General features: G+C 61.4%; 38 protein-coding genes. 18 read left to right on the plus strand and 20 right to left on the minus strand.

Annotated features, from left to right (window positions below; all coding sequences use genetic code 11):
- Positions 1-84: 84 nt before the first annotated feature.
- Genes HX824_RS17210 through HX824_RS17220 form a run of 3 tightly spaced genes read right to left on the minus strand, consistent with a single transcriptional unit; the run spans position 85 to position 1848 of the window.
- The gene (locus HX824_RS17210) at positions 85-756 is read right to left on the minus strand and encodes a GNAT family N-acetyltransferase (RefSeq protein WP_177054863.1); all 672 of its coding nucleotides are present in this window, start codon (positions 754-756) and stop codon (positions 85-87) included.
- A gap of 13 nt (positions 757-769) precedes the next feature.
- Positions 770-1216, minus strand: coding sequence for a GNAT family N-acetyltransferase (locus HX824_RS17215; RefSeq protein ID WP_087694598.1), 447 nt, complete (start codon positions 1214-1216; stop codon positions 770-772).
- The gene (locus HX824_RS17220) at positions 1213-1848 is read right to left on the minus strand and encodes an FMN-binding negative transcriptional regulator (protein WP_177054864.1); all 636 of its coding nucleotides are present in this window, start codon (positions 1846-1848) and stop codon (positions 1213-1215) included. The genes HX824_RS17215 and HX824_RS17220 overlap by 4 nt, the downstream gene beginning before the upstream one ends.
- A gap of 90 nt (positions 1849-1938) precedes the next feature.
- On the opposite strand from HX824_RS17220, the gene HX824_RS17225 reads away from it, so the two are divergent.
- A complete protein-coding gene (locus HX824_RS17225) occupies positions 1939-3501 on the plus strand; it encodes a PLP-dependent aminotransferase family protein (protein ID WP_177054865.1) in 1563 nt (520 codons plus the stop codon).
- 21 nt (positions 3502-3522) lie between these two features.
- On the opposite strand, the gene HX824_RS17230 is transcribed toward HX824_RS17225, so the two are convergent.
- From HX824_RS17230 to aspA, 6 genes are all read right to left on the minus strand, one after another.
- Positions 3523-4614: a polyamine ABC transporter substrate-binding protein gene (locus HX824_RS17230; RefSeq protein ID WP_177054866.1), complete on the minus strand. Its 1092-nt coding sequence runs from the start codon at positions 4612-4614 to the stop codon at positions 3523-3525.
- A complete protein-coding gene (locus HX824_RS17235; protein WP_008439485.1) occupies positions 4611-5645 on the minus strand; it encodes a histone deacetylase family protein in 1035 nt (344 codons plus the stop codon). Before HX824_RS17235 ends, HX824_RS17230 begins: the two co-directional genes overlap by 4 nt.
- A gap of 154 nt (positions 5646-5799) precedes the next feature.
- A complete protein-coding gene (locus HX824_RS17240; protein ID WP_102604046.1) occupies positions 5800-6792 on the minus strand; it encodes an AraC family transcriptional regulator in 993 nt (330 codons plus the stop codon).
- Between the two features lie 50 nt (positions 6793-6842).
- On the minus strand, positions 6843-7820 hold the full coding sequence (locus tag HX824_RS17245; RefSeq protein WP_177054867.1) for an asparaginase: 978 nt from the start codon (positions 7818-7820) through the stop codon (positions 6843-6845).
- Positions 7821-7897: 77 nt separating this feature from the next.
- A complete protein-coding gene (locus tag HX824_RS17250) occupies positions 7898-9349 on the minus strand; it encodes a sodium:alanine symporter family protein (protein ID WP_003213417.1) in 1452 nt (483 codons plus the stop codon).
- Between the two features lie 392 nt (positions 9350-9741).
- Positions 9742-11166 carry an aspartate ammonia-lyase gene (gene aspA / locus HX824_RS17255; protein WP_003213415.1) on the minus strand — a complete coding sequence of 475 codons (1425 nt, stop codon included), beginning with the start codon at positions 11164-11166 and terminating at the stop codon, positions 9742-9744.
- Positions 11167-11347: 181 nt separating this feature from the next.
- Here aspA and HX824_RS17260 point away from each other — a divergent pair, with 181 nt between their 5' ends.
- The 5 genes from HX824_RS17260 to HX824_RS17280 all read left to right on the plus strand — a co-directional run bounded on the left by HX824_RS17260 (position 11348) and on the right by HX824_RS17280 (position 15139).
- A complete protein-coding gene (locus HX824_RS17260) occupies positions 11348-12256 on the plus strand; it encodes a LysR substrate-binding domain-containing protein (RefSeq protein WP_003213413.1) in 909 nt (302 codons plus the stop codon).
- Between the two features lie 332 nt (positions 12257-12588).
- Entirely contained in the window at positions 12589-13080 is a 492-nt protein-coding gene (gene purE / locus HX824_RS17265) for a 5-(carboxyamino)imidazole ribonucleotide mutase (protein ID WP_003213411.1), read from the plus strand.
- Between the two features lie 12 nt (positions 13081-13092).
- On the plus strand, positions 13093-14178 hold the full coding sequence (locus tag HX824_RS17270; RefSeq protein WP_008439478.1) for a 5-(carboxyamino)imidazole ribonucleotide synthase: 1086 nt from the start codon (positions 13093-13095) through the stop codon (positions 14176-14178).
- 103 nt (positions 14179-14281) lie between these two features.
- Positions 14282-14527 (plus strand): GlsB/YeaQ/YmgE family stress response membrane protein, encoded by a 246-nt coding sequence (locus HX824_RS17275; protein WP_003213408.1) that lies wholly within the window; start codon positions 14282-14284, stop codon positions 14525-14527.
- 78 nt (positions 14528-14605) lie between these two features.
- Positions 14606-15139 carry a DUF3299 domain-containing protein gene (locus HX824_RS17280; RefSeq protein WP_023659290.1) on the plus strand — a complete coding sequence of 178 codons (534 nt, stop codon included), beginning with the start codon at positions 14606-14608 and terminating at the stop codon, positions 15137-15139.
- Positions 15140-15259: 120 nt separating this feature from the next.
- Here the strand turns inward: HX824_RS17280 and HX824_RS17285 are convergent, their stop codons facing one another.
- On the minus strand, positions 15260-16159 hold the full coding sequence (locus tag HX824_RS17285) for a D-hexose-6-phosphate mutarotase (RefSeq protein WP_177054868.1): 900 nt from the start codon (positions 16157-16159) through the stop codon (positions 15260-15262).
- Between the two features lie 58 nt (positions 16160-16217).
- Positions 16218-16622, minus strand: a complete 405-nt coding sequence (locus HX824_RS17290; protein ID WP_003176975.1) for an acyl-CoA thioesterase — start codon at positions 16620-16622, stop codon at positions 16218-16220.
- Between the two features lie 457 nt (positions 16623-17079).
- On the opposite strand from HX824_RS17290, the gene HX824_RS17295 reads away from it, so the two are divergent.
- The 8 genes from HX824_RS17295 to HX824_RS17330 all read left to right on the plus strand — a co-directional run bounded on the left by HX824_RS17295 (position 17080) and on the right by HX824_RS17330 (position 27556).
- Positions 17080-18369 carry an MFS transporter gene (locus HX824_RS17295; protein ID WP_003213403.1) on the plus strand — a complete coding sequence of 430 codons (1290 nt, stop codon included), beginning with the start codon at positions 17080-17082 and terminating at the stop codon, positions 18367-18369.
- Positions 18370-18698: 329 nt separating this feature from the next.
- A complete protein-coding gene (locus tag HX824_RS17300; RefSeq protein ID WP_003213401.1) occupies positions 18699-19688 on the plus strand; it encodes a phosphate ABC transporter substrate-binding protein PstS in 990 nt (329 codons plus the stop codon).
- Positions 19689-20118: 430 nt separating this feature from the next.
- Positions 20119-22152 (plus strand): ABC transporter permease subunit, encoded by a 2034-nt coding sequence (locus tag HX824_RS17305; protein WP_173406109.1) that lies wholly within the window; start codon positions 20119-20121, stop codon positions 22150-22152.
- Between the two features lie 15 nt (positions 22153-22167).
- Positions 22168-23838 (plus strand): phosphate ABC transporter permease PstA, encoded by a 1671-nt coding sequence (gene pstA, locus HX824_RS17310; protein ID WP_008439475.1) that lies wholly within the window; start codon positions 22168-22170, stop codon positions 23836-23838.
- A gap of 139 nt (positions 23839-23977) precedes the next feature.
- A complete protein-coding gene (gene pstB / locus HX824_RS17315) occupies positions 23978-24811 on the plus strand; it encodes a phosphate ABC transporter ATP-binding protein PstB (protein ID WP_017476754.1) in 834 nt (277 codons plus the stop codon).
- Positions 24812-24883: 72 nt separating this feature from the next.
- A complete protein-coding gene (gene phoU / locus HX824_RS17320; RefSeq protein ID WP_003213392.1) occupies positions 24884-25645 on the plus strand; it encodes a phosphate signaling complex protein PhoU in 762 nt (253 codons plus the stop codon).
- Between the two features lie 124 nt (positions 25646-25769).
- Complete coding sequence (locus HX824_RS17325) at positions 25770-26669, plus strand: response regulator (protein WP_003213389.1); 900 nt, start codon at positions 25770-25772, stop codon at positions 26667-26669.
- A 236-nt stretch (positions 26670-26905) separates the two neighbouring features.
- Complete coding sequence (locus tag HX824_RS17330) at positions 26906-27556, plus strand: M23 family metallopeptidase (RefSeq protein WP_008439474.1); 651 nt, start codon at positions 26906-26908, stop codon at positions 27554-27556.
- Positions 27557-27673: 117 nt separating this feature from the next.
- Here the strand turns inward: HX824_RS17330 and HX824_RS17335 are convergent, their stop codons facing one another.
- From HX824_RS17335 to phoB, 3 genes are all read right to left on the minus strand, one after another.
- Positions 27674-29014 (minus strand): hemolysin family protein, encoded by a 1341-nt coding sequence (locus tag HX824_RS17335; protein WP_003213385.1) that lies wholly within the window; start codon positions 29012-29014, stop codon positions 27674-27676.
- Between the two features lie 124 nt (positions 29015-29138).
- On the minus strand, positions 29139-30461 hold the full coding sequence (phoR, locus tag HX824_RS17340; RefSeq protein ID WP_003213382.1) for a phosphate regulon sensor histidine kinase PhoR: 1323 nt from the start codon (positions 30459-30461) through the stop codon (positions 29139-29141).
- Positions 30462-30504: 43 nt separating this feature from the next.
- Positions 30505-31194 (minus strand): phosphate regulon transcriptional regulator PhoB, encoded by a 690-nt coding sequence (gene phoB / locus HX824_RS17345; protein WP_003195617.1) that lies wholly within the window; start codon positions 31192-31194, stop codon positions 30505-30507.
- Between the two features lie 152 nt (positions 31195-31346).
- On the opposite strand from phoB, the gene HX824_RS17350 reads away from it, so the two are divergent.
- Complete coding sequence (locus HX824_RS17350; RefSeq protein ID WP_087693726.1) at positions 31347-31727, plus strand: hypothetical protein; 381 nt, start codon at positions 31347-31349, stop codon at positions 31725-31727.
- Positions 31728-31760: 33 nt separating this feature from the next.
- Here HX824_RS17350 and ubiA read toward each other — a convergent pair whose 3' ends face one another.
- Both ubiA and HX824_RS17360 read right to left on the minus strand, forming a co-directional pair.
- The gene (ubiA, locus tag HX824_RS17355; protein ID WP_003213378.1) at positions 31761-32651 is read right to left on the minus strand and encodes a 4-hydroxybenzoate octaprenyltransferase; all 891 of its coding nucleotides are present in this window, start codon (positions 32649-32651) and stop codon (positions 31761-31763) included.
- On the minus strand, positions 32651-33214 hold the full coding sequence (locus tag HX824_RS17360; protein WP_177054869.1) for a chorismate lyase: 564 nt from the start codon (positions 33212-33214) through the stop codon (positions 32651-32653). The genes ubiA and HX824_RS17360 overlap by 1 nt, the downstream gene beginning before the upstream one ends.
- Positions 33215-33409: 195 nt before the next feature.
- Here HX824_RS17360 and HX824_RS17365 point away from each other — a divergent pair, with 195 nt between their 5' ends.
- The 3 genes from HX824_RS17365 to HX824_RS17375 all read left to right on the plus strand — a co-directional run bounded on the left by HX824_RS17365 (position 33410) and on the right by HX824_RS17375 (position 35245).
- Positions 33410-33577 carry a rubredoxin gene (locus HX824_RS17365; protein WP_003213373.1) on the plus strand — a complete coding sequence of 56 codons (168 nt, stop codon included), beginning with the start codon at positions 33410-33412 and terminating at the stop codon, positions 33575-33577.
- Between the two features lie 52 nt (positions 33578-33629).
- Positions 33630-34778, plus strand: coding sequence for an NAD(P)/FAD-dependent oxidoreductase (locus tag HX824_RS17370; protein ID WP_177050716.1), 1149 nt, complete (start codon positions 33630-33632; stop codon positions 34776-34778).
- 191 nt (positions 34779-34969) lie between these two features.
- Positions 34970-35245: an HU family DNA-binding protein gene (locus tag HX824_RS17375; RefSeq protein WP_003213368.1), complete on the plus strand. Its 276-nt coding sequence runs from the start codon at positions 34970-34972 to the stop codon at positions 35243-35245.
- 109 nt (positions 35246-35354) lie between these two features.
- On the opposite strand, the gene HX824_RS17380 is transcribed toward HX824_RS17375, so the two are convergent.
- From HX824_RS17380 to HX824_RS17395, 4 genes are read right to left on the minus strand one after another with little or no spacing between them, the layout of a single operon-like run.
- Positions 35355-35729, minus strand: coding sequence for a DUF4259 domain-containing protein (locus tag HX824_RS17380; protein ID WP_177054870.1), 375 nt, complete (start codon positions 35727-35729; stop codon positions 35355-35357).
- Positions 35730-35739: 10 nt separating this feature from the next.
- Positions 35740-40122, minus strand: a complete 4383-nt coding sequence (locus HX824_RS17385) for an RHS repeat-associated core domain-containing protein (protein WP_177054871.1) — start codon at positions 40120-40122, stop codon at positions 35740-35742.
- A gap of 14 nt (positions 40123-40136) precedes the next feature.
- Entirely contained in the window at positions 40137-40571 is a 435-nt protein-coding gene (locus HX824_RS17390; RefSeq protein WP_177054872.1) for a DcrB-related protein, read from the minus strand.
- Between the two features lie 15 nt (positions 40572-40586).
- The gene (locus HX824_RS17395) at positions 40587-42533 is read right to left on the minus strand and encodes a type VI secretion system Vgr family protein (RefSeq protein WP_134327538.1); all 1947 of its coding nucleotides are present in this window, start codon (positions 42531-42533) and stop codon (positions 40587-40589) included.
- Positions 42534-42576 lie beyond the last annotated feature (43 nt).

Genomic DNA, 42576 nt, shown 5'->3' on the forward strand with positions numbered 1-42576 from the left:
AAAGCGAATACCAACCAAAGGTTGGTTGAGGGTTGCCCCTCAACCATAGAATCTCCCACATTTGTCAGGGGGTGGCAGGGTGGCTTAGGTACGGCACTCCACCAGCGTTTTCAACTGTCCCGAACCGGTCTGGTTGGCATCTGACAGCCACCGCTCAAACCCCGCCCCAATCGCCGGCCATTCCCCATCCAGGATCGAGTACCACGCCGTATCCCGGTTGCGGCCCTTGACCACGGTGTGCTGGCGAAACACCCCTTCAAAACTGAAACCCAAACGCTCGGCGGCGTTTTTGGAGCGGGCGTTGGCGTTGTTGCACTTCCACTCCAGGCGACGATTGCCCAACTCAAACGAGTGCCTGGCCAGCAGGTACACCGCCTCGGTGCTTTTCGGTGAACGTTGCATCGGGGCGCCGAAGGTCACGTGGCCGATTTCAATGCGGCCTTGCTCGGGCACGATGGACATCAGGCTGAGGATGCCTTGCACCTCGTCGCTGGCCTTGTCGATCACACTGAAGAAGTACGGGTCGCTGTGGGACGCGTGGTTGTTCAGCCAGGCGTCGAAGGCGGCGCGCTCGGGGAATGGGCCGTAAGGCAAATAGTCCCACAGCTTCGGATCCGCGCCGGGGCCTTGCAGGGCGTTGAACAGGTCATCGCCGTGGCGGGCGGGGTCGAGTTTTTCCAGGCGCACGAAGCGCCCTTCGATAAGGGTGACGGTGGGCGCCGGGACACCTTTCCAGTCGGCCAATGATGTCGTCATGCTGTGCTTCTCCTTAAAGACCTTTGCGAAACTGGATAAAACCGGGGCGTTCGGCGATGCGTTCGTACAGCTGGATGGCGGTGGCGTTGGTCTCGTGGGTCAGCCAGTGGACCTTGCAGCAACCGTCGGCCTTGGCGGTGGCGTAGACGAATTCGATCAGCTTGCGGCCGACGCCGGTGCCGCGCTGGGCCGGATCTACCAGCAAATCCTGCAGGTAGCAGGAGTTCTCGATGCTCCAGTTGGAACGGTGGTAGATGAAATTGACCATGCCTATGGCCTTGCCGTCTTGCCAGGCCAGGGCCGAGTGGGTCGGCTCATTGGCGTCGATCAAGCGTTGCCAGGTGTTCTGGCTGACGGCGTCGGGCAGCTCGGTGTTGTAGAAGCGCAGGTAGGCTTGCCACAGGGGCAACCAAGCGGCGTGGTCGGCGGCGCTGACCTGGCGGATTTCGATCTGGCTCATGATGGCTCCTTGGGAATAAAGCGGGCGAGGGTCTGGTCGCGTACGTCGGTGCTGGCAGCCAGGCCGTCGCGAACACCGGCGATGTCCGCCGGGCTGCGGTTCTGGCTGAGTTTGCGTTTGCCTTCCAGGCGTTGGATCGGCAGGGCAAAGCCGACAATGGCCTTGAGCATGCCGTCGATGTAGTCGGCCGGGGCGTCGCTGACTTTCCAGGGTTGGGCGCGATTGCCTTCATGGCGGTCGGTGAGGGCGCTGACCAGTTCGAGCAGGCGCTCGGCGTCGGTGAACACTTCGCCGGTGCCGTAGGCGTGTACCGCGATGTAATTCCAGGTCGGCACCACTTTGCCGTGGTCGGCCTTGGCCGGGTAGAACGACGGACTGACGTAGGCCTCGGCGCCGGCAAAAATCACCAGGGCCTCGCCGCCATTTTGCAGGTCCTGCCATTGGCGATTGGCCTTGGCCATGTGCCCGTAAAGGGTGCCGTTGGGCCCTTCATCCGGGTTGAGCAGCAGCGGCAAATGGCTGGCTTGCAGGCCTTGTTCGCCCAAGGTCACCAGTTGCGCCAGGCGCGTGTGCTGGATCAGTTGCTGGATTTCGGGCAAGTCATCGAGGGCAAAGGCGCGTGGTGTGTACATGAAGATTTTCCTTGGCGAATGCCTGCATCCTAGGCAGGCTATTGGTTCGTTGTAAGAGCCATCTACAGTCAATTTTATAGGTCCAATTCCATGCCTGCGTTAGAACCACCGCTCTCGTTCAACCCGGCGGGTATCGAGTTGGACCGACGCCAGGGACTCACCCGCCAGCTCTATCAGGCGCTGCGCCAGCGAGTATTGGATGGCCGGTTGGTCAGTGGCACCCGGCTCCCCGCCAGCCGTGACCTGGCGGCGGCGCTGTCGATCTCGCGCAACAGTGTGGTTCGCGCCTACGACCAACTGTACGCCGAAGGATTTATTGAGGGCCGCGTGGGTGATGGCACCTATGTGGCGCAATTGCCGCAGACGCCGACGCCCGCAAAAAAACTATCCACAAAAGTGTCCACAGGGTTATCAACAGGCTTATCCCCAGGTTTATCCACAAAACGGCCGGATTTACCTGTGTTTTCGTCCAGTCAAGTTATCCACAGCGGTGCGCTGGCGCGAGTGGAAAACAACCATTTGGCGCTTCCGCCCAGTGGTCCGCCGAGGGCCTTCCGGGTGGGCGTACCGGCTTTCGATCTGTTCCCGTTTGACGTGTGGGCCAAGCTGAATGCGGCTTTCTGGCGCAAGCCGGACTTGCAGCAGTTGTGTTACGGCGACCCGGCGGGCGACGCGCGCCTGCGTGGATTGATTGCGGCCTATCTACGCAGTTCTCGCGGCATGCAGTGCACGGCTGAGCAAATAGTGATCACCAGTGGCGCGCAGCAGGCAATCAGCCTTTGTGCACAGCTGCTGGTGGAGCCCGGCGATGAGGTTGCCATCGAGAATCCGGGGTATCGGGCAGCAGGCCATGCGTTCGCGGTGGCGGGCGGCCAATTGCATGGCGTGACGGTGGACAGCGAGGGCATCGACTGCGCTGCCTTGAACCGCCTCGGCGGTTGCCGCCTGGCCTACGTCACCCCGTCCCATCAATACCCCACCGGCGTGGTGATGAGCCTGGCCCGGCGCCTGGAACTGCTGGCCTGGGCCGAGCGTACGGGCGGCTGGATCGTCGAGGATGACTACGACGGTGAGTACCGCTACAGCGGCGCGCCCCTGGCGCCACTGGCGGCCCTCGATCGCACGGGGCGGGTGCTGTATGTCGGGACTTTCGGCAAGGTGGCCTTTCCGGCGCTGCGCCTGGGTTACCTGGTGTTGCCGGCCGGCCTGGTCCAGGCCTTTGCCCGGCGCCGCGCGGTGGACGTGCGCCACTCGGAAGTCAGCACTCAGGCGGTGATGGCGGAGTTCATGGCGACCGGGCATTTTCAGCGCCATGTACGCCGCATGCGCCGCGCCGCGCAGAGCCGGCTCAATGCGCTATTGGCCGAATGGCCTGCCGACATTGAAGGCGTTGGCCGCCTGCCGTCGGTGGCGGCCGGGCTGCACCTGACCGTGCGGGTCGACAGCCTGGCGCGGGAACAGGCGCTGATCCAACAGGCGGCGGCAGTGGGTGTGGAGGTCAATGGCTTGAGCAGCTATTGGTTGCCGGAGTCACTCACGCCGCAGGATCAGCGTGCCGGATTGGTATTGGGGTTTGCTGCCGTGCCCGAGGCACAGATCAGCCAGGCGTTGAAGCGCTTGGGCCAGGTTTGGCGCGCGCCGGTTGCGCACTGAGGCGCAACCGGCGGCAACCGATCAGGTGCCGGACTTGATCTTGGTCCAGGCGCGGGTCCTGGCTCGTTCGGCGTCACGTCCCAGGGGCTTGAGGGTATACAGCGTGGCCATGGCCGCCTCGGTCGGGTACAGGTTGGGATTGTTGCGAATCGCCGGATCCACCAACCCGGTGGCGTCCTTGTTGGGGTTGGGGTAACCGACAAAATCGCTGATCGGCGCGATCACGCCCGGTTGCAGCAGGTAGTTGATAAAGGCGTAGGCGTCTTCCGGGTCCTTGGCGCCTTTGGGGATGGCAAGCATGTCGAACCAGATCGGCGCGCCTTCTTTGGGTAGCCGCATGTCCACGGTCACACCGTTCTTGGCTTCCTTGGCGCGGTTGGCGGCCTGGGAGAAGCTGCCGGAATAGCCGACCGCCACGCAGATGTCGCCGTTGGCAATGTCAGCCATGTACTTGGACGAATGGAAATAGGTGATGTACGGGCGGATCTTCATCAGCAGTGCTTCGGCTTTGACATAGTCCGCCGGGTTGCTGCTGTTGGGATCCAGGCCCAGGTGCTGCAAGGCCAGCGGCAGGATTTCCGACGGCGAATCCAGCAGCGCCACGCCGCATTGCTTGAGCTTGCTGATGTTTTCTACGTTGAAGATCAGGTCCCAGCTGTCCACGGGGGCGTTGGCCCCCAGCGCGGCCTTGACCTTGTCCGGGTTGAAGCCGATCAGGATGGTGCCGTACATGTAGGGCGCGGCGAATTTATTGCCGGGATCGTTGGCCTCGATCAGCTTCATCAACTTGGGATCAAGGTGGTTCCAGTTGGGCAGTTTGCTGCGGTCCAGCGGCTGGAACACCGAGGCTTCGATCTGCTTGGCCAGGAACACGTTGGACGGCACGACCACGTCATAGCCGGAGTTGCCGGTCAGCAGCTTGGCCTCCAGGGCTTCGTTGGTGTCGAAGATGTCGTAGACCAGCTTGACGCTGGGGTTCTGCGCCTTGAAATCCTCCAGGGCCTTGGGCGTGATGTAGTCGAACCAGTTGTAGACCCGCAGGGTTCTTTCTTCGGCGTGCGCGGCCCCGCTCAGCACGGCGGCGCAGAGGACGAGATGCTTGAGCATGTTCATTGGGCGAATCCCTCAAAACCTTCGAGAACGTTGACGGCATTGATGCCGATTTCTTCCACGGCGTAGCCGCCTTCCATCACAAACAGCGTCGGTTTGCCGAGGCGGGCGATTCGCGCGCCCATCGCCAGGTAGTCGGGGCTGTCGAGCTTGAACTGGGAGATCGGGTCGTCCTTGAAGGTGTCGACGCCCAGCGAGACCACGATGATGTCGGCGCCGTAGCGCTCGATGTCCCCGCAGGCCTGCTCCAGCGCGGCGCTCCAGCGGTCCCAGCCAGAACCTGCGGGCAACGGATAGTTGAAGTTGAAACCTTCGCCGGCGCCTTCGCCCAACTCGTCGGCGTAGCCCAGGAAGAACGGAAATTCCGCCTCCGGATGGCCGTGGATCGAGGTGAACAGCACATCGTCGCGCTCGTAGAAAATCGACTGGGTACCGTTGCCGTGGTGGTAGTCCACGTCGAGGATGGCCACCTTTGTGTGGCCTTGGTCGAGAAACGCCTGGGCTGCGATCGCCGCGTTGTTGAGGTAGCAATATCCGCCCATCAAGTCGCTGGCGGCGTGGTGCCCGGGCGGACGGCACAGGGCGAAGGCACTGCGGGCGCCTTGCTGGATCGCCTGTTGCGCGGTGAGTGCTACTTGCGCCGCGCTGTAGGCCGCTTGCCAGGTGCCGGCGGTGATCGGCGCGCCGCCGTCGAAACTGTAATAGCCGAGCTGGCCGTGCAGGCTGGTGGGGATGACCCGGCGCAAGGTGCGTGCGGGCCAGGTGTAGGGCAGCAAGTCTCCGTCCTGGCCAAATGCCGTCCAGCGTTGCCAGGCGCCTTTGAAGAAGTCCAGGTACGCGGGGCTGTGAATACGTTGCAGCGGCGCCAGGCCAAAATCCTCAGGCGCTTGCACCGGGCCCAGTTCGCGGTCCTTGACCCGTTGCAACACATGGTCGGCGCGCGAGGGCATTTCGAAACAGGGCATCAGTTGCCCGTCCATCAACTCGCACCGGCCATGGTGCAGGTGGTGATCGTCCGAGTAGATCGTCAGCATATTGTTGTTCTCCGCAGGCTGAATCGGTGAGTCCAGTCTTGCGGCGGGTGGGATTAATGAGAATGGCAGGAGCGGCCAAAAGGGGATAAATATGGCCAAAGTGTGTGACCGCAATTCGCCCCGAAATGGCGCGGCCGTGCCCCAGCAAGTGGCTTCAGGGGCGGAACTGGCTGGGTGCGACGCCGCTCCAGCGAACAAAGGCGTGACGGAAACTCGCGGTTTCGCTGAAGCCCAGCGCCTCGGCAATTCGGTAAATGGGCAGCTCATCCTCGCCCAGCAATCGCTTGGCCCGCTCGAAGCGTAGCTCGTCCAGCAACTCCTGATAGCTGCAGCCCAAGTCATGCAGGTGCCGGCGTAGCGTGCGCGGGGAGCAGTTCATCTGCTCGGCCAGGCCGTCGAGGCCCGGCGCGGCGCTGAGTTGGCTGGCGAGCAGGTGGCGAATCTTGCCCAGCCAGGCCTGGCGCCCGGTGAACTCGGTGTTTTGCTTGCGGCAGCGCTCGGCCATGGCCTGGTGGGTGACGGCGTCGGCTAATGGCAGGGGCTGGTCCAGCCAGCTTCGGTCGAAGGCAAACGCGTTGGCGATGGCGCCGAATTGCAGCGGGCAGGCAAAGATTTCGGCGTACCGTGCGCGGTAATCCGGGGCGTCGTGTTCAAAGCGCGCCCCCAGCAGCGGCAGGGCATGCCCCAGCAGGTCGTCGCAGATCACCTTCAACGAGGCCAGGCAGAGTTCGACGTTGAACATTTCCAGCGCCGGATTTTCCCGGTAATCCGCGGCGCTGAACCAGATGCGCGTGCCGTCTTCCTCAAGGTCCAGCTCGAAAAGTGTTCCCAGCAGCGCCGGATACCGCAGCGCCAGGCGCAAAGCGTCACCGAAGGTGGCACTGGTGAGCAGTGCGTAACCGAGCATGCCATAGGAAGAAACGTGCATTTGCCGGCCCAGCTCCAGGCCGATATCCCGGCGCAGGGCCACGGCGTTGGCGCACACGCGCATCTCCTGGTTGGTGGTGATGCGGGTGTCGGCGCGGCTCAAGTCCGCCGCGCAAATACCGCTGCCGGCCAGCAAGGCCTCGGCGGGTTGGCCTTCGGCCTTGAAGGTATTGAGCACCAACGAGACGGCATTGAGGGTGGTGAGGTGGGAGTGCAACATGGGTGCTTCCAGCCAGGGGATGGCTGGAAGAGGAGCAAGTTATATGCCGGTCAGCTCAGTTCGCCGCACAGGTCGAGTTCGACCAGGCGGCGGACTTCGGCGGTGTCCAGCCCGGCGCCGATCAACGCATTGAGCTTGCCGAACGCGGCTTCACGGGTCATCCCGCCACCTGACAACACCCCGACGCCCCGCAAGCGGCTGCCGGCCTCGTACACGTCCAGCTCCACACCGCCTTCATGGCATTGGGTGATTGCCACCACGACCACGCCGTTATCCTGCGCGCGCTGCAGGCTGGCGAGGAACTGTGGGTTGTCGCTCGGCCCGGTGCCGCTGCCGAAGCATTCCAGCACCAGCGCCTGGATGCCGCTGTCGATCAACGCGTCCAATTGCGCGGCGGCGATGCCCGGCACCAGTGGCAGCACACCCACATTGGCCAGCGCCTTGGCCTGGCGGTAATGCAGCGCCGCCGGAACCAACTCGGCTTGGGCGACGCCGCCGTTACGCTGCAATGCGGCAAACGGATGGCGACCAAAACTGCGGATCTTCGCGCAACGGGTCGGGGCCATCAGTGCGCCGTGGAAGTACAGTTGCACGCCCGGCGCCAGGCCAGCGCCCAGGGCTGCCAGCGCGCCGCTGACGTTTTCCCAGGCATCGCTGTCGGGCACACCGGCCGGCAGCATCGAGCCGGTAAACAGCACCGGCGCGGGCAGGCCCAGCAGTTGGAAACTCATGGCCGCGGCGCTGTAGGCCAGGGTGTCGGTGCCGTGCAGCACCAGTACGGCGTCGCAACCCTCGTCCACCGCCTCAATCACGGCGGCGCGCAGGCGCTGCCAATAGGCGGGGGTCATGTTCGCACTGTCGATCAGCGGGGACATTTCCCGAAAGCGCCAGGCTGGCATATTCAGTTGGGCGAGGGCTTCGCTCATGCGCGCTTCAAACCCCGAAGCGGGGGCCAGGCCGTTGGCGCTGGCCTGCATGCCGATGGTGCCGCCGGTGTAGAGCACCATGACGTTGTTGGCTGGTTGCATTGAAGAATCTCCTGAACGAAAAACGCCGCCGGGCCCAGAGCATGCCCAAGGCCGGGCGGCGTGTCATCTATCTAGGTTTAGCGTTGCGCTTGAGCGTTCAGTTCTGCGGTCGCTTGAGCGGCTGGCTCAGGCTTCACCGGATTCGCCGGCCAGGCCTTGCGGTCCAGGTCCAGGTCCGGGAACTTGCTGGAATCAAACACCGGGGTCTTGATGCCCGCAGCACGCTGGCCGTCGTAGTCATTCAGGATGCGCATGGCGATCTTGAACAGGAACGCCAGGGCGAACAGGTTGACGAACGCCAGCATGGTCATGGTGATGTCGGCGAAGGCAAACACGGTGCTCAGGTTCTCGATGGAACCCCAGAAAATCAGCACCAGCACCAGCGCACGGTAGCCCATCAGCACCTTGCGGTTGTCGCCCACGATGAAGCGCAGGTTGCTCTCGCCGAGGTAGTAGTTGTACATGATCGAGGTGAACACGAACAACGCCAGGGCCACCGAGATGAACATCCGGCCCCAGTCACCCACCACCGCCGCCAGGGAGTTCTGGGTCAGGGCAATGCCGTCGCCTTCAAAGCCCGGGGTGTAGAAGCCCGAGAGCAGGATCAGCAGCGCGGTGCAGGTGCAGATGACGAAGGTGTCGAGGAACACGCTGAACGCCTGAACCACGCCTTGGGCGATCGGGTGTTCAACCGAGGCGACTGCCGCCACGTTAGGCGCACTGCCCAGGCCGGCTTCGTTGGCGAACACGCCGCGTTTCACACCCATGATGATCGCGCTGCCCACCAGGCCACCGAAGGCCTGGTCGAGGCCGAAAGCGCTCTTGACGATGGTCGCGAGCATGGCCGGCACGTGGTCGAATTGCAGCACGATCACGTACAGGGTCACCGCGATGTAGACCAGGGTCTTGACCGGTACCAGCAGGTCGGCGATCGAGGCGATACGCTTGATCCCGCCGATGAACACCAGGCCCAGCAACACCGCCAGGGCCAGGCCGGTGTAGGTGGTGTCGAGGCCAAACGCGTTGTTCAGCGAGTGGGTGACGGCGTGGGCTTGCAGGCCATTGAAGGCGAAGCCGAAAGTCACCAGCAGCAGGAACGCCATCACCATGCCCAGCCAGCGTTTGTGCAGGCCGTGCTGGATGTAATACGCCGGGCCACCACGGTAGGTGCCTTCAGCGTCGGTGCGTTTGTACAGTTGGCCGAGGGAGCACTCGATAAAGCTCGAAGACATGCCCACCAGTGCGGTGACCCACATCCAGAATACGGCGCCCGGGCCACCCAGGGTCACGGCAATGCCGACGCCTGCGATGTTGCCGGCACCCACGCGCCCGGCGAGGCTGAGCATCAGCGCCTGGAACGAACTGAGCTGGCCGGCGCTGCTTTTCAGGCTGTCGCGAAACACCGAAAACATGTGGAAAAAGTGACGCAACTGAACGAAACGCGAGCGGATCGTGAAGTAACCACCGAGCCCGACAATGAGCACGATCAATACTTTCCCTGAGAGGAAGTCGTTGATGACTTCTAGCATGGAGTGTTCCTCGCTGATTTTTCTAATGGCAAACGCAGGACGGTCCGACGCATCGCTCGGCACCAGGCAGTGCACGACGCTTCGACCCCAATCCTTTTGCGGGTGTTGTTATTCATGCGGTTTCGCGCTTCCCAGGGTCTCGTTACCGACGACCGCTGACGCGAAGAGGGGCGGCACTATACCTAGGAGTGGGTGATCCGTCTGCACGAGGCGATTAAAGGTTTCAGCCAAGGCGTTACGGGCAAGGCGGGTTTGTTGGGCGATCTTGGAGTTTTTATTGGCGTCATTTCACAACCTTGAGGCAAAAAAAAGGGCCTGAAGAACGAGCCTTCAGGCCCTCAAAAGGTGAGAGGTGTCTAGTCCCTCAACCTGGTGAGCGGTGCAACAAACGCTTAGGCCTTCAGAGGCACCAAGCGTGGGGCAATCATGTTTTCGGGGCGCAGGATGTCGTCGAGCATGGCGTCGTCGAGCAAGCCTTCTTCGCGCACCAGTTCCAGCACGCCGCGGCCGCTTTCAAGGGCGATACGGGCGATGCGGGTGGCGTTTTCATAGCCGATGTACGGGTTCAGCGCGGTGACCAGGCCGATGGAGTGTTCCACCAGCTCGCGGCAGCGGGCTTCGTTGGCAGTGATGCCGACGATGCAGTGCTCGCGCAGCATGTCCATGGCGCGTTGCAGCAGGCGGATCGAGTCGAAGATCTTGTAGGCGATCAGCGGCTCCATCACGTTCAGTTGCAGCTGGCCGCCTTCGGCCGCGATGGTCAGCGCCAAATCGTTACCGATGATTTGGAACGCCACCTGGTTCACGGCTTCCGGGATCACCGGGTTGACCTTGCCGGGCATGATCGAGCTGCCTGGCTGACGCGCCGGCAGGTTGATTTCGTTGATGCCGGTGCGTGGGCCGCTGGACAGCAGGCGCAGGTCGTTGCAGATCTTCGACAGCTTCACCGCGGTACGCTTGAGCATGCCGGAGAACAGCACGAAAGCGCCCATGTCGGAGGTGGCTTCGATCAGGTCGGCAGCCGGTACCAGCGGCTGGCCGCTGATGGTCGCCAGGCGCTGGACGGCCAGGGCCTGGTAACGCGGGTCGGCGTTGATGCCGGTACCGATGGCGGTGCCGCCCAGGTTCACTTCGGTCAGCAGCTCAGGCGCCAGGGTCTTCAGGCGGGCCAGGTCTTCACCGAGGGTGGTGGCGAAGGCACGGAATTCCTGGCCGAGGGTCATCGGCACGGCGTCTTGCAGCTGGGTACGGCCCATTTTCAGGACGTGGCTGAATTCTTCACCCTTGGCAGCGAACGCCTGGATCAGGCTGTCGAGGCTGGCCAACAGCGCGTCGTGGCCCAGCAGCAGACCCAGGCGGATCGCGGTCGGGTACGCGTCGTTGGTCGACTGCGCCATGTTCACGTCGTTGTTGGGGTGCAGGTATTGGTATTCGCCCTTGCTGTGGCCCATGGCCTCCAGCGCGATGTTGGCGATGACTTCGTTGGCATTCATGTTGGTTGAAGTGCCAGCGCCGCCTTGAATCATGTCCACCACGAACTCTTCGTGGAAATCGCCGCGGATCAGACGGGCACAGGCTTCGCTGATGGCAGCGTGCTTGGCTTCGCTGAGTTGGCCCAGCTCGCGGTTGGCGTCAGCAGCTGCCTGCTTGACCATTGCCAGGCCGACCACCAATTTCGGGTAATGCGAAATCGGAACGCCCGAGAGACGGAAGTTGTTCACCGCTCGCAGGGTCTGGATGCCGTAATACGCTTGAGCGGGTACTTCGAGTACGCCAAGCAGGTCTTTTTCTGTGCGGAAAGATGCAGCGGAGGACATGACGGAAATCATCTCGATATGGACCCGGGCTAGGCCGGAACGCTGTGAATGCTAGGCTTGCAGGAGATTTTGGGCCAATGCTGTTAAACACTGGCCTATGCATAAACGGCATAATGTCGGTGTGACCCCGTTACCATGACGGACGTGTGTGCCAAAATGGTGCGTGCCCCGGGAGGATGTGATGAACCTTGAAAGCAAATGGCTGGAAGACTTTAGCGCCCTGGCTGCCACCCGCAGCTTCTCCCAGGCGGCTGAGCGGCGCTTCGTCACCCAGCCGGCGTTCAGTCGGCGCATCCGCAGCCTGGAGGCGGCGCTGGGGCTGACCCTGGTCAATCGCTCGCGCACGCCGGTCGAACTGACGGCGGCGGGGCAGTTGTTCCTGGTCACCGCGCGGACCGTGGTCGAGCAGCTCGGCGAGGTGCTGCGCCACCTGCATCACCTGGAAGGCGGGCAGGGTGAAGTCATGCAAGTGGCGGCGGCGCACTCCCTGGCCCTGGGTTTCTTCCCGCGCTGGATCGCGCAGTTGCGCAACGAAGGGCTGAACATCGCCACGCGGTTGGTCGCCACCAACGTGGGCGACGCCGTGCATGCGCTGCGTGAAGGCGGTTGCGATTTGATGCTGGCGTTCTACGACCCGGATGCGGCGATGCAGATGGACCCGGAGATCTTCCCGTCGCTGCACCTGGGCAACACCGAGATGCTGCCGGTGTGCGCCGCCGATGCCGACGGCAAGCCGCTGTTCGACCTGGAAGGCGAGGGCAGCGTGCCGCTGCTGGCCTACAGCGCCGGAGCTTTCCTGGGGCGCTCGGTAAACCTGCTGCTGCGCCAGCGGGCGCTGCGCTTTACCACGATTTACGAAACGGCCATGGCCGACAGCCTGAAAAGCATGGCCCTTGAGGGCTTGGGCATTGCCTGGGTGCCGCAGTTGAGCGTGCGCGCCGAGCTGGCCCGGGGTGAGCTGGTGGTGTGCGGCGGCCCGCAATGGCATGTGCCGCTGGAGATCCGGTTGTATCGCTGTGCGTTGGTGCGCAAGGCGAACGTGCGGTTGTTGTGGCGCAAGCTGGAAGGCGGCGCGGCGCAGAATACCTGAGCCCACACAGATCAAATGTGGGAGCGGGCTTGCTCGCGAAAGCGTAGTGTCAGTCAACCCATCTGTGGCTGATCCACCGCATTCGCGAGCAAGCCCGCTCCCACATTAGTTTTCTGGTGTGTTCGCTGACCTGGAAGTCAATAAAACCGCCTGTTTGCGGTGTAAGACAGATGGTCATTCCAGGGGCTGTTTATCTGCGTTATTACGGTATACTGCGCGGCCTTCGGCCGGTCCAACCGGCCTTAATTCGTACAACAAGCCACGCTGGATTTCCCGCGTGGCTTGTTGTTTTTTGACGCGCCTGCGGGCGCCCAGAGAGAAGAGGCACGACGATGAGTGCATTGGTTGGCGTGATCATGGGCTCCAAGTCCGATTGGTCCACCCTTAGCCACACCGCCGATATGCTGGAAAAACTCGGCATTCCCTACGAAGTGAAGGTGGTTTCCGCCCACCGCACTCCGGATTTGCTGTTCCAGTATGCCGATGAAGCAGAATCCCGTGGCATCGAGGTAATCATCGCCGGTGCCGGCGGCGCAGCTCACCTGCCAGGCATGTGTGCGGCCAAGACTCACCTGCCAGTGCTGGGCGTACCGGTGCAGTCGTCGATGCTCTCGGGCGTGGATTCGCTGTTGTCCATCGTGCAGATGCCCGCCGGTATTCCGGTGGCTACCCTGGCGATCGGCAAGGCCGGCGCGATCAACGCTGCCTTGTTGTCCGCCAGCATCCTCGGCGCCAAGCACCCGCAGTTCCACGCGGCGCTGAAAAAATTCCGTGCTGAGCAGACAGACAGCGTCCTGGACAATCCAGACCCACGCATTGCCTGAGGTGGTTGATTGATGAAAATCGGTGTAATCGGTGGCGGCCAACTGGGCCGCATGCTGGCCCTGGCGGGTACGCCGCTGGGGATGAACTTCGCTTTCCTGGATCCGGCACCAGATGCCTGTGCAGCTGCCCTGGGTGAACACCTGCGTGCGGACTACAGCGACCCGGATCACCTGCGCCAACTGGCCGATGAAGTCGATCTGGTGACCTTCGAGTTTGAAAGCGTCCCGGCTGAAACCGTGGCCTTCCTGTCGCAGTTCGTGCCGGTATACCCGAGCGCCGAAGCCTTGCGCATCGCTCGTGACCGCTGGTTCGAGAAGAGCATGTTCAAGGACCTGGGCATCCCGACACCGGCTTTCGCCGACATCCAGTCCCAGGCTGACCTGGACGCCGCGGTCGCCTCCATCGGCCTGCCGGCCGTGTTGAAGACCCGCACCCTGGGTTACGACGGCAAGGGCCAGAAAGTCCTGCGCACCGCCGCCGACGTGGTCGGTACCTTCGCCGAACTGGGCAGCGTCGCCTGCCTGCTGGAAGGCTTCGTGCCGTTCACCGGTGAAGTCTCGCTGATTGCCGTGCGTGCCCGCGATGGCGAAACGCGTTTCTACCCGCTGGTGCACAACACCCACGACAGCGGCATCCTCAAGCTGTCCGTGGCCAGCACCGATCACCCGCTGCAAGCCCTGGCCGAAGATTATTCGAGCCGTGTGCTGAAGCAACTGGATTACGTCGGCGTGATGGCGTTCGAGTTCTTTGAAGTCGACGGTGGCCTCAAGGCCAACGAAATCGCCCCGCGCGTGCACAACTCCGGGCACTGGACCACCGAAGGCGCCGAGTGCAGCCAGTTCGAAAACCACCTGCGGGCGGTAGCGGGCTTGCCATTGGGCTCCACGGCAAAAGTCGGCGAGAGCGCCATGCTCAACTTCATCGGCGTGGTGCCGCCGGTTGATCGCGTGATCGCGATTGATGACTGCCATCTGCATCACTACGGCAAGGCGTTTAAGGCCGGGCGCAAGGTCGGCCACGCCAACCTGCGCTGCAAGGATCGCGCGACGCTGCAAGAGCAGATCCTCAAGGTCGAAGCGCTGATCGCCGAGCAATAACCCAAGGCCGGGCGGAACCATTGGTACCCGCCACCCTCTGATTGCAGGAAGCCAAAGTCTGACTAGGCTTTGACTGAATTCACTTCAATCAGAGGGAAATGCCATGGGTATCATTGGGACCATCTTTATCGGTTTGATCGTCGGCCTGCTGGCGCGTTTCCTGAAGCCAGGCGACGACAGCATGGGCTGGATCATGACCATCCTGCTGGGTATCGCCGGTTCGCTGGTTGCGACCTATGGTGGCCAGGCACTGGGTATCTATCAGGCGGGCCAGGGCGCAGGCTTCATTGGTGCGCTGGTGGGTGCCGTGGTGCTGCTGGTGATCTACGGTCTGCTGAAAAAGAAGTAATTTAGCGACCAGGCCCTCTGCGCTGCGCAGGCGCAGAGGGCTAGAATGCTGGCACTGTAATCCTTGCCGAGCCTCTCCATGCGCCGTCTCCTGTTATCCCTTCTTCTATGCACCGGGTTGGCCCACGCTGGCGAACTGCCGGAAACCGACTGGCTGGAACTGATGCCCAAGTCGGACCAGAAAGCCCTCGAAGAAATGCCGGAAATCGACCACAACTCCCCGGAAGCCCAAGGCACGTTCACCGCAAAGGGTGGCCTGAAGCAGAGCAAGGGTTTGCCGGCGGTTATGTATTCCACCAAGACGGTGGCTGCCATGAACGGCAAGAATATTCGCATTGGCGGCTACCCCGTGCCGCTGGAAACCGACGCCAAGGGCCGCAGCACGCTGTTCTTCCTGGTGCCTTATCCGGGCGCCTGCATCCACGTTCCGCCACCGCCGCCCAACCAGTTGGTGCTGGTGCGTTATCCCAAGGGCTTGAAGCTGGATGACATCTACACGCCGCTGTGGGTGACGGGCACGCTGAAGGTGGAGAAGGTCAACAATGACCTGGCCGATGCGGCGTATGCGTTGGATGCGGGGAAGGTGCGGGCGGTCAAGGAATCGGATCTCTGATCTGATGCAGAACCTAATGTGGGAGCGGGCTTGCTCGCGAATGCGGTGTGTCAGTCAGCACATGCACTAACTGGAACACCGCATTCGCGAGCAAGCCCGCTCCCACATTTTTGATTGGGGTTACAGGGCGATACCGCTGATGCTCACGCCCAGGGTATGGCTTTCACCTGGCGCCAGCGTCACCACATCGTCCAGCACATTCGCGGTCTCGATGCACAACATGCCCTGCCAGCCGTCGTCGGCCATGTCGCTGAAGGCCTTGGCACGTTCAGTCCACGGGTTCCAGATCACCGTCGAGCGCGAGCCTGTGCTGGTGAGTTGAACGCGGCGCTGCCAGTCTTTATCGACGATGTTCAGCTGAGCCGGGGTGTCGAGGTAGATGCGGTCGGTCTCGGCGGTGAAGTGCAGCAGCCCGGATTGCTGCTTTGGGGTCCAGCCGTCGGCCGTATCGATATAGTCCCGCCCGTCCAGGCCGTCGACCTGCACGTTGCGTACATCGCTGACCGCAAAATAGCTGTGCAGCGCCTGGCTGAGGCTGACGGTCTCGGCGCCGTGGTTGTGGCTGGTCAGGCGGATGTGCAGTTGATCATCCAGCAGGATGCTCATCTTCAGGTCAACCTGATGCGGCCAACCCGGGAAGCCACCTTCAGGCACTGGCAGTTCCAGCTCAACCCTCAGCGCTGTGCCTTCAGCCTCAACGCCAGCCAACGTCCAGTCAGCGGTCCGCACGAAACCATGGGCACCGGCCGGCTCGGCGCCCTGGTACATGGCCTTGACGCTCTGCGGGTTGCGGTCGAACACACCAAACCACGGCCAGCACACCGGCACGCCGGTACGAATGCCTTTGCCTTTCTTGAACACCACCTGATCGTTGGGCCAGATCAGCGGCTTCTCGCCGGTGCGCTGGTAACTCACGATGTGCGCGCCTTGCTGGGCCACCACCAATTCGGCGCCGTTGTGGCGGATGCGCCAAGCGTTCAGCTCATCCAGTTTTACGGTTTCAATGTTGGGCGTAGACATAGGCGCGCGCTCTCAATGGCAGACAATGGGGCAATGGACCGTCAAAACGTCGCGATGTTTAACGCGCCCGCGACGGAACCGAGCGGGTGCGGCCGCTGCCATCGATGGCAACGAACACAAACACCGCCTCGGTCACCTTGCGCCATTCGCTGGACAGCGGGTCGTCGCTCCACACTTCGACCATCATCTGGATCGAGCTGCGGCCGATTTCCAGGGCTTGGGTGTAGAAGGACAACTGCGCGCCGACGGCCACGGGCACCAGGAATGCCATGCGATCAATCGCCACGGTGGCTACGCGGCCACCGGCAACCTTGCTCGCCATGGCGGTGCCGGCCAGGTCCATCTGCGCGACCAGCCAGCCGCCGAAGATGTCGCCGAAACCGTTGGTCTCACGCGGGAGTGCGGTGATTTGCAGGGCGAGATCGCCTTGCGGGATAGGATCTTCTTGTTCGAGTTCGATCATGCCGGTGCCTCTGACCCGTGACGCTTCATGGGTATTTCAAGTGGATAGCCGTCTTCTGGAAAAACGTTTCAGCACCAACATACACCGCTCGATGCGTTTCTCGTAAGGCGTACTAAAGGGAAACTCTGCCAAATCGGCTGGTGTATAACCAACGGCGTTTTGGCACAGCAGCCCCTCAAGGATGCGGGTCTGGCGCTTGCAAGGGCCGAGTATATCGAGCCGTCGGCGCCACGACGACCTCCCGACGCTCATTTGGTCGGTAAATAGACGCTGTATCGCGGCTTTTTCCGGCAACTGTGCTCCTGCCCATATTAATTGCACGTCTGCTACGGAAATATTTCGCGGATCTGAACTGTTAACGGCTCAACGCTGTGCTTTTTCAAGCGATTTGCTATCTTGCCAAGCCTGCCGCAAGTCCCGGGCTTGCCGTCCTGACTACTATAAGAGAAGCCTTGCCATGTCCTCCGTGCCCGCAAGCAGTGCGCAACCTTCGCGCCCGCTGACCCGCAACGACTACAAAACCCTGTCGCTGTCTGCCTTGGGCGGGGCGCTGGAGTTCTACGACTTCATCATCTTCGTATTTTTTGCGACGGTAGTCGGGAAGCTGTTCTTCCCGGCGGACATGCCCGAATGGCTGCGCATGATGCAGACCTTCGGCATCTTCGCCGCCGGCTACCTGGCGCGGCCGTTGGGCGGGATCATCATGGCGCACTTCGGCGACCTGCTGGGGCGCAAGAAGATGTTCACCCTGAGCATCTTCATGATGGCCGTGCCGACCCTGATCATGGGCCTGCTGCCGACCTACGCGCAGATCGGCCTGTGGGCGCCGATCCTGTTGCTGCTGATGCGCGTGATCCAGGGCGCGGCGATTGGCGGTGAAGTGCCGGGCGCGTGGGTGTTCGTGTCCGAGCACGTGCCGCCCCGTCACATCGGTTATGCCTGCGGCACCCTGACCAGCGGCCTGACGGCCGGCATTCTGTTGGGTTCGCTGGTGGCCACCGCCATCAACACGCTCTACAGCCCGGAACAGGTGTCGGATTACGCCTGGCGCATTCCGTTCCTGCTGGGGGGTGTGTTCGGCCTGTTGTCGGTGTACCTGCGTCGCTGGCTGCACGAAACCCCGATCTTCGCCGAGATGCAGCAGCGCAAGACCCTGGCGGCCGAGCTGCCGTTGCGCGCGGTGTTGCGTGACCATCGTGGCGCCATCGTACTGTCGATGCTGTTGACCTGGCTGCTGTCGGCCGGTGTGGTCGTGGTTATCCTGATGACGCCGACCGTGCTGCAAACGATCTACCACTTCAGCCCAACGGTGGCGCTGCAGGCCAATAGCCTGGCCATCGTCACCCTGAGCCTGGGGTGTATCGCTTCCGGCGCCCTGGCCGACCGTTTTGGTGCCGGGCGCGTGCTGATCATCGGTTGTGCCTTGTTGCTGGCAACGTCCTGGACGCTCTATCACAGCCTGATGGCTCACCCGGACTGGCTGTTCCCGCTGTACGCCTTGACCGGCCTGTTTGTAGGCACCATCGGCGTGGTGCCCTATGTCATGGTGAAAGCGTTCCCGCCGGTGGTGCGTTTCAGCGGTTTGTCGTTCTCCTACAACGTCGCCTACGCCGTATTCGGTGGCCTGACGCCGTTAGCGGTGTCGCTGCTGATGAAGGAAAGCCCGATGGGCCCTGCTTACTACGTGGCGGCCCTGTGCGTGATGGGGATGGCGGTGGGTGGGTACCTGTGGAAGCGCGGGCGCTGACACGTTTTTGAAAACTGCCGGACAACCTTGTGGCGAGGGAGCTTGCTCCCGTTGAACTGCGCAGCCGTTCCATTCTGGGGACCGCTACGCGACCCAACGGGAGCAAGCTCCCTCGCCACAGATTTTGCCTTACAACGATTACAGATTGTTTCCACGAAATCGCTCCAACCTCCTCGCAAGCCCCGGATTTATTGACGTTTCTCCTTCCTGTCAGCTTTTTCATAAATGCTGGCCTTTCATCTAATTGTCATATTCCAGACATAGAGTGTTCACACGGCCTACCGATACTTGGCCCCGATCCAACTATCCCTATCTGCTAGGAGCAAGGCATGAAACTGAAACGTTTGATGGCGGCAATGACTTTTGTCGCTGCTGGCGTTGCGACCGCTAACGCGGTAGCCGCTGGTGTTGACCCGGCGATTCCGGCTTACGTGAAGACCACTGGTGTGTCGGGCAACCTGTCCAGCGTTGGTTCCGATACCCTGGCAAACCTGATGACCCTGTGGGCTGAGGGTTACAAAAAGGAATACCCGAACGTCAACATCCAGATTCAGGCCGCCGGCTCCGCCACTGCACCTCCTGCACTGACTGAAGGCACCTCCAACCTGGGCCCGATGAGCCGCAAGATGAAGGACACCGAACTGGCTGCCTTCGAGCAGAAGTACGGCTACAAGCCAACCGCGATCCCGGTTGCCGTGGATGCCCTGGCCGTGTTCGTGCACAAGGACAACCCGATCCAGCACCTGACCATGGAACAAGTCGACGCGATCTTCTCCTCGACTCGTCTGTGCGGCGCCAAGGCTGACGTCAAGACCTGGGGCGACCTGGGCGTGACCGGCGACCTGGCCAACAAGCCAGTGCAACTGTTCGGTCGCAACTCGGTATCCGGCACCTACGGCTACTTCAAGGAAGAAGCCCTGTGCAAAGGCGACTACAAGCCTAACGTGAACGAACAACCTGGTTCGGCGTCGGTTGTGCAGTCCATCAGCTCCTCGCTGAACGGCATCGGTTACTCGGGCATCGGTTACAAAACCGCCAGCGTGAAAACCGTGGCCCTGGCCAAGAAAGGCAGCACTGACTTCATCGAAGACAGCGAAGAAAACGCCCTGAACGGCAAATACCCGCTGTCGCGCTTCCTCTACGTCTACGTCAACAAAGCCCCGAACAAGCCTCTGGCCCCGCTGGAAGCCGAGTTCGTGAAGCTGGTTCTGTCCAAACAGGGCCAGGAAGTGGTAGTGAAAGACGGCTACATCCCGCTGCCAGCCAAAGTTGCCGCCAAGGCACTGGCTGACCTGGGCCTGAAAGAAGGTGGCAAATAAGCCGCCGGTAAACCTGCCTGGAACCGCGGTTTACCCACGGTTCAAGGCCTGGGCGGGGTCTGTAAGACATGGACCTCGCCTCCCATTTTTTAATCCGCTGCCAGCCCTGCTACGCGGCGGATTTCTTGCGTCACTGCATTGTCATCTTTCTGTCATACAGGATCGCTAGGGTGTGCGCATGAATGATCTGGCCAATTCCACCATGACGACGACTTCTCCCCCCAAGCGCATTGATTTCAATACGCCTGAGCTGCAACGCAAGCGCCGCATCCGCGCGCTCAAGGATCGCCTGACCCGTTGGTACGTGCTGGTGGGCGGCCTTGCCGTCCTGGGCGCGATCACCTTGATCTTCTTCTTCCTCGCCTACGTGGTCGCGCCGCTGTTCCACGGCGCCAACCTGACCAAGGAAGAGGCCCTCGCGCCTGCCTGGCTGCAGGACGCCGGCAAGCCGCTGATGATCTCCATGGAAGAACAGAACCAGGTCGCCATGCGGGTTTCCGACAAGGGCCAGGCGCTGTTCTTCAACGTTGACACGGGTGCCGAACTCAAGCGCGTTGACCTGCCGTTGCCGGCGGGCGTGACAGTCGCCTCCATTGGTGAAGACCAGCCCGGCAGCCCGCTGGTGATCCTCGGCCTGTCCAACGGCCAGTCCCTGGTGTTCCGCCACACCTATAAAGTGTCGTACCCGGACGGCAAGAAGACCATCTCGCCCGCCGTTGAATACCCTTACGGCGAAACACCGATCGTCCTCGACGAACAGGGCCGCTCCCTTGAGCATGTCGCCTTGAATGCGACCGACTCGACGCTGGTGGTGGCTGGTTCCAGTGGTGCCCATCTGAACGTGCTGTCCATCAGCCGTGAAGAAAACATGATGACCGAGGAAGTCACCACCGAGCAGAAACGCATCGAGCTGCCGCAAATGACCGAGCCGGTCAAAGCCATCTTCGTTGATCCGCGCCAGCAGTGGCTGTACGTGATCAACGGTCGCGCCCAGGCCGACGTTTTCAGCCTGCGGGACAAGAGCCTCAACGGTCGCTACAAATTATTGGAAGACGGCGTGGCGCAAGTCACGGCCAGCACCCAGCTGGTGGGCGGTATCTCGCTGATCATCGGTAACTCCAGCGGTGGCCTGGCGCAGTGGTTCATGGCCCGCGACCCGGACGGCGAACAACGCCTGAAGCAGATCCGTACCTTCCAGATGGGCACCGCGCCTATCGTTGAAATCACTGCTGAAGAACGTCGCAAAGGCTTCACCGCCCTCGACGCTTCCGGCAAGTTCGGTGTGTTCCACAGCACTGCCCACCGTACGTTGCTGGTGGACCAGGTGGTCGACGGTAACGGTATCTTCGGCATGTCGCCACGGGCCAACCGGGTGATCGTCGAGGCCGGCGGCAAGCTGCAACCGCTGCTGCTGGACAACCCGCACCCGGAAGTTTCCTGGAGCGCGCTGTGGAGCAAGGTCTGGTACGAAAACTACGACGAACCTAAATACGTCTGGCAATCGACCGCCGCCAACACCGATTTCGAACCCAAGATGAGCCTGGCGCCCCTGACCTTCGGTACCCTGAAGGCCGCGTTCTACGCCATGCTGCTGGCCGCACCACTGGCCGTTGCCGCTGCGATCTACACCGCTTACTTCATGGCCCCGAGCCTGCGCCGCAAGGTCAAGCCGGTGATCGAATTGATGGAAGCGATGCCGACGGTGATCCTCGGCTTCTTCGCCGGCCTGTTCCTGGCGCCGTATGTCGAAGGGCATTTGCCGGGGATTTTCAGCCTGCTGATGCTGCTGCCGATCGGCATCCTGGTGGCCGGCTTCGTCTTCAGCCGCCTGCCTGAGTCGATCCGCCTGCGGGTCCCGGATGGCTGGGAAAGCGCGATCCTGATCCCGGTGATCCTGTTTGTGGGCTGGCTCTCGTTGTACATGAGCCCGTACCTGGAAACCTGGTTCTTCGGCGGCGACATGCGCATGTGGATCTCCCACGACCTGGGCATCACCTACGACCAGCGCAACGCCCTGGTAGTCGGCCTGGCCATGGGTTTCGCGGTGATCCCGAACATCTACTCCATCGCCGAAGACGCCGTGTTCAGCGTGCCGCGCGGCCTGACCCTGGGCTCCCTGGCCCTGGGCGCCACGCCATGGCAGACCATGACCCGCGTCGTGATCCTGACCGCCAGCCCAGGCATCTTCTCGGCGCTGATGATCGGCATGGGCCGCGCGGTCGGTGAAACCATGATCGTGCTGATGGCCACCGGCAACACGCCGGTGATGGAGATGAACCTGTTTGAAGGCCTGCGAACCCTGGCAGCCAACGTCGCGGTGGAAATGCCCGAATCGGAAGTCGGCGGCAGCCACTACCGCGTGCTGTTCCTCTCGGCGCTGGTGCTGCTGCTGTTCACCTTCATCATGAACACCCTCGCCGAGCTGATTCGTCAGCGTCTGCGCAAGAAATACTCGTCGCTTTAAGAAAGGTAGAAGTCTGTGAAACAGAACTCCCTGAATGGATGGTTCAAGAGCGGCGCCCCAGGCGTCTGGATCAGCGGTGGCGCGGTGTCCATCGCGGTCATCATGACCATTGGTCTGCTGGCCGTGATTGCCGTGCGTGGCCTGGGCCACTTCTGGCCGGCCGACCTGATCCAGGCCAACTACAACGTGCCGGGCCAGGAAAATCACATCGTCGTCGGCGAAGTGGTGCAGAAAGAAGAAGTGCCCCGCGAGCGCCTGAAAAGCGCTGGCCTGCCGGTGCCGGACCAAGGCCCGGAGTTCATGACCCGCGAGCTGATCAAGGTCGGCAACCGTGACTTGAACGGCAATGACTTCACCTGGATCGTCGGCGAGTGGCTGACCAACCAGACCAAGCCGGTCGAGTTGATGGCCATCGAGCGTCGTGAGTGGGGCAACTTCTACGGCACCCTGGTCAACGTCAAGCAGGACGGCAAGGTGATCGCCGAAGGCGAGGCGGCCTGGCCGGAACTGCAAGCCCGCGTGGACCGCGTCAACAAGCTCGCGGCCCAGCTCAAGACCCTCGAGAAGTCCGACATCGGCGCCATCAACGCCGGCCTCGAACGCATCCGCCTGCACGGTCGCAAACTGGAGCTGGAAGGCAAGCTGGACGCCACCGCCCAGGCCGACATGGACAGCGGCCGCGCCGAACTGAACAACCGCTACAAGGACATCGAAGCCCGCCTGGCCGACCTGCACACCCAGTTCAACCGCGACAGCCTGACCGCCCGCGATGCCAACGGCAAAGAAATCGAAATCGGCATTGGCAAGGTGGTGCACGCTTACCAGCCGAACGCCATGGGCTACATGACCAAGGTTGGTTTCTACTTCAGCAAGGTCTGGGAATTCCTCAGCGACGATCCACGGGAAGCCAACACCGAAGGCGGGATTTTCCCGGCGATCTTCGGCACCGTGATGATGACCCTGATCATGGCGATGATCGTGACCCCGTTCGGCGTGCTGGCGGCGGTGTACCTGCGTGAATACGCCAAGCAGAACACCCTGACGCGGATCATCCGCATCGCGGTGAACAACCTGGCCGGTGTACCCGCCATCGTTTACGGCGTGTTCGGCCTTGGCTTCTTTGTGTACGTACTGGGCGGCTCGGTTGACCGGCTGTTCTTCGCCGAGGCCTTGCCGGCACCGACCTTCGGTACGCCTGGCCTGCTCTGGGCATCCCTGACCCTGGCGCTGCTGGCAGTGCCGGTGGTGATCGTGGCCACTGAAGAAGGCCTGGCGCGGATTCCTCGCACCGTACGTGAAGGTTCTTTGGCACTGGGCGCGACCAAGGCGGAAACGCTGTGGAAGATCGTGCTGCCGATGGCCAGCCCGGCGATGATGACCGGCATGATCCTCGCCGTGGCCCGCGCCGCGGGTGAAGTGGCGCCGCTGATGCTGGTGGGTGTGGTGAAACTGGCGCCGTCGCTGCCGGTGGACGGCAACTACCCGTACCTGCATCTGGACCAGAAGATCATGCACCTGGGCTTCCATATCTATGACGTCGGCTTCCAGAGCCCCAACGTCGAAGCCGCGCGGCCGCTGGTGTACGCCACCGCCTTGCTGCTGGTGCTGGTGATCGCCACGCTCAACTTGTCGGCGGTGTGGATTCGTAACCACCTGCGCGAAAAATACAAAGCGCTGGACAGTTAATTGAAGTGAACGCGGACTAAATGTGGGAGCGGGCTTGCTCGCGAATGCGGTGTATCAGTCATACATGGGTCAACTGACCTGACGCCTTCGCGAGCAAGCCCGCTCCCACAAAACGAATTGGTAGCACAGGGAGCATCCCATGCAACATGAAACCCATTCCCACGGCATCAACATGTCAGCCCTGGGTCGCGACAAGCAGAGCCTGAGCCTGGCCCAGGAAACCGTGGCCATCGAAGTACCGGGCCTGAGCCTGTACTACGGCGACAAGCAGGCGCTGTACGACGTCAGCATGAACATTCCGAAGCAGCGCGTGACCGCCTTCATCGGCCCGTCCGGTTGCGGCAAGTCGACCCTGCTGCGCACCTTCAACCGGATGAACGATCTGGTGGACGGCTGCCGCGTCGAGGGCGCGATCAACCTGTACGGCACCAACATCTACCGCAAGGGCGAAGACGTGGCCGAGCTGCGGCGCCGGGTGGGCATGGTGTTCCAGAAGCCCAACCCGTTTCCCAAGACCATCTACGAAAACGTGGTCTACGGCCTGCGCATCCAGGGCATCAACAAAAAGCGCATCCTCGACGAAGCCGTTGAGTGGGCACTGAAAGGCGCGGCGCTGTGGGACGAGGTCAAGGACCGCCTGCACGAGTCGGCCCTCGGTTTGTCCGGCGGCCAGCAGCAACGTCTGGTGATCGCCCGCACCATCGCCGTGGAGCCGGAAGTGCTGCTGCTCGACGAACCGTGCTCGGCACTCGACCCCATCTCCACGTTGAAAGTCGAAGAGCTGATCTACGAACTCAAATCCAAGTTCACCATCGTCATCGTGACCCACAACATGCAACAGGCGGCGCGGGTTTCCGACTACACCGCGTTCATGTACATGGGCAAGCTGGTGGAATTTGGCGACACCGATACCCTGTTCACCAACCCGGCGAAGAAGCAGACCGAAGACTACATCACCGGTCGCTACGGCTAGCAGGTGGCTGGTTGCTCACTGAACTGATGCTGCGGTCGACCGCACCTTACTGGACGTTCCAAGGACGCCAACATGATTAGCAAAGAAGGCCTTACCCATCACATCTCCGCGCAGTTCAACGCCGAGCTTGAGGAGGTGCGCAGCCACCTCCTGGCCATGGGCGGGCTGGTGGAGAAGCAAGTCAACGACGCCGTCACCGCGCTGATCGAGGCCGACTCGGGCCTGGCCCAGCAAGTGCGCGAGATCGATGACCAGATCAACCAGATGGAACGCAACATCGACGAAGAATGCCTGCGCATCCTGGCCCGTCGTCAGCCGGCGGCGTCCGACCTGCGTTTGATCATCAGCATCTCCAAGTCGGTGATCGACCTGGAGCGCATCGGTGACGAAGCCACCAAGATCGCCCGCCGCGCCATCCAGTTGTGTGAGGAAGGCGAAGCGCCGCGTGGTTATGTCGAAGTGCGCCACATCGGTGACCAGGTGCGCAACATGGTTCGCGACGCCCTCGACGCGTTTGCCCGTTTCGACGCCGAGCTGGCGTTGTCGGTGGCTCAATACGACAAGACCATCGACCGAGAATACAAGACGGCGCTGCGCGAACTGGCGACCTACATGATGGAAGACCCGCGCTCTATCTCACGGGTACTGAGCATCATCTGGGTACTGCGTTCGCTGGAACGCATCGGCGACCACGCACGCAACATCTCGGAACTGGTGATTTACCTGGTGCGGGGTACCGACGTGCGGCACATGGGCCTCAAGCGGATGAAAGCAGAAGTTGAAGGTACGACCGATCAAATCCCTAATGTTCCGGGCGTTCCTGACGATAAGTAAGATTGCCCGAGAAATAAACGCCCGGCCTTTGGTCGGGCGTTTTCGTTTGTGGTGTTGGAATTTTTGGCAAAACGCCATCAGCGAAGCGTTATGCTTGCCGGGGTTTTTATAGGATGAAGGGTCGATGAGCAAAGTCAGTGTATTGGTGGTGGATGACGCCTCGTTTATTCGCGACCTGGTGAAGAAGTGCCTGCGTAACTACTTCCCGGGGATCAAGATCGAAGATGCGGTGAACGGCAAAAAGGCCCAGGCCATCCTGATGCGCGAAACCTTCGACATGGTGCTGTGCGACTGGGAAATGCCGGAAATGTCCGGCCTGGAACTGTTGACCTGGTGCCGTGAACAGCCTCATCTCAAAGCCATGCCTTTCGTCATGGTGACCAGCCGTGGCGACAAGGAAAACGTGGTGCAGGCGATCCAGGCCGGGGTTTCCGGCTACGTCAGCAAGCCATTCACCAACGAGCAGTTGCTGAACAAGGTCAAGCAGGCACTGAACAAGATTGGCCGCCTCGACGCGCTGATCGCCAGCGCACCGACCAAGATGAACTCGGCGTTCGGTAACGATTCCCTCAGCGCCCTCACTGGTGGCAAGCCTGACGCAGTCAAGCCGGCCCCGGTGGCCGCGCCCAGCAAAGGCCTGCTCAACAGCCCGCCGGTGCAGGTGGCTGCGGCAGCGTCGCCTGCCAGCGGTCGTGGCCAGGGCCAGCTGCGCTTGTCCAGTGGCACCCAGCAGTGTGTGATCAAGGCCCTGAGCATCAAGGAGGCGCTGCTGGTGGTGCGTCGTGGTGAAATCCTGCCTCAGGTACTGGAAAGCGCCGTGCTCGACCTGGAGCAGGGTGAGAACGCTGAAGTGGCGCGTCTGAATGGCTACCTGCATGCCGTGGTGGCCTACGAGCCCAAGCCCGACAGTGACTGGCTGCAACTGACCTTCCGGTTTATCGACCAGGATGCGCAGAAGCTCGACTACATCTCGCGGCTGATCGCCCGCGGGACTGCACAGAAGCATTTTGTGCCGGGTGCGTGACTTGATGGGGTCTCCAAAAAACCTGTGGCGAGGGGGCTTGTCCCCCGTTGGGCTGCGTAGCGGCCCCAAACCCTGTAATTGAGTTCTGCCTGACCCTGCGCGATAACTCTACTGGGGCCGCTGCGCAGCCCAACGGGGGACAAGCCCCCTCGCCACAGGGTTAGTGTTTGGTTCACATAGCACTGTCATGATCCCTTGTTAGCCTGCCATTCAGTCGTCCCTGGCAGGCCAACCCGATGCTCGTGCGCTCACTGCTGTTGTGTGGACTGTTCGCCGTTGTCATGCCGGCGATGTCCATGACCCTCTACAAATCCATCGACGCCGACGGCGCTGTGGTCTTCAGCGACCGGTACACGCCCGGGGCGCAGGCGTTTGTGTATCAGGAGCGGGTGATTCCCAAGCCTGTATATCCGTCGCAACCCGCTTCCTATCGTTATCCCTTGCCCTGGCGTGGCGGTCCGTTCCGTCTCACCCAAGGCCCCAACGGTACCTTCAGCCACTCCGAGCTCAAAAGCCGTTATGCGATGGACATTGCCATGCCTGAAGGCACGCCAATCATCGCGGCACGTGGCGGTGTCGTACTGAAAACCGAGAACGAGCAGAGCGGGCGCGGCAGCGATCCATCGGGCAATTTCGTGCGGGTGCAGCACGATGACGGCACGCAAGGCGTGTACCTGCACCTCAAGCAAGGGTCGGTCAGCGTCAGGGAAGGGCAGCGCGTGGCGGTGGGCAGCCCGCTGGCGCTGTCGGGCAATACCGGCAACAGCAGCGGGCCGCATCTGCATTTTGTGGTGCAGCGCACGACGGCGTCGGGGCTGGTGTCGATTCCCTATGAATTCAACCAGCCGGTGCAGGCGTTGCCCAACTTTGCGTTGGGCACGCGGTAAGGCTTTTGTAGGAGCGAGCTTGCTCGCGAAAAACCTGAGGGCGCTGCCGGGTGTCAGGATCCCAGCGTTATCGTTAACGTCCTTCGCGAGGAAGCTCGCTCCTACAGGGGGTGTGCCCTAGTCGAGCAACAGCACCTTGGCCAACACGATCTTCGGCCCTTTCATCTTCTTGATGATGATGCGCAGGCCTTCGACTTCCAGCACTTCTTCCTCTTCCGGCACCCGTTTCAGGGTGTCGTAGATCAGCCCGGCCAGGGTTTCGGCCTCGATGTGGTCCAGGTCGACGCCCAGCAGGCGCTCCACCTTGAACAGCGGCGTGTCGCCACGCACCAGCAATTTGCCCGGCTGGTAAGCGAGGATGCCGCGCTCGGCCTTGCGGTGTTCGTCCTGGATGTCGCCTACCAGTACTTCCAGAACGTCTTCCATGGTCAGGTAGCCGATGACCTTGCCGTCGGCCTCTTCCACCAGGGCGAAGTGCGCGCCGCCTTTACGGAACTGCTCGAGCAGTTGCGACAGCGGCATATGGCGCGATACGCGTTCCAGCGGGCGGGTCAGCTCGGCCAGGTTGAACGACTCGGGAATGTGGTCCAGGGCCGCCAGTTCCAGCAGCAGGTCCTTGATGTGCAGCAGGCCGACGAACTCGTTGCGCACGGCGTCGTACACCGGGTAACGGCTGAACTTGTGGCGACGGAACAGCGCCAGGATTTCCTTGAGCGGTGCGTTGAAGTCCAGGGTCACCAGGTCTTCCCGGGAGTTGGCCCAGTCCACCACTTCCAGCTCGCCCATTTCCACGGCGGAGGCCAACACGCGCATGCCTTGGTCGCTCGGGTCCTGGCCACGGCTGGAGTGCAGGATCAGTTTCAGTTCTTCACGGCTGTAATGGTGCTCGTGGTGCGGGCCAGGCTCGCCTTGGCCGGCGATGCGCAGGATGGCGTTGGCACTGGCGTTGAGCAGGTAGATCGCCGGGTACATGGCCCAGTAGAACAGGTACAGCGGCACGGCGGTCCACAGCGACAGCAACTCGGGCTTGCGAATGGCCCAGGACTTGGGCGCCAGTTCACCAACCACGATGTGCAGGTACGAGATCACGAAGAAGGCGGCAAAGAACGACACGCCCTTGATCACTTCCGGCGACTGCACACCGATCGCCCCCAGCAACGGCTCGAGGATGTGCGCGAAGGCCGGCTCACCGACCCAGCCCAGGCCCAGGGAGGCGAGGGTGATACCCAACTGGCAGGCCGACAGATAGGCGTCGAGCTGGCTGTGTACGGTGCGCAGGATCTGCCCGCGCCAGCCGTTCTTGTGGGCGATGGCCTCGACCCGGGTCGAGCGCAGTTTGACCATGGCAAATTCCGCCGCAACGAAAAAGCCGTTGAGCAGTACCAGGATCAGTGCAAAAAGAATCATGCCGAAGTCGGCGAAGAGTGTCGCGAGGGTGATGCCAGGGGAAGGGTCCATGATGGGGTTTTGCGGGTTCCGTCTAATCGAAAAGGGTGAGCAGGTGGGCCTGAAAGGCAGGCGCAAGTCCGCCAATGTAGCGGCTGACGGGGCGCTTGCCTAGTGGCGGCTGCCGGGCGGAAGGTCACTCGTCCTGATGAAGGACCCGGGAATGTGTCACCTGGGCCGGCGGGAAATGGCAGGTAAAGGTACTGCCATGGCCCAACACACTGCTGATTTCCAGCCGCGCGCGATGGCGCAGCAACACATGTTTGACGATGGCCAGGCCGAGCCCGGTGCCGCCGGTGTTGGAGTTGCGGCTGGAGTCGACGCGGTAGAAACGCTCGGTAAGGCGCGGCAAATGCTTGGCGTCGATGCCCATCCCGGAGTCCTGCACGCTGAGGTGTGCGCCCTGGTCGTCGGCCCACCAGCGGATGCGGATGTTGCCTTTGTCCTGGGTGTATTTGACGGCGTTGAACACCAGATTGGAAAACGCGCTGCGCAACTCGCCCTCACTGCCCTTGAGCAGGATCGATGGGTCGGCTTCAAGGGTGATCTGCTGTTCACGCTGCCCGGACAATGCCTGGGCGTCGCTCTTGATCGTCTGCAACAGGCTTTGCACCGGCACCGGATGGTTGTCCGAGGGGTAATCGGTGGCTTCCAGCTTGGCCAGCAACAGCAGGTCGTTAAGCAGGGTTTGCATGCGCGAGCCTTGCTGCTGCATCTGTTGCAGGGCACGGGTCCAGCGCGGGTTCACGTCTTCGACGTTATCGAGCAGCGTCTCCAGATAACCGCAGATCACCGTCAGCGGTGTGCGCAGTTCGTGGGAGACGTTGGCGACGAAGTCCTTGCGCATCTGTTCCAGCTGATGGATGCGTGTGACATCGCGCACCAGCATCAAATGTTCGTTATTGCCGTAGCGCGTCAGGTACAGCTGGATACGCACGCGGTCGTTGGTCGGTGACGGGATTTCCAGGGCTTCTTCGTAGTTGTCCTGCTCGAAATACTCCTTGAAACGCGGGTGGCGCACCAGGTTGGTCACCGGCTGGCCGCTGTCCTGGGGCGTCTTGAGACCCAGCAAGGTCTCTGCGGCGCGGTTCCACCATTCCAGGTTGCCGTCGCTGTCGAGCATGATGACGGCGTCTTTCAGCGCAGCGGTGGACTCCTGGACCCGATCGATTACCGCCTGAAGCCGCCCGCGTACGCGTTGGTCGCGGCGTTGCAGGTGGTAGATGCTGTCGAACACCTCGCCCCACAGGCCGTAGCCGTCGGGTGGTGCTTCGTCGGGTTTGTGCTGGCGCAGCCATTCGTGCAGGCGCAGCAGTTGCTTGAGGGTCCAGCCCAGGTAAAGGCCCAGGCCGACGGCCAGGCTCCAGCCGTAATAGCCGCTGACCAGGCCCACCAGCAGGCAGCCGGTGATCAACAGGAGCATGTGGCGGATCAGGGTGCCATGCCAGTTTTGGTTCACTTAAACACGCGTCCTTTCAGCTGTCTGGGCAGTTCGGGCTGGCTCAGCCTTTGGTGGAAAACCGGTAGCCGGTGCCGCGCACGGTTTGTACCAGATTCTCGTAAGCGTCGCCCAAGGCTTTGCGCAGGCGGCGGATATGCACGTCGACGGTGCGCTCCTCCACATACACGTTGCCGCCCCAGACCTGGTCCAGCAGTTGGCCGCGGGTGTAGGCGCGCTCCTGGTGGGTCATGAAGAATTGCAGCAGGCGGTATTCGGTAGGGCCCATCTCGGCGGGTTTGCCGTCGATGGTCACGCGGTGGCTGATCGGGTCAAGGATCAGGCCGTCGACTTCGATAGGCGCTTCGCCATCGGTGGGGCCGGCACGGCGCAGAACGGCTTTCAGACGGGCGACCAGTTCCCGTGGGGAAAAGGGCTTGGTGATGTAGTCATCGGCGCCGACTTCCAGGCCCTGGATCTTGTTGTCCTCTTCGCCCTTGGCGGTGAGCATGATGATCGGGATATCCCCGGTCAGCTCGTCACGCTTGAGGCGGCGGGCCAGTTCGATGCCGGAGGTGCCGGGCAGCATCCAGTCCAGCAGGATCAGGTCCGGCTTGCGGTCGACGATAATGGCATGGGCCTGCTGGGAGTTCTCCGCCTCCAGGCAGTCATAGCCGGCCATTTCCAACGCAACGGCGATCATCTCGCGAATGGGCGCTTCGTCGTCAACGATCAGAATGCTCCTGCCAACCATGCTAAATCCTCTTGTCATTTAACTGTCTTGCGCCGCATTAGATAACGGAATTATTGCAGTCGTGTGACAGTAATTTAGTCGCTTGGGCAATCCTTGCCTCTCTGGACTACGCTTTGGGTCCGAATCCTGACAACCACAAAAGGAAGGTTCCCATGACTCATAGTACTTTTTCCTGGAAAGCCCTGCTGGTAACGGCCGCGTTAACGCTGCCGACACTGGCGTTTGCGGCAGACCCGGCGATGACCAAGGACGGGATGCTGGTGGACCACAACGGCATGACCCTCTACACCTTTGCCAAGGACGCTGATGGCAAATCCATGTGCAACGACAAGTGCGCCACCAACTGGCCGCCGTTGATGGCCGAATCCACCGACAAGCCCATGGGCAAGTGGACCGTGATCACCCGTGACGACCAGAAAAGCCAGTGGGCCTACAGCGGCAAGCCGCTCTACACCTTCGTCATGGACAAGAAGGCCGGTGACATGACCGGCGAAGGCAAAATGGACGGGGCGTGGAAGGTCGCCAAGCCTTGATGTGAGCCGGATAAGGGTGAGGGGCCTGGCCTCTCACCGAAACCCGTAGTCCGCGACAATCCCGACAAAAATCGCCAACCCGGCCCAGTGGTTGTGCAAAAACGCCTTGAAGCATTTGAGCCGGTCCTTGTCCCGGGTGTACCAGAACTCCCAGGCAAAACACCCGGCCGCCGCGAGCAAGCCCAGGTGGAACCAGCCGCCCAGCTCAAAACGCATCCCCGCCAGCCACAGGCACACCAGTGCCAGGCCCTGCAGGGTCAGGATGATCACCCGGTCGGCATCGCCGAACAGAATCGCGGTGGATTTGACCCCGATTTTCAGGTCATCGTCGCGATCGGTCATGGCGTAGTACGTGTCGTAACCCACCGTCCACAACAGGTTGGCGATGTACAACAGCCATGCCGCGGCGGGCAGGCTGCCCGTTTCGGCGGTGAACGCCATCGGCATGCCCCAGGAAAACGCCGCGCCCAATACCACCTGCGGGTAATAGGTGTAGCGCTTCATGAACGGGTAGCTGGCCGCCAGCGCGAGGCCGCCCAGGGACAGCCAGATCGTCATGGAGTTGGTCAGCAGCACCAGCAGGAAACTGATGACCATCAGCACCGCGAAGAACACCAGGGCCTCTTTCGAGCTGATCCTGCCGCTGACCAGCGGGCGCTGCTCGGTGCGCTTCACATGGCCGTCGACCTTGCGGTCGGCCCAGTCATTGATGACGCAACCGCCGGCCCGGGTGAGTACCACGCCGAGCACGAAGATCAGGATATTGAGCAGCGATGGCGAACCCTTGCCAGCAATCCACAGCGCCCACAGCGTGGGCCACAGCAGCAGGTAAATGCCGATGGGCTTGTCCATGCGGGTCAACTGGATGAAGTCCCAGGCCCTTGGGTTCAGGTGATTCAGGGATTTGAGCAGGCGCTGGTACATCAGAAACGCTCCGGATGGTCGTGCACGGCTTGCCACAAGGTCGGCAGGAAGATTTCAGCCACCAGCACGCTCAGCGGCCCGCGGTCGAAGCGCGAGCGGCGTGCCCACAGGTGATCGGCCTGGTCCGCCGGGGGCAGCCATTCCCGTGGGTAGCGGCACACCTCGATGGCCTGGCGCGTGAAGGCGTGGTCACAAAACAGCAATTCCCCGAGAGACCGGCTGCCCAACTCATCCATGTGCAAGCCGTCGCCCTGCAAGGCGCTGCGGGCCGCCACGCTGCGGGCAAACACCCACGGCTGGCCATGGCCACGCAAATACACCTCGCGCACCCAGCCGATGCTGGCGGCGGGCAAGTCCAGGGTGGCGCATTCGTCGTCTCGCAGTGGCTGCCAGCCTTCGAACAACGGAGTCACGCTGAAGCCATCGTCGGACAGGCGCGTCAGGCGCCGGGTCAGCGAACCTTCATCGAACAGCCAGTTGAGTGTCAGCGGCGCGGGCAGTGGGCTCAGAAGGCTCTGGGTCAGCCATCGGCAAGCAGCGGGAAGGGCGTTTGAATGCGGCACGGAGGGTCATTATTGGCAGTTAATGAGGCGGCGAGCTTACCATGGTGCCCTGGACTTTTGCCGGAGTGCGCCAGGCCCATGCGTCGATCATGCTTGCATCTGCGCCTGCTGATCAGTACAAAACGCCCTGAGCCGCACGGCAAGGTTGCATCTATCGACCGTCGGCCAACGCGCCTGGACCTGAGGAAACAAGTAATGAAGAAGTGGCAATGTGTCGTCTGTGGCCTGATCTACGACGAGAAAGACGGATGGCCGGATGACGGCATCGCGCCGGGCACCCTGTGGCAGGACGTCCCCGAAGACTGGCTGTGCCCGGACTGCGGCGTGGGCAAAATGGATTTCGAAATGATCGAAATCGGCTGATTGCTGATTTAAATCGCAATTCAAGAACCGTACTAACTACAAGGAGAAAGGAATGAACGCACCTGTCGTGATCGTCGGCACGGGTTTGGCCGGTTACAACCTGGCTCGGGAGTTTCGCAAGCTCGATAGCGAAACCCCGCTGTTGCTGATCACCGCAGATGACGGGCGCTCCTACTCCAAGCCCATGCTCTCCACAGGCTTTGGCAAGAACAAGGAAGCCGATGGCCTGAGCATGGCTGAACCGGGCGCCATGGCCGAGCAACTGAAGGCCGAAGTGCGTACCCACACCCGCATCAGTGGCATCGACCCGGGCCACAAGCGCTTGTGGATCGGTGAGGAAGCGGTGGCCTATCGCGACCTGATCCTGGCCTGGGGCGCAGAAACCGTGCGGGTGCCGGTACAGGGCGACGCCGCCGAGCTGATTTTCCCGATCAACGACCTCGAAGACTACGCACGCTTTCGTGCCGCTGCGGCCGGAAAACGCCGGGTGCTGTTGCTGGGTGCCGGGCTGATCGGCTGCGAGTTCGCCAACGACCTGATCCTCGGCGGCTACGAGATCGACCTGGTGGCGCCGTGCGAGCAAGTCATGCCGACCCTGCTGCACCCGGCAGCCGCCGCAGCGGTGCAGGCCGGTCTGGAAGGCCTGGGGGCGCGTTTCCACCTGGGCCCGGTGCTCAATCGCCTGCAGCGCACCGCTGACGGCCTGGAAGCCCACTTGTCTGATGGCGAAGTGATCCAGTGTGACCTGGTGGTGTCTGCCATCGGCCTGCGCCCGCGTGTCGACCTGGCCGCCGCAGCCGGGTTGCAGATAAACCGCGGGATTATGGTGGACCGCCACCTCAAGACCTCCCACGCCAACATCTACGCCCTGGGCGACTGCGCCGAGGTCGATGGCCTGAACCTGCTGTACGTGATGCCCCTGATGAGCTGCGCCCGCGCCCTGGCCCAGACCCTGGCGGGTAACGCGACGGCCGTCAGCTACGGCCCGATGCCCGTCACGGTAAAAACCCCGGTCTGCCCGCTGGTCGTCTCGCCACCGCCACGGGGCAGCGAAGGCGTGTGGAGCGTCGAAGGGCAGGGTGGCGACATCAAGGCCCTGTGCCGCGACGCCAGCGGCCGACTGCTGGGCTACGCCCTGACCGGCACGGCCGTGATGGAAAAACTGGCCCTCAACAAAGAACTTCCGCCGCTGCTGGCGTAAATGCTGGTCGTTCTGTCGGAATAAGCATCATTTTGACCGTAGAAAGGTCGCCGTGAGACTGGCGCAGGCCCCGATGGCATGCCATCCTCACTCCCGTCTGCCGCAGAGTAGAGCCTGCGGCGCCTTGGGCGCTGCTCCGATAGAGAGCAGCACGGACATAACAACAAAAAACCGTCAAAGAGGCTTCACTTATGCGTAAACCAGAACTCGCAGCCGCTATTGCAGAAAAAGCAGACCTGACCAAAGAGCAGGCCAACCGCGTACTCAACGCCGTACTCGAAGAAATCACCGGCGCGCTGCATCGCAAGGACAGCGTCACCCTGGTAGGCTTCGGCACCTTCCTGCAGCGCCACCGCGGCGCCCGCACCGGCAAAAACCCGCAAACCGGCGAGCCGGTGAAAATCAAGGCGAGCAACACCGTTGCGTTCAAGCCAGGCAAGTCGCTTAAAGACAGCGTCAATCCGTAAGTAAAGAAGCCTGCGCTACGCACATGCGAGTGTGAGCGCGGGATAAAAAATGGGCACGCCGACTGGGTCGGGTGCCCATTTTTTGTTGGGGGCTGGTACGTATGCCAGATTAAGCCAGTTCGCCTAAACGCGTTTTTAGAGCGTCGACTTGCTCTTCCACTGCCTTGATGACATCAGCACTGCCTCCCCACATATCAAGAAACCCCCAGTCTTCATTGGTTGGGTCAATCATTTGCGTCAGTATTGAAATCGCGCGCTGGATCAGGGGCTTCAGTTCTGCCAAATGCTCCGCTGGCCATATATAGGGGTTGCCCAGGGTTTGTAATAGATAACAGGCAGCCCTAAAGGCGTCATAACGTTCTTCAGTGGGATCAAACTGGTTAATTTCGTTGATCAGGACTGCGAAATTCTGTTGTTTCCAAAATTCTTGAAACCAGTCGGCGGCTTCATCGTTTTCCCAAGGATTGTAATTCCAGGCGCCCATTTTTTACTCCTCAGCCACATTTTCCGAATCTGGATGGTTTGGATTTTTCTGTTGCGACCCAATTGGGGTTTTTGAACAGCTCACGTGTACCGGCAGGCGCTCGAAGGTTGGAGGTTTTTCCGCCGTCTACGCTCCTGCCACCATTTCGCACAATTTCACTGGCCTCGACCTTATAGATTTCTTGAGGGGTGGCCCCGTTCATACTGTGTAATTGAACCGAGCTGATTTTGTCAGCCGGTAGTTTCCCGGAAGCGACATGTTGGCTCAGCCTTGAGCCAAAGGTTTGATCGGTAGTGGAGCCTACGTAGAGCTTGCCATTTTTGTCGGTAAATCGATAAACACCAATTGATTTTGCATCAACGCCAAGCGCCTCCAGAAGCGCTGGGTTCAGTCCGAGAGGATCGATCCAAGTCAGTGGGTTCGAGGCATAAGCGTAAAGATTCAATCCACCGGCCAGACCTATAGGGTCAGGTGTAGTAAAGCGGCCGATGTCGGGGTCGTAATACCGCAAGGTGTTGAAATGCAGCCCAGTTTCTCGATCAAGATACTGACCCTGAAATCGCAAGTTCTGCTCTTCAATGAAGTACGCCTCGCGCACCTCCTCAAGGGTGGCGCCCCATACTTTGTAACGCGTTTGCCAAACTGTGAGCCCATCAGTCTCCGTGAGGTACTCGGGCAGTCCATTCAGGTCATTGTGGTAATACCGCACACACTGGTGTTTCCCCGTCCCGTCTACCCGAGCTAGCGGATCATAGCTGTGATTGTCATACAGATAGAGGCTGGTCTGGCTGTGCCGATGTTCCTGCAGAAGACGCAAGCCATCCCAGTCGAAGCGTGTTTCTCCCAAGCAGAACCCATGATCATCGTGTTCAATTTTGCCAACACGCCGTCCCAGGGGGTCATACACCATCCTCACAATCGTGTTCAGCTCGCCTTTCTGGCTACGTACTTCGATCAGGCGATGCTCGGCATCGTAAGCAAAACGCTGCACGCCACGAACAGAGCTGCGTTTTTCGATCATTCGACCAAAAGCATCGTATTTATAACGTTTGTCTTGGTAGGTGAGCAGCCTGTTATGCCTTACCAAGCCACCCTGTCGTGGGCCGTCGAGCAGGTTGGCTGCCGCGTCATAAGCAAAGGTTTCGGTCTGGCCTACTTGGTGGCTGACGAGAATACGTTCGGTACTGTCGTAACCCAACTGCTCTTGACGATCATGAACACGGTCAACACGCCGACGCCCGATCAGGTTATCGCTGGGATCGTAGCTGTAGTCAGTCTCAACCAACGGCGGCAACTGCCACGGTTGGTCAATACTGCGGCGCTGGCGTGAGCGAACCCTTCCACTGCGGTCATACGCGGTGTTCGTCCTGAGTTGGCCTTGAGTGCGCTGCACTTCGCGATGCAAACGATCACGCTCGAAGTCGCTGATGACCTTCCCATCGAGATTCAACTGATGCAGGTGACCGCTGCCGTAGTAGAGGCGGTTCAGCCATCGACCGTCGGGCAACTGGGTCTGAATCAGGTTCCCCAATTCGTCGTAGTGATGCTGCAAGGAGCCCGCTGTGCCTTGCTCCTGCAGCAGTTGCCCCAGCGCGTCGTAGCTGAAACCCAGTCGCTGCTGCTGACCATCAAGCGCGGTGAACGTGACGCCGACCAGTTGGTCGTTCAGATCATGTTCGTAAACGGTGGTGCCGTCCGCGGTGACTTTGCTGACCAGGCGTCCAACCGGATCTCGCTGAAATTGGTGTGACAGCGGCGCTACCGGTTCGCCTTCTGTCCCCGGCAGGAAGTCCACGGCGACAACATCATCCAGCGGATCATAGGTGTAGCAGCGCTGACTCTGGTCGAGGTCTTGCTGCCGCACCATGCGGTCGCACGCGTCCCACTCAAAGCGATAGCTTTCACCGTTCTCATTGGTCAGCCTGCGCAATCGGCCATAGGCGTCATGGTCGAACATGACCGTGCGGTTATGCGCATCCCAGCGCTGTTTGACCAGGCCACGCAGGTCATAGGCATAGCGCGTGGTGCTGCCGGCCGGGTCGACATGGGCCGTCAGGTAACCGCTGGCGCTGCGTTGGAACTGTTCCACGCGGCCATCCGGGAGCTGGCATTCCAGCAATAGCCCCTGGGGACCGTACCGGTAGCGAACCGACTCACCTTCCGCATTGGTCTGCACCACCAGATTGCCAAAGGCATCGTATTGATAACGGGTGGGATAACCCGAGCAATCCACCGCTTCGACCAGTTGGCTCCATTCGTTCCAATGCAGCGTTTTGGTTTTTTCCGTGGCGTCGATGATGCGCACTGGTTGACCGAACCCGTCGTAGACGTAGCGCGTGCTATTGCCCAGCGGGTCGATTTCCTCGATGCAGTTGCCTCGCTGGTCATAGCGATAGTGCCAACTGTTGCCCGCAAGGTCGGTCTCTACTTGGGGCAACGCCCAGTGCGCGAGCCACTGCGTGCCGCTGGTTCTGGACAGTGGATCGATCACCGCGCTCAGGTTGCCGGACGCGTCATAATTGAAGCGCCACTGACCGTTTTGCGGGTCAGTCGCGCCGAGCAACTGGCGGTCTTCGCTCCACTCGAACAGCCACGTATGGCCCAGGTTGTCGACGTAGCGAGTGATCTGGTACTGCGGGTTCCAATGCCGTGTACTGACGCGCATCAGGCCATCGGTCACGCGGGTAATGCCGGCGTCGAGATCGTAGTCGAAGGTGTATTCATCGCCTGCGTCTGTCCAGTGGCGGCTCACGCGCCACTCTTCACCGTCCGGGCCGGTCACTGCACTCCATTGATAGAAGCAGCGCAGGCCACTCGGCAACTGGTGTTCGACCATTCGCCGGCCATTGTCATAAGCAAAGCGTCGAAGGGTTGTGCCTTGCACATCCAACACTTCAGCCAGGTCGCCGTTGCTGTCATAGCGGTAGCTGACGAGCACATCGCTGCGCGCATCGAAATGTTCCTGGCGCAGATAACGCCGTTCGATGTGGCTCACGCGCCGTGGGTGTTCAGCCGAGTAGCTCAGTTCGACGTGCATCAAGTCATGGGTGTCGCGCAGGCGATACAGCCGCCCCTGAGCGTCGTAGTCGAGAAAGATCCGCCCTTCATTGCGATCACCCAGCAGCTGCAGACGCATGCGCGCGCTGTTCAGCGGGTCGGGCTCGAACAGGCGATACAGGCCGTCGATGCTCTCGATCAATACCGCGCCGTCGGCACTGCGCCTGACCGCAAGGCCTTCGCCCGGGTCGAATGCTCCGCCGGACAAGGGGATGTAGCCGATCTCCAGGCGGCGCCCTTGCTCATCGATGTAGAACAGGTTTTCGTCTGCATCTATCTCAATCGACACTTCATACGCAACGCTCCAGCCCGCGCCGAAGAGACCGTCCTGGCGTGTGTCGAGGCTGCTGTAGAAACGCTGCCAATCTATCGGGAGCAAACCCGGCAGCACGAAATCCAGCTCCTCGTCCCCACCCAGGACCTTGGCCCCGGTCGCGCTGTGAACCGGATTGGGCGAGCCATTCATGGCGCTCTTGAGCGCAGAGGTAACCTTGCTGGTTGCATAAGAAATGGCACCGCCCACCACCAAGCCACCAACCAGGCACGGCAGCTTGGTCCAGAAACATTTCAGGTTACCCCGCAACGCCATCACCACCGCAATCGCCAAACCCACGCCCGGCGTTTTGCCGCTGCGAATCTCCTGCACCACGATGGTTCCGCCACCGATGCGCACATCCGGCGAGATCAGGCCCGGGGCTGTGCCGATCTTGGCGTCGCACGTGCTGCGATCGCCACTGCGCGCCGCAGGCTGGCCATTGATGAACACCGAGCTGGAACCCTCGGCAATGAATTGCAGGGGCATGGGCGGGTGCTTGTTGCACCCCACGGTGTCCAGCGGGCAAGGCTCGGTGCCGGGGGCGGGGGAGGCGACGGTCGGGCGCCACATCTGTGAGAAAAACTCCCCGGCCATGTCCAGGAAGCTGGGGGCTGGCGGTTCGCTGGGTGCGACCGGAACCGCAGTCATCTTGCCTGCGGCGCGGGCAGCTTTTTTGCCATTGATAAAGACGTTATCCGAACCGCTGGTGATGAAGGCATCGATCACCGGCGGGAACACCCAGTTGGCGGCGGACTCGCACCAACTGGATATTTTCAAGTCAGCCCCTGTGAGCCCTGCGGTGATCCCAACGACTGCCCCCACTACCAAGACCAATGCAACACCGCCTGTGGCGATGGTCGCACCGGTCGCGAGGAAAACCGCCCCTGCAACGGCCAGGCAGCCCACGGTAGTGAGTGCGGCATAGGCGGCCACTTCCAGCACGCCGCCGAGAATATCGGCCATCACCGAGGTGTGCAGCAGCGCGTCGCCTTCGCGGGCAGCCCAGAGGTCTTCACTCATTGTTCAGACTCTGCTCAGGGGGTGACGGCAAAGTTGAGCGTGTTCTTGAGCGTTGCCCAATGAGCCGCCTCGGCAGGCCCCAGGGGCTGGGTCTTGACGTAGCTCAAGGCGATCAGGTTGCGTGTGCCGGGTACCTGCATCGCCAGCTGATATTGGTAAATATTGTCGCTGCCTTTGTTGAAACGGTTCTGCACTTCAAAGGCGTCGATGTCCTGAGCCGGCCCCACCTTGATGGCTTGCGCCGGCGAATAACGAAGGTCCTTGACCTGCTGTTCGAGCTTTTTAAGTTGACCCTCGAAGTTGCCTTGCAAGGTCTCGCCATCGGCCAACGGGCTGCGGCTGACCACCAACGTGGTGCCCAGCTTGGCGAACTTGAGAATGTTGATCGAGGTGTCCTGTACCTCTGCATCGGGCAGGGTGAATTGGGCTTCGTTGATCAGGTAATTCATGGTGGATAAATCTCGTTATTGACCAGCGCCGGGCTTGCCAGGGAATTTTGATTCGACGGCGGACTTGATCGTGCTTTGCACGCCTTGGGCGCCGGGCACCGTGCCCTTGTCGCTGCCAAGGTTGATATCCAGTTTGCCCTTCGTCTGGATTTTGCTGCTGCCGGTGGAAAACAGGTTGAACGAGCCACAGGTCAGGTTGATGTCTCCGCCAGCCTTGAGCTCAATCACACTGTCGCCGCACACCAGGCGAATACTGTCGCCAGCCTCGACGGTGTAGGTCGTGGCGGCGCTGTCGGACTTGGCCCCGCCCACAATCACGGTGTCGTTGTTGCGCACGACCCGCAGGCGGTTTGAGCCAATCGTCACCGTCTCGTTATGCCCAATACTCTTGTTCCGGTCATGCCCCACCGAGTGGCTCTCATCCACCTCCACCACAATGTCCTGATTGCGCTCGGCATGGATGTACAGCTGCTCCAACCCCTTCTTGTCCTCCATGCGGATTTCATTGAAGTTGGCCGGTGTGCCGCCTTTGCTGGAGCGGCTTTTCATCCCGCTTTGGGTGGCGTTTTCCGGCAAGTCGTAAGGCACGGTCTGCTCGGCGTTGTACACCCGGCCGGTGATGATCGGCCGGTCTGGATCGCCTTCCAGGAAGCTCACAATCACTTCCTGGCCGATCCGTGGGATCTGCATCGAGCCCCAGTTTTTTCCGGCCCAGGACTGCGATACGCGAATCCAGCATGAGCTGTTTTCGTTGGACTGGTCGTGGCGGTCCCAATAGAAATGCACCTTGACCCGGCCATATTGGTCGGTCCAGATTTCCTCGCCCTTGGGGCCCACTACCAGCGCGGTCTGCGGGCCTTTGACGATGGGCCGGTAGGTGTTGGCCAGCGGGCGGAAACTCTGTTGCGCGTCGATGCAGGTAAGGGTGCTTTCGAACTGCGCCGAAGGCGCGCCACCGCCGCTTTCGAGGCTTTCCTGGGAGATGTAGTAGCGGGCGCCGACGATCAGGTATTCGCGGTTCTGGTCGCGGCGACTGAAGCCGGTGAGGCTGAACAGGTGGCCGGAACCCAGGCCCCGGGCGTTGCCGCTGAACTCCACTTGTTCGTGCAGGGTTTGCAGGGCTTCGATGCGGGTGCGGGCGTAGTGTTCGCCGTCTTCGCTTTTGACGTAGGTGCCGGGGTAGTCGTACAGCGGGTAGTCGCCGGCGGTGTGCGGGCGCGGCATGGCCGAGCGCACGTCGATGCTCGCGCTGGGGCGCTGGAAGTCGTAGTCGTTGAGCTCAAGGGAGCCGGGCTGTACTTCCTGTGCCAGGTGCCAGTTGTGCATATGGTCGCGTTCGCGCTGCTGCTCGTCCTTGGGGTAGTAAGGCACCGAGGCGTAGCCGGGCACGTTGGCGTGGGCACCGTAGGCATCGGCCAGCACCAGCACGTGGCGGTCCTGCTCGTGGCGGAAGAAGTAGTAGATGCCTTCCTGTTCCATCAGGCGGCTGACGAAATCGAAGCTGGTCTCGCGGTACTGCACGCAGTATTCCCACTCGCGGTACGGGCGGCTCAAGGCGTCTTCGAAGTCGGAAAAACCCAGGTCGCGAAACACCTGCTTGATGATCTGCGGGATGCTCAGGTTCTGGAAAATCCGGCAGTCGGAGGTGCGGCTCAGCAGCCACAACCACGGGCGCAAAGTCACCTGATAGCTGGCGAACTGGCCCTGGTCGATGTTCTGGCTGCAGCGGGCGACGATGCCGTGGAAGTGTCGCTCGCCACCGTCCGCCAGTTGCAGGTTCAGGCTCATGGGCTTGCCCAGCAACTGGTTGAGGTCGATGTTGGCGTCCAGCGAGGTCAGCTGCAGTTCGAAATTGAACAGCCGACCCAGCTCTTCGCCGCCACCCATTTCATTGAGCAGCAGCACATCCGGCCCCAGGGGGCTGGTGATCTTGGCCAGGCGTGAGGCTTGGTTGAATAACATCGGTTAACCCGTAAATAGCGTAATAACTGTAGGAACCGGCTCC

Origin of the sequence: Pseudomonas sp. D4002 (assembly GCF_013385665.1) — a bacterium.
Lineage (GTDB): Bacteria > Pseudomonadota > Gammaproteobacteria > Pseudomonadales > Pseudomonadaceae > Aquipseudomonas.

Excerpts from the sequence above, each read along its gene's own strand:
- HX824_RS17270 (WP_008439478.1), top strand. The coding sequence starts at position 13,093 with ATGAAAATCGGTGTAATCGGTGGCGGCCAACTGGGCCGCATGCTGGCC.
- purE (WP_003213411.1), top strand. The coding sequence starts at position 12,589 with ATGAGTGCATTGGTTGGCGTGATCATGGGCTCCAAGTCCGATTGGTCC.
- aspA (WP_003213415.1), bottom strand. The coding sequence starts at position 11,166 with ATGTCCTCCGCTGCATCTTTCCGCACAGAAAAAGACCTGCTTGGCGTA.
- HX824_RS17225 (WP_177054865.1), top strand. The coding sequence starts at position 1,939 with ATGCCTGCGTTAGAACCACCGCTCTCGTTCAACCCGGCGGGTATCGAG.
- phoU (WP_003213392.1), top strand. The coding sequence starts at position 24,884 with ATGATTAGCAAAGAAGGCCTTACCCATCACATCTCCGCGCAGTTCAAC.
- phoB (WP_003195617.1), bottom strand. The coding sequence starts at position 31,194 with ATGGTTGGCAGGAGCATTCTGATCGTTGACGACGAAGCGCCCATTCGC.
- HX824_RS17395 (WP_134327538.1), bottom strand. The coding sequence starts at position 42,533 with ATGTTATTCAACCAAGCCTCACGCCTGGCCAAGATCACCAGCCCCCTG.
- pstB (WP_017476754.1), top strand. The coding sequence starts at position 23,978 with ATGCAACATGAAACCCATTCCCACGGCATCAACATGTCAGCCCTGGGT.
- HX824_RS17330 (WP_008439474.1), top strand. The coding sequence starts at position 26,906 with ATGCTCGTGCGCTCACTGCTGTTGTGTGGACTGTTCGCCGTTGTCATG.
- ubiA (WP_003213378.1), bottom strand. The coding sequence starts at position 32,651 with ATGTACCAGCGCCTGCTCAAATCCCTGAATCACCTGAACCCAAGGGCC.
- HX824_RS17250 (WP_003213417.1), bottom strand. The coding sequence starts at position 9,349 with ATGCTAGAAGTCATCAACGACTTCCTCTCAGGGAAAGTATTGATCGTG.
- HX824_RS17275 (WP_003213408.1), top strand. The coding sequence starts at position 14,282 with ATGGGTATCATTGGGACCATCTTTATCGGTTTGATCGTCGGCCTGCTG.
- HX824_RS17215 (WP_087694598.1), bottom strand. The coding sequence starts at position 1,216 with ATGAGCCAGATCGAAATCCGCCAGGTCAGCGCCGCCGACCACGCCGCT.
- HX824_RS17335 (WP_003213385.1), bottom strand. The coding sequence starts at position 29,014 with ATGGACCCTTCCCCTGGCATCACCCTCGCGACACTCTTCGCCGACTTC.
- HX824_RS17295 (WP_003213403.1), top strand. The coding sequence starts at position 17,080 with ATGTCCTCCGTGCCCGCAAGCAGTGCGCAACCTTCGCGCCCGCTGACC.
- HX824_RS17325 (WP_003213389.1), top strand. The coding sequence starts at position 25,770 with ATGAGCAAAGTCAGTGTATTGGTGGTGGATGACGCCTCGTTTATTCGC.
- HX824_RS17280 (WP_023659290.1), top strand. The coding sequence starts at position 14,606 with ATGCGCCGTCTCCTGTTATCCCTTCTTCTATGCACCGGGTTGGCCCAC.
- HX824_RS17290 (WP_003176975.1), bottom strand. The coding sequence starts at position 16,622 with ATGATCGAACTCGAACAAGAAGATCCTATCCCGCAAGGCGATCTCGCC.
- HX824_RS17385 (WP_177054871.1), bottom strand. The coding sequence starts at position 40,122 with ATGAGTGAAGACCTCTGGGCTGCCCGCGAAGGCGACGCGCTGCTGCAC.
- HX824_RS17260 (WP_003213413.1), top strand. The coding sequence starts at position 11,348 with ATGAACCTTGAAAGCAAATGGCTGGAAGACTTTAGCGCCCTGGCTGCC.
- HX824_RS17230 (WP_177054866.1), bottom strand. The coding sequence starts at position 4,614 with ATGAACATGCTCAAGCATCTCGTCCTCTGCGCCGCCGTGCTGAGCGGG.
- HX824_RS17245 (WP_177054867.1), bottom strand. The coding sequence starts at position 7,820 with ATGCAACCAGCCAACAACGTCATGGTGCTCTACACCGGCGGCACCATC.
- HX824_RS17365 (WP_003213373.1), top strand. The coding sequence starts at position 33,410 with ATGAAGAAGTGGCAATGTGTCGTCTGTGGCCTGATCTACGACGAGAAA.
- HX824_RS17240 (WP_102604046.1), bottom strand. The coding sequence starts at position 6,792 with ATGTTGCACTCCCACCTCACCACCCTCAATGCCGTCTCGTTGGTGCTC.
- HX824_RS17210 (WP_177054863.1), bottom strand. The coding sequence starts at position 756 with ATGACGACATCATTGGCCGACTGGAAAGGTGTCCCGGCGCCCACCGTC.
- HX824_RS17390 (WP_177054872.1), bottom strand. The coding sequence starts at position 40,571 with ATGAATTACCTGATCAACGAAGCCCAATTCACCCTGCCCGATGCAGAG.
- HX824_RS17375 (WP_003213368.1), top strand. The coding sequence starts at position 34,970 with ATGCGTAAACCAGAACTCGCAGCCGCTATTGCAGAAAAAGCAGACCTG.
- HX824_RS17380 (WP_177054870.1), bottom strand. The coding sequence starts at position 35,729 with ATGGGCGCCTGGAATTACAATCCTTGGGAAAACGATGAAGCCGCCGAC.
- HX824_RS17220 (WP_177054864.1), bottom strand. The coding sequence starts at position 1,848 with ATGTACACACCACGCGCCTTTGCCCTCGATGACTTGCCCGAAATCCAG.
- HX824_RS17235 (WP_008439485.1), bottom strand. The coding sequence starts at position 5,645 with ATGCTGACGATCTACTCGGACGATCACCACCTGCACCATGGCCGGTGC.
- HX824_RS17285 (WP_177054868.1), bottom strand. The coding sequence starts at position 16,159 with ATGTCTACGCCCAACATTGAAACCGTAAAACTGGATGAGCTGAACGCT.
- HX824_RS17350 (WP_087693726.1), top strand. The coding sequence starts at position 31,347 with ATGACTCATAGTACTTTTTCCTGGAAAGCCCTGCTGGTAACGGCCGCG.
- HX824_RS17300 (WP_003213401.1), top strand. The coding sequence starts at position 18,699 with ATGAAACTGAAACGTTTGATGGCGGCAATGACTTTTGTCGCTGCTGGC.
- HX824_RS17370 (WP_177050716.1), top strand. The coding sequence starts at position 33,630 with ATGAACGCACCTGTCGTGATCGTCGGCACGGGTTTGGCCGGTTACAAC.